General features: G+C 39.1%; 27 protein-coding genes, 14 tRNA genes, 8 rRNA genes, 3 pseudogenes and 1 other annotated feature (1 of these 53 running past the window's edge). Of the genes and pseudogenes, 41 read left to right on the top strand and 11 right to left on the bottom strand.

What is annotated here, in order from left to right:
• Nucleotides 1–343: 343 nt before the first annotated feature.
• The 7 genes from rpmH (at nt 344) to rpoE (ending at nt 7,918) form a co-directional block, all read left to right on the top strand.
• Nucleotides 344–478, top strand: coding sequence for a 50S ribosomal protein L34 (gene rpmH, locus AC6I0I_RS11465; protein ID WP_006784010.1), 135 nt, complete (start codon nt 344–346; stop codon nt 476–478).
• Between the two features lie 55 nt (nt 479–533).
• A complete protein-coding gene (gene rnpA, locus AC6I0I_RS11460; RefSeq protein ID WP_161831426.1) occupies nt 534–878 on the top strand; it encodes a ribonuclease P protein component in 345 nt (114 codons plus the stop codon).
• Between the two features lie 109 nt (nt 879–987).
• Nucleotides 988–2,346 (top strand): tRNA uridine-5-carboxymethylaminomethyl(34) synthesis GTPase MnmE, encoded by a 1,359-nt coding sequence (mnmE, locus tag AC6I0I_RS11455; protein WP_161831424.1) that lies wholly within the window; start codon nt 988–990, stop codon nt 2,344–2,346.
• Between the two features lie 1,075 nt (nt 2,347–3,421).
• Nucleotides 3,422–3,646 (top strand) — a binding site (T-box leader).
• A 57-nt stretch (nt 3,647–3,703) separates the two neighbouring features.
• Nucleotides 3,704–5,095, top strand: coding sequence for an asparagine--tRNA ligase (gene asnS, locus AC6I0I_RS11450; protein WP_161831422.1), 1,392 nt, complete (start codon nt 3,704–3,706; stop codon nt 5,093–5,095).
• A 213-nt stretch (nt 5,096–5,308) separates the two neighbouring features.
• Entirely contained in the window at nt 5,309–5,746 is a 438-nt protein-coding gene (locus tag AC6I0I_RS11445) for a YwiB family protein (RefSeq protein ID WP_237658888.1), read from the top strand.
• Nucleotides 5,747–5,748: 2 nt separating this feature from the next.
• On the top strand, nt 5,749–7,410 hold the full coding sequence (argS, locus tag AC6I0I_RS11440) for an arginine--tRNA ligase (RefSeq protein ID WP_161831418.1): 1,662 nt from the start codon (nt 5,749–5,751) through the stop codon (nt 7,408–7,410).
• A gap of 22 nt (nt 7,411–7,432) precedes the next feature.
• Nucleotides 7,433–7,918 (top strand): DNA-directed RNA polymerase subunit delta, encoded by a 486-nt coding sequence (gene rpoE / locus AC6I0I_RS11435; protein ID WP_161831416.1) that lies wholly within the window; start codon nt 7,433–7,435, stop codon nt 7,916–7,918.
• Nucleotides 7,919–8,218: 300 nt separating this feature from the next.
• On the opposite strand, the pseudogene AC6I0I_RS11430 reads toward rpoE, so the two are convergent.
• The 3 genes and pseudogenes from AC6I0I_RS11430 to AC6I0I_RS11420 form a co-directional block, all read right to left on the bottom strand.
• Nucleotides 8,219–8,485: pseudogene (locus AC6I0I_RS11430) on the bottom strand (transposase); the annotation flags it as partial.
• 83 nt (nt 8,486–8,568) lie between these two features.
• Nucleotides 8,569–9,408 (bottom strand): annotated as a pseudogene (locus tag AC6I0I_RS11425) (ISL3 family transposase).
• A gap of 1,164 nt (nt 9,409–10,572) precedes the next feature.
• Nucleotides 10,573–11,711 (bottom strand): IS3 family transposase gene (locus AC6I0I_RS11420; RefSeq protein ID WP_262953963.1). Its coding sequence is split into 2 segments (ribosomal slippage): nt 10,573–11,486 and nt 11,486–11,711, totalling 1,140 coding nucleotides; the frame shifts between segments, so codons are not numbered across the junction.
• A 578-nt stretch (nt 11,712–12,289) separates the two neighbouring features.
• On the opposite strand from AC6I0I_RS11420, the gene AC6I0I_RS11415 reads away from it, so the two are divergent.
• The 6 genes from AC6I0I_RS11415 (at nt 12,290) to AC6I0I_RS11390 (ending at nt 17,227) form a co-directional block, all read left to right on the top strand.
• Nucleotides 12,290–13,806 (top strand): 16S ribosomal RNA (locus AC6I0I_RS11415).
• 61 nt (nt 13,807–13,867) lie between these two features.
• Nucleotides 13,868–13,944, top strand: a tRNA-Ile gene (locus tag AC6I0I_RS11410).
• A gap of 19 nt (nt 13,945–13,963) precedes the next feature.
• Nucleotides 13,964–14,039, top strand: a tRNA-Ala gene (locus tag AC6I0I_RS11405).
• 44 nt (nt 14,040–14,083) lie between these two features.
• Nucleotides 14,084–16,977: ribosomal RNA gene (locus tag AC6I0I_RS11400) — 23S ribosomal RNA — on the top strand.
• A gap of 57 nt (nt 16,978–17,034) precedes the next feature.
• Nucleotides 17,035–17,143, top strand: a 5S ribosomal RNA gene (gene rrf / locus AC6I0I_RS11395).
• The 16S, 23S and 5S rRNA genes sit together here with 3 tRNA genes alongside, the layout of an rRNA operon.
• Before the next feature lie 10 nt (nt 17,144–17,153).
• Nucleotides 17,154–17,227: transfer RNA gene (locus AC6I0I_RS11390), tRNA-Gly, on the top strand.
• Between the two features lie 198 nt (nt 17,228–17,425).
• Here the strand turns inward: AC6I0I_RS11390 and AC6I0I_RS11385 are convergent.
• The 5 genes and pseudogenes from AC6I0I_RS11385 to AC6I0I_RS11365 all read right to left on the bottom strand — a co-directional run.
• Nucleotides 17,426–17,596, bottom strand: a pseudogene (locus tag AC6I0I_RS11385) (transposase); the annotation flags it as partial.
• A 993-nt stretch (nt 17,597–18,589) separates the two neighbouring features.
• Nucleotides 18,590–18,742 carry a hypothetical protein gene (locus AC6I0I_RS11380; RefSeq protein WP_338506473.1) on the bottom strand — a complete coding sequence of 51 codons (153 nt, stop codon included), beginning with the start codon at nt 18,740–18,742 and terminating at the stop codon, nt 18,590–18,592.
• Between the two features lie 721 nt (nt 18,743–19,463).
• A protein-coding gene (locus AC6I0I_RS11375) for an IS3 family transposase (protein WP_497993646.1) occupies nt 19,464–20,602 on the bottom strand; the annotation gives its coding sequence in 2 pieces (ribosomal slippage) (nt 19,464–20,377 and nt 20,377–20,602; 1,140 coding nt in all).
• A 941-nt stretch (nt 20,603–21,543) separates the two neighbouring features.
• Nucleotides 21,544–21,696 (bottom strand): DDE-type integrase/transposase/recombinase, encoded by a 153-nt coding sequence (locus AC6I0I_RS11370; protein WP_435870590.1) that lies wholly within the window; start codon nt 21,694–21,696, stop codon nt 21,544–21,546.
• Between the two features lie 41 nt (nt 21,697–21,737).
• Nucleotides 21,738–21,911, bottom strand: a complete 174-nt coding sequence (locus AC6I0I_RS11365) for an IS3 family transposase (RefSeq protein ID WP_435870589.1) — start codon at nt 21,909–21,911, stop codon at nt 21,738–21,740.
• A 1,073-nt stretch (nt 21,912–22,984) separates the two neighbouring features.
• Here AC6I0I_RS11365 and AC6I0I_RS11360 point away from each other — a divergent pair.
• From AC6I0I_RS11360 to purB, 24 genes are all read left to right on the top strand, one after another.
• Nucleotides 22,985–24,501: ribosomal RNA gene (locus tag AC6I0I_RS11360) — 16S ribosomal RNA — on the top strand.
• Between the two features lie 92 nt (nt 24,502–24,593).
• Nucleotides 24,594–27,487: ribosomal RNA gene (locus tag AC6I0I_RS11355) — 23S ribosomal RNA — on the top strand.
• Between the two features lie 173 nt (nt 27,488–27,660).
• A 5S ribosomal RNA gene (rrf, locus tag AC6I0I_RS11350) occupies nt 27,661–27,769 on the top strand.
• A gap of 12 nt (nt 27,770–27,781) precedes the next feature.
• Nucleotides 27,782–27,858, top strand: a tRNA-Asn gene (locus AC6I0I_RS11345).
• 9 nt (nt 27,859–27,867) lie between these two features.
• Nucleotides 27,868–27,944, top strand: a tRNA-Glu gene (locus tag AC6I0I_RS11340).
• A gap of 14 nt (nt 27,945–27,958) precedes the next feature.
• A tRNA-Val gene (locus tag AC6I0I_RS11335) sits at nt 27,959–28,034 on the top strand.
• A gap of 6 nt (nt 28,035–28,040) precedes the next feature.
• Nucleotides 28,041–28,116, top strand: a tRNA-Thr gene (locus AC6I0I_RS11330).
• Between the two features lie 16 nt (nt 28,117–28,132).
• A tRNA-Tyr gene (locus AC6I0I_RS11325) sits at nt 28,133–28,217 on the top strand.
• Between the two features lie 8 nt (nt 28,218–28,225).
• Nucleotides 28,226–28,300: transfer RNA gene (locus tag AC6I0I_RS11320), tRNA-Gln, on the top strand.
• Nucleotides 28,301–28,305: 5 nt separating this feature from the next.
• Nucleotides 28,306–28,381: transfer RNA gene (locus tag AC6I0I_RS11315), tRNA-Lys, on the top strand.
• Nucleotides 28,382–28,422: 41 nt separating this feature from the next.
• A tRNA-Leu gene (locus tag AC6I0I_RS11310) sits at nt 28,423–28,511 on the top strand.
• Nucleotides 28,512–28,519: 8 nt separating this feature from the next.
• Nucleotides 28,520–28,596, top strand: a tRNA-Arg gene (locus AC6I0I_RS11305).
• A gap of 7 nt (nt 28,597–28,603) precedes the next feature.
• Nucleotides 28,604–28,680, top strand: a tRNA-Pro gene (locus AC6I0I_RS11300).
• A 20-nt stretch (nt 28,681–28,700) separates the two neighbouring features.
• Nucleotides 28,701–28,776: transfer RNA gene (locus AC6I0I_RS11295), tRNA-Ala, on the top strand.
• Between the two features lie 44 nt (nt 28,777–28,820).
• Nucleotides 28,821–31,714: ribosomal RNA gene (locus AC6I0I_RS11290) — 23S ribosomal RNA — on the top strand.
• Nucleotides 31,715–31,887: 173 nt separating this feature from the next.
• Nucleotides 31,888–31,996 (top strand): 5S ribosomal RNA (rrf, locus tag AC6I0I_RS11285).
• 183 nt (nt 31,997–32,179) lie between these two features.
• Nucleotides 32,180–33,784 (top strand): CTP synthase, encoded by a 1,605-nt coding sequence (gene pyrG / locus AC6I0I_RS11280; protein ID WP_262953686.1) that lies wholly within the window; start codon nt 32,180–32,182, stop codon nt 33,782–33,784.
• Nucleotides 33,785–34,040: 256 nt separating this feature from the next.
• A complete protein-coding gene (locus tag AC6I0I_RS11275; protein WP_161832646.1) occupies nt 34,041–35,456 on the top strand; it encodes an NAD(P)/FAD-dependent oxidoreductase in 1,416 nt (471 codons plus the stop codon).
• 85 nt (nt 35,457–35,541) lie between these two features.
• Nucleotides 35,542–36,822, top strand: a complete 1,281-nt coding sequence (locus tag AC6I0I_RS11270) for an adenylosuccinate synthase (protein ID WP_161832645.1) — start codon at nt 35,542–35,544, stop codon at nt 36,820–36,822.
• Between the two features lie 160 nt (nt 36,823–36,982).
• Nucleotides 36,983–37,264, top strand: coding sequence for a hypothetical protein (locus tag AC6I0I_RS11265; protein WP_161832644.1), 282 nt, complete (start codon nt 36,983–36,985; stop codon nt 37,262–37,264).
• A 42-nt stretch (nt 37,265–37,306) separates the two neighbouring features.
• Nucleotides 37,307–37,891 carry a thioredoxin domain-containing protein gene (locus AC6I0I_RS11260; RefSeq protein WP_161832643.1) on the top strand — a complete coding sequence of 195 codons (585 nt, stop codon included), beginning with the start codon at nt 37,307–37,309 and terminating at the stop codon, nt 37,889–37,891.
• 67 nt (nt 37,892–37,958) lie between these two features.
• Entirely contained in the window at nt 37,959–38,651 is a 693-nt protein-coding gene (locus AC6I0I_RS11255) for a response regulator transcription factor (protein WP_161832642.1), read from the top strand.
• Nucleotides 38,652–38,660: 9 nt separating this feature from the next.
• Nucleotides 38,661–40,004, top strand: a complete 1,344-nt coding sequence (locus tag AC6I0I_RS11250; protein WP_262953687.1) for a sensor histidine kinase — start codon at nt 38,661–38,663, stop codon at nt 40,002–40,004.
• Nucleotides 40,005–40,172: 168 nt separating this feature from the next.
• Nucleotides 40,173–41,468, top strand: coding sequence for an adenylosuccinate lyase (gene purB / locus AC6I0I_RS11245; protein WP_161832640.1), 1,296 nt, complete (start codon nt 40,173–40,175; stop codon nt 41,466–41,468).
• 135 nt (nt 41,469–41,603) lie between these two features.
• Here the strand turns inward: purB and rbr are convergent, their stop codons facing one another.
• Together rbr and AC6I0I_RS11235 are read right to left on the bottom strand one after the other, a co-directional pair.
• Complete coding sequence (gene rbr / locus AC6I0I_RS11240; RefSeq protein ID WP_161832639.1) at nt 41,604–42,146, bottom strand: rubrerythrin; 543 nt, start codon at nt 42,144–42,146, stop codon at nt 41,604–41,606.
• A 362-nt stretch (nt 42,147–42,508) separates the two neighbouring features.
• The gene (locus AC6I0I_RS11235; RefSeq protein ID WP_161832638.1) at nt 42,509–42,673 is read right to left on the bottom strand and encodes a hypothetical protein; all 165 of its coding nucleotides are present in this window, start codon (nt 42,671–42,673) and stop codon (nt 42,509–42,511) included.
• 369 nt (nt 42,674–43,042) lie between these two features.
• On the opposite strand from AC6I0I_RS11235, the gene AC6I0I_RS11230 reads away from it, so the two are divergent.
• The 3 genes from AC6I0I_RS11230 to folD all read left to right on the top strand — a co-directional run bounded on the left by AC6I0I_RS11230 (nt 43,043) and on the right by folD (nt 46,041).
• Nucleotides 43,043–43,261, top strand: coding sequence for a hypothetical protein (locus AC6I0I_RS11230; protein WP_161832637.1), 219 nt, complete (start codon nt 43,043–43,045; stop codon nt 43,259–43,261).
• Nucleotides 43,262–43,936: 675 nt separating this feature from the next.
• Nucleotides 43,937–45,166 (top strand): serine hydroxymethyltransferase, encoded by a 1,230-nt coding sequence (glyA, locus tag AC6I0I_RS11225; RefSeq protein WP_161832636.1) that lies wholly within the window; start codon nt 43,937–43,939, stop codon nt 45,164–45,166.
• Between the two features lie 17 nt (nt 45,167–45,183).
• Entirely contained in the window at nt 45,184–46,041 is an 858-nt protein-coding gene (folD, locus tag AC6I0I_RS11220; RefSeq protein ID WP_161832635.1) for a bifunctional methylenetetrahydrofolate dehydrogenase/methenyltetrahydrofolate cyclohydrolase FolD, read from the top strand.
• Nucleotides 46,042–46,058: 17 nt separating this feature from the next.
• Here folD and AC6I0I_RS11215 read toward each other — a convergent pair whose 3' ends face one another.
• Entirely contained in the window at nt 46,059–47,120 is a 1,062-nt protein-coding gene (locus AC6I0I_RS11215; RefSeq protein WP_161832634.1) for a leucine-rich repeat domain-containing protein, read from the bottom strand.
• 333 nt (nt 47,121–47,453) lie between these two features.
• On the opposite strand from AC6I0I_RS11215, the gene lysS reads away from it, so the two are divergent.
• Nucleotides 47,454–48,189, top strand: the 5' portion of a protein-coding gene (gene lysS / locus AC6I0I_RS11210; RefSeq protein ID WP_161832633.1) for a lysine--tRNA ligase. 752 nt of this gene lie beyond the right edge of the window; the window shows 736 of its 1,488 coding nt (coding positions 1–736); its start codon is at nt 47,454–47,456; its stop codon lies beyond the right edge, outside the window.

Raw genomic sequence — 48,189 nt, 5'->3', positions numbered from 1 at the left:
TCTTGTGGATATTATTAAAATCAATACATATTACTACACTTTTCGACAACAAAAGGTGGATAAACTATTCTGATTTTATTGATATTATCAACGTTTCTATTATTTATCCTCATATCCACATGTCATATAATCAACAAATTGTCGAAATGTTGATTATATTGTGGAAAGTGAGATAAAATTAACACTATATCTATGTTTATTAACATATCCACATGTGTATATAATTTTTATTATCTGGACAATATATAGGTGCTTATGCAAAAAGTAATGTTTGACTTTCTTCTGAATATTTACTATAATATTGAATTATGCTATGGTATAAGACTCTTAGGAGGTGTTATAGATGAAACGTACTTGGCAACCTAACAAACGTAAACGTGCAAAAACTCATGGTTTCCGCGCTCGTATGGCAACACCAGGAGGACGTAATGTTTTAGCGCGTCGCCGTAAAAAGGGTAGAAAAGTGTTATGTGCATAAGACCACTCTTTAAAGTGGTCTTTTTACTATATAAAAAACTATAGCGGGTGAGCTAATGCAAAAAAAATATCGAATTAAAAAAAGTACCGAAATAGAAAAGGTAATGAAGCGTGGTCGTTCAAGGGCAAATTCTTATTTCATTATATATAAATGTATTAACAAGGAAATAGCTAATCCCCGGTTAGCCGTTTCTGTGGGAAAAAAGGTCGGAAAAGCCTTTGAACGCAATAAGGTCAAACGATACATTCGAAATATTACTATAGAACATCTAAATGAGATAAACCCTGATTATGACTATTTTGTTATTGCACGAAAAGGTGTAAAGGAATTAGATTATGCCGAATGTAAGTACCAATTAGAGCAACTATATAAAAAGATCGGAATGATCCCAAAGTCATAAATATAAAAAACGTCAAAATAGACCTCAAATGGGGTCTATTTTGACGTTTCACTAACCCAAATGTTAAAATAAATTATTATTTAACTATACTAGTTTCGGAGGTGTTTGCATGTTTCAAGATACAATCGCAGGTATTGCCACTGCCATGGGAGAGGGAGCTATCTCTATTATTCGTGTCAGCGGTAAGGATGCCATATCCATTACAAATAAGTTATTGAATGGGCGAGATTTACATAAAGCTCAAAGTCACACGATTAACTACGGTTTTATATACAATCCCGAAACGGGAGAAAAGGTTGATGAAGTGCTAATTTCAGTGATGCGTGCTCCACGCACCTTTACTGCCGAAGATGTTGTTGAAATAAATTGTCACGGTGGGATATTGGTAACAAATAAAATTCTTGAATTGCTATTGGTTGCCGGAGCACGAGTCGCTGATCCCGGAGAGTTTACAAAAAGGGCATTTTTAAATGGTAGAATCGATTTAGCCCAAGCGGAATCTATTATGGATATCATCCATGCTAAAAGTGAACAATCATTATCTCTGGCCTTGAATGGATTAGATGGTAGAATATCACGTCTAATTAAGGAAATGCGCGAGGAAATATTGAACATTATTGCGAATATAGAGGTTAATATCGATTACCCAGAGTATGATGATGTAGAGGAGATGACTTCCGAATTACTACTTCCTCTTTCCATGAAGATAAGGGAAAAAATGATTAAGCTTTTGGAAACTGCTAAAACTGGACAAATTTTAAGAGATGGAATTAAAACTGCAATTATTGGACGACCAAACGTAGGAAAATCAAGTCTACTTAATCAGTTGATGCGGGAGGAAAAGGCAATTGTAACGGATATAGCTGGGACTACCAGGGATACTGTTGAAGGATATATAAATGTTGGTGGATTAACACTTAATTTAATTGATACAGCTGGAATACGGGAAACAACAGATATTGTGGAAGCTATTGGCGTAGAAAAGTCGAAAAAAATATTAAGTGAAGCACAACTAATCTTACTCGTTTTAAATAATAATGAACCACTAACAGATCAAGATAGACAGTTATTAAAACTTACAGATGAAAAAAAACGAATTATTATTTTGAATAAAACAGACTTAGAATCTAATATTGAACGTAATGAAATTCCTAACTATATTGAAACTTCAATGGTTTTAGATGAGGGTATTGAACTTTTAGAAAATAGTATTAAAGAAATGTTTGAGCTAGGAGAGATAGGTTCTACGGATATGACCTATATATCAAATGCTCGTCATATCGCTAAATTAAAGCAGGCCCTTACCTCCCTCGAAGATGCAATTGAAGCGATGAAAATAGGGATGCTTGTGGATATGGTTGAAATTGATATAAAAAATGCCTGGCATATTCTTGGGGAAATTCTCGGGGAAGATATTGGAGATGCATTACTAGATGAATTATTTAGTAAATTTTGTTTAGGAAAATAAATCAAAATGTAATTAAAATAAGTACACAAGTCAAACTTAATAAAATACTTTTTAAACGAAGCTATTTGAATAAGAATAGTTTCGTTTTTTCTTTTATTTGTTATTTTTAAGGTTGGTTCGATGAAGAAATAAGGCCTGTTATGGATGTTTTTAAATGTAATTTTATTTAATACTTTATTTCTTATCTATTAAGTGTATTAGCACTTTATTATATATAACGAGTGTGCCTATAGAAAAAAGAAACACTTAAATAAGTATTAGAAGGGTGAACAGTAATCGACAATATAAAACATTATGCGATAAAACATACACAGCATGTGTGTATAAATTTTAAATACATCAACAGTTTATTAACAAGATATCTACAATCTAAAATATGATAATATCAATAAATTTAGGGTTTATCCCCAATATCCACATATATTATTTTTATTATTATTAAAAAAAGAAAAAATATATTATCGAATTATGTAGAAACTTGTTATTTATCTCGAGATAACGTCGAAAAAAGAAAAAAACAGTTATTTTGTAAGAAAATGAGTTATATCGCTTGAATTCCGAGAGTTTTAAACTTTAAATATTTAAGATCACTTGTGTTTAATCTCTATAATTCGACAAAAACAAACACCTTATTCACATAGTTGTTGATAATAATCGACATATATCAACAACTTGTCTACAATTTATTCACATCCAAAAACATCGTTAAATCGACACTTTAGTACACTTATCCACTGTATCCCCAACGTTTATTATTGATTTCATTATTTAAACAAAATATTATTAATTATTGCATTTTGCGACTAAAAGCATTATTTTTTGACATATGACAACAGATTCTTTGTATCGAAGTTTAGGTGAAATAATAAAAAAATAATATTTTAAAAAATAAAATAAAAGGACTAGCGAAAATAATCAAATTTAAATTCTGCAAAATAAAACATAAATTAACATAATTCACGTTATTGCAAAAATTTTATTATTTTGTCGAAGAAGGTGTTTGGAGTATAGGATAAATATTCGATGAGTAAATATTGACTAATAAGAGCAAAGGGTATAATATTTAAATAATTAAATATTTACGTTGAAAAGGAGAGTAGCTTTTAATTGAAATTGTAGCGATCTAGGGATGGTGAGAGCCTAGAATGGATTTGGAAGTGAAGAACACCTTGGAGTAACTTACCGAAAACAATGTTTGTAAGTAGATTAAGTCGTAAATTCCGCGTTAAGGATGAAGTGTAAGAACTATATGTTCTTAAACTAGGGTGGTACCGCGGATTAACAGTCATTCGTCCCTTTTTTGGATGAGGACTGTTTTTTATTTTTAGTAATTAAAAAAATTAAGGAGGATTTTTAGATGGAGAAAGTTGTAACACGACAATTATTTAGAAACTTAGAACGATTTGAACATCAGTCTATTGAATTGAATGGATGGGTTAGAAATAATCGTGCTCAAAAATCTTTTGGCTTCTTAATGATTAATGACGGATCATTTTTTGAAACCATTCAGGTTGTATATGAGGAAAGTTTAGATAATTTTAAAGAAATCCAAAAAATCCGTGTAGGTTCAGCTGTAACTGTATATGGGGTAGTTATACCTACGCCAAATGCTAAACAACCTTTCGAGATTAAAGCGCATAAATTAGTCTTAAAAGGAGATTGTCCGGAAGATTATCCAATTCAACCTAAAAGACATACTCGTGAATTCTTAAGAGAAGTAGCTCATTTACGTCCCCGAACTAATTTGTTTTCTGCCGTTTTTAGAGTGCGTTCATTAGTTGCATTTGCAATACATAGCTATTTTCAAGAAAAAAACTTTGTATACGTGCATACCCCAATTATTACAGGTTCTGATGCTGAGGGAGCGGGAGAGATGTTTCGAGTTACAACACTAGACTTAGATAATATCCCTCGAAATGAGGAAGGAGTCGTAGATTTCAAACACGATTTTTTTGCTAAGTCTACTAACTTAACAGTATCGGGACAACTTGAAGGGGAAGCATTCGCTCTTGCCTTACGAGATGTTTATACATTTGGCCCGACTTTCCGTGCAGAAAATTCTAATACCCAACGTCATGCATCAGAATTTTGGATGATTGAACCAGAAATGGCGTTTGCCGACCTAAAAGACGATATGGATATGGCAGAAGGAATGATTAAATATATTATTAACTATGTACTAGAAAATGCCCCAGAAGAGATGAACTTTTTTGATCAGTATGTTAGCAAGGGAGTACTAAATCGAGTTCAAACTGTTGCTAATTCTACATTTAAACGAATTACCTATACAGAAGCAATCGATATTTTATTAACTGCCAATAAAAAGTTTGAAAATAAAGTTGAATGGGGGATTGACTTGTCGACTGAACACGAAAGATACCTGACTGATGAAGTTTTTAAATCGCCGGTATTTGTAACAGACTATCCTAAGGACATTAAAGCATTTTATATGAGAGTTAATGATGATCAAAAAACAGTAGCAGCTATGGACCTGTTAGTTCCAGGGGTAGGAGAACTAATAGGAGGATCCCAACGAGAGGAGCGTCTAGATATTTTAGAAAAACGTATGGAGGAAATAGGTGTTCCTACAGAAGATTTAAATTGGTATTTAGACTTACGTCGTTATGGTGGTGTGACTCATTCAGGATTTGGATTAGGTTTTGAGCGTATGGTTATGTATCTAACTGGAGTTGAAAACATTCGTGACGTAATTCCTTTTCCACGTACCCCTAAAAATGCTGAATTCTAATTGATGATAAAAAAACTAGAAAAATAGATATTATTTTCCTAGTTTTTTTTGTTTTTTTTTATAGATATAATTTAAAAAGTTGATTCCAAAAAATTCTAAATAGAATAAGACATCGTATATATTTATAAAATTATTGCAATAATCATATAGAATGGATAAAATAAATTGTGCTATAATTAAAAGATAAAATTACACATTATGGATGATGGTAGAATGGTTATGAGTAAAATAACGGGTGTGGTTAATTTTCATATGAAATTAACTCAAGGTTTAGAGGTAACAGAGACCTCGTATGAGACGCAAGGAAAATATTATAAAAAAAATAATATAGGCTTTTTATTCTTTGAAGAGAAAAATATTGACGATGACCATATTACGAAGTGTAGATTAGAATTTGATGATAACACTATTCGTATTCGTCGCAATGGAACGATAATATTAGATCAAAGATACACCACAAAAAAAAATGTAGATGGGTATATAAAAACGCCTTACGGTGAACTTATTAGCACGGTAAAAACTCATTGTTATAATCTAGAGGAATGCGAAAATAAATTTCGGATAAATTTAGACTACGATTTAACTGTACAAAAGGAAAGAGTAGGAAATTATAAACTGAGCATTTATTTTAAAAAGGAGGATATGTCTTAGATATGATTCAAACGCTGAAAGAAAACTTAAAGAATGAAATTAAGGAAACAGTTATCAAGTGTGGTTATGTTTCTTGTGAGGAAGATATCAATGTTATTTTAGAAAATGCGAAAGATGCAAAACACGGGGATTATTCGACTAATATTGCAATGCAGTTAACTAAACGTGCAAAGAAAAATCCACGTATTATAGCTGAAGAAATAGTAAAAAACTTTGATACAAATAAAGCTGATGTTGCAAAAATTGAAATTGCCGGCCCAGGTTTTATCAATTTTTTCCTGAAAAAGACGGTATTTACTAAGTCTATTAAAGGCATCATTGATTTAGGTGATGATTACGGTAAAAGTAATTCCGGAAAAGGTTTGAAATATAATGTTGAGTATGTTTCAGCTAATCCGACTGGCGACCTACATTTAGGTCATGCTCGAGGAGCTGCCTTGGGTGATTCTCTTTGCCGACTTTTGTCGAAAGCGGGATATGATGTGACTCGTGAATACTATGTAAATGATGCGGGAAATCAAATTCATAATTTAGTTGTTTCGGCTTATGCTCGTTATTTAGAGGCATTAGGGAATGAATCAAAAATGCCGGAAGATGGTTATTATGGACCGGACATTATTTTGTTAGGACAAATGATGGCGGAAAAATATAAAGAGCAATTTGTTGGAAAATTAGATGAAAATTATGATTTGATTCGTCAAATATCGCTTGATTATGAGTTAGATAAAATTAAAAAAGATTTAAATATGTTTGGGGTAGAATTTGATTTATTTACGAGCGAGAAATCAATCTACGATAAAAACCTCGTGAAAGAATCAATAGATCTTCTTCAATCAAAGGGATATATTTATGAAAAAGATGGGGCAATTTGGTTCCGTTCGACTGATTTTGGAGACGACAAGGATAGAGTTTTAAAAAAATCAGATGGCTCATATACTTACCTAACACCGGATATTGCAAATCATATCGAAAAACTTAATAGAGGAAATGATAAGTTAGTAGATATTTGGGGAGCAGACCATCATGGATATATTGCTCGCGTAAAAGCTGCGATGCAGGCATTAGGATATGAGGCGGATAAATTAGAGGTAGATATTATTCAGATGGTTCGCTTAATTAAAGACGGAGAAGAGTTCAAAATGTCTAAGCGAACGGGAAAAGCTGTTACGATTCGTGATCTTGTTGATGAGGTTGGAGTAGATGCTGTTCGTTATTTCTTTGTCATGCGTAGTGGTGAAACACAAATGGATTTCGATTTAGATTTGGCTACGAAAAAGTCAAATGAAAATCCTGTTTACTATGCTCAATATGCACATGCAAGAACATGTTCTATATTAAGACAGGCTAAAGAAAAAGGCTTTTCCGTTGACGTAAAAGAAAATTATGAATTTATTAATCACGAAAAAGAGTATGAAGTTATTAAATTAATGGGGGAATTTCCTAACGTTGTAGCAGATGCAGCAGCAAAAAGACGTCCTCATTTAATTTGTAATTACGTAAATGATTTAGCAACAGCCTTCCATAGCTTATATAATGCTGAAAAAGTAATTAATGAAGAGGATAATGCAAAAACAAACGAAAAATTAGCATTGATCCAAGCTCTTGAGATAACTATAAAAAATGCATTAAATTTAATTGGAGTATCGGCGCCGGAAAGAATGTAAATTATACAGAGGAGGATTTAGAATGACTACACATAATGAGGAAATGTCAATGTTAGAAGTAGCGGAGTTATTAATTCAAAGAAAAATAAAGCCTCAAAAATTCGAGAAAATCGCTAAAGAGGTATGCGAAATTATGGGATTAACTGATGAACAGTTTCAAGCAAGATTACCACAATTTTATTCAGATTTGACCTTAAGCGGTAAGTTTGTAACTGTGGGTGAAGATAAATGGGATTTAAAATCACGTCAAAAATATGAAGTAGCTAACTATGATACATATGATATCGATTTCGATGATGAGGAAGTAGAAGCAATTACTGAAGATGGGTTTGATACATATGATGCCGAACCTGTCTACAAGGAAGAAATGGATAAAGATGAAACTGATGAGTTTTTAGATAAGGCTGATAATGAAGATGATTACAGTGATGAAAGTGAAGTAGAGGTTGATGAGGACCCAGAAGAGTTTGAAGGTCTAGCTATATACCAAGAGGATGAATTAGAATAGTTGTTCAAATTAAGGTTTTTAGGTTAAGACGATAAAAGATTAATCTCAGGAAAATAATAGATACTCGTAAATCTTCCAACAAATGGATGCTTAATAGTAGCGTTTGTTGGAAGATTTTTTTGATGCACTATGTTAAAAGGTTAATGAAATGATAGTCTATCGCAGTGAAAGACTAAATTGAAATCCTAGTGGCTATACTGCTAGGATTTTTGTTTTAGGTTTTGTTAGATTTTGAACCATGAGAATACGAGATTTAATTACCCTAGCAATGGAGGAAATGTACGAGCTTCGCTACATACACTAGGGGACCCAATGATAGAAACTACGGTATCCAAAGGCAATACGCCTAATGACCTTAATTTTATTATTAATTCCTTCGATAGGACCATTTGTGTAATGAGTTGAGAGAGTATTTTTAATATAGGATTGATAAGTTTTAAAGGTTTGGAAAGCTGTTTGAAACTCAGGAGAAACAAGTGGGTGTTTCGTTTCGAGTAAATGATTAAATCGTTTTAAGTTTTTCGTCTGAAGAGCGAAAAGTAACTCTGGATATAAATCATAAGTTGCTTTTAATTCAGAAGGTGTTTAAAACAGTAAACTGATCGATAAGTGGTGACATTAAGTAAAGCGTGAGATTTTAAAAATAAACGTTAATAACGTTTGAATTTACGACCATGCTTTTTGAACTTTTTCATGAATCGAATTCGAGTTTTATTCAGTGCACGAGAGAGATATTGAACAAAATGAAATTTATCAATGATAATTTAGGCATGAGGAAAAAGATTCTTAATGAGGCTGATGTAAGGAGCGTACATATCAATCACAATATTTTTCACTCGATGACGTGCTTCCTTTGTGTATCGTTTAAAATAAGCTTGAAGGGAGCTTAAACGACGATCTTCAACGATATCGATGATTTGTTTTGAGTCAGCATCGCAAAAGATAAAAGACATATGACCCTCAGCAGATTTAACGGATTTAAATTCATCAAAACAGAGATTTTCAGGTAAATAATTAAGGTTTAAGGTTTGAGATTCATAAAAGCTATGGATGATTCGATTGACGGTTGAATGAGAGACCTGATGGCGACGTGCGATATCACATTCAGAAATTTTATTTTGGGCCTCTAAAGCAATGGCGTGTTTCGTATGATAAGAAATGTAACAGTTCTTTTCAACAATTGAAGTACTTAGTGTAAAAGTAGACTGGCAATGCCCACAATAATAACGCTGTTTTTTTAGGTCTAAGTAGGTATCGTGAAGAGAGACTTTTGGAATGGCGATTCGAGAGGTTTTAAATCCATGCTTCTTAAATTTTGAATAAAATAGGGTTCTGTACTTTTGACAATGAGTCGGTTGATACGTAAGAATACCTTTAAAGATAAAGCTAGTAATTCCGTTCAATTTTACTTTCTCAAGATAATCTTTTGAAAATGTAATATTTTTATCTTTAATATTTAAAAGTTTTCTAGTGAAATATGAGTGAGACATCAAATCTTATCCTTTCAATATTGTTTTAGTCGATAACATTGTGACAGGATTGAGACTTGAGGTCTCTTTTTTTCATACTATAAAAGTGCTGCTTAATCAACAACACTAAATATTATAGACCCCTTTTAATTATGATTTATCAAATAGGATTCTGCATTTTTGACAATAAGCAGGTTGCTATGAAAAATAAAGATAGTCATTTCAGTTTATCTTCTCTAATTAATTCTATGGGAGTATAATGTCTTAGCTAATAAAATAGTAAAGGTATTGAGGGGAGTGCTCTTTTTTTATGTCGCAAGAAACATATTACTTACTCAGTAACCTCCAATATTATAGACTCTATAGATCTAGATAATCGAAAAGGGAAACTCCGTTTTAAGTTTAAAACCCTCGTAATGAGTTCTCAGGATATTATTGTAAGATATGGATATCCACAATTTTAATTCTACCGTATATTTTGTATTAATACTTCAAAGAGGACCTTAATTTGAATCAGAGCGATCAATAAAATGGTTGTTTCAAGTGATAATTTTAAATGTAAAGAAAATTTTTACTATTTATAGTTACCTAAAGGTTACCTCTATATCCGCGGTAAAAGTATACAATAAAAGATTCACCCGATTTAATAACTTAAGAATCTAACTTCTATTAAGATAAAATAATTTCTCCTCTCCAGCACAACTGTTATTATAACCCCAATTAAGATTGACCCTGATCATCTGCAAAAAAACTTCCCTTTATTTTAACGTTTTTGGGACGATTATTGATGGTCACTATATTCAAAGTTAACTTTAGTAATAAAATAGTCTTTCCAACAGTTTAGATATCGCCTATAGATAAAATTTTATGTTATTTTCATTTTTTTTGATGGAGTCTATTTAAAATTAAGGACTAATAATTGATTAGTTTGAAATAGTTTGTTTTTATAAATTTGGAATAATCAATGTTCAAAAGATTTTTGGGGCGTCATAGTCCCTACAGGAGTGCTAGCGACGAAGTAGTCATTTTTAAATTAAATATTAATGATGTATTTTCAAAGATATTTAATAGCAATCCTATAGAATTTAACGCTATATTGTAAACAAATGAAAATTTATATAAAATTAATAAATTATAGTCTATTTGGATCTAGGTCAATATTTTGGACACAAAAAAGTTAAGTTTTTAAGCAATTTGTCGTGCAAGTTGCTCACATTCTTCTGGCGTTAAATAATTAATGGAACCATGAATCCTTTTGCGATTATACCAGCCTTCAATATATTGAAATAGGGCCATTCTAGCCTGTTCAAATGTCACATATGTAGTTTGATACACTTCTTCTTTCTTTAGAGTGGCATGGAAAGATTCGATACAAGCATTATCATAAGGACATCCTTTACGACTGAAAGACTGGATCATCTTAAAGTCTGAAGTTAAGTCTTTAAACTCTTGGCTAGTATACTGTGATCCTAAATCAGTGTGGAGAATAATCTCATCTTTAGGTTTTTGAGAAACATAGGCATTCTTTAAAGCTTTTACGATAATATCTGTGGTCATTTGTTTTGAAAAATGATAACCAATAATTTTCTTTGAATGTAAATCCATCACTGAAGCTAAGTAGCACCAACCTTCTTTTTGAACGTAAATATAAGTAATATCGGATACCCATTTTTGATTAATTGAAGTCGTCGAAAAATCCTGTTCTAGAATGTTATTACGTTCTAAAACAAGTTCCTTAGACTGTCTATAAGGAGTATATTTTCTTTGAATAATCGAAGCTAAACCGCTTGATTTCATTAACCGTTGAACACGTTTCAAGCTAACAGTGAATCCCTCTTTAATCAATTGATGGTGTACCTTAATAGCACCATACCGACACTTACTTTCAAAATAAATTTCTTTAATACGTTCAAGTAGTTTCTGATTTTCACGTTCCCATTTTGATTCAGTTTGATGCTTCGATTGATAATAAGTACTTCTTGGAACACTTAAGACCTCACAAAGTTGCTTAATATCGTGTTCCTGATGGTGTTGATTAATAAACTGACATAATTCAGATTGACTTACTTTCTCGCGAATATGGTCATAGCCTTTTTTAATATTTCATTCTCCTCTTGCAGACGTAACATTTCTTGCTTCATGCGTTTAATATCCTCTAGGGTAATTTCTGTATCATCTACCGAGGCAATCGGAGAAATTTGTTTAATCCATTTGTAAATTGTTACTTCTGAAACACCATATTCACGACTTAGATCTTTAACTGAACGTCCATTTTTATAAAGTTCAACAATCATTGATTTAAATTCATTATTATATTTTTTCATACAGACACATCCTTTTATTAAGTCTATTGTAACGACTTAACTTAAGTGTGTCCATAAAACTATACTAGCACCAATTATTTTAAATTAGAGAAAGTTTTTTTTACAAAATAATAAATGTTGCAAGCGATAGATATAAAAGGAGCATGAGATATTTCTTAGAGGATAGCACACTAATAAGTGAGTTAGTAAATGATAGGAAAAATTTATTCTTGTAGTAAACGTAAAACAAGAAATCCAGTTCTTGTATTTTGTAATAATTAATAGGATTCATTATTATAAAATATTTGACAATATTGTATTGGAGTGGTATTATAAATGAGTCGTCAAAAAGGCGATGGAAAAGAAAATAAAAAAAGTTAAAAAGTGTTTGACAGAAGTTGTTGAACATGATAAACTAGAAAAGTCGCCAAGAGAGGCAGACAAGAAATCTTATAAAAAAGATAAAAAAACATTTGACAGAAAAAGTCGAATATGGTAAGATAAATGAGTCGCCAAAAGGCGAGAGAAGTTCTTTGAAAACTAAACAGAACGTCAAGAATCATGAGCGAAAGAAATTTCGCAAGCTAAGGAAACAAACAATTATGGAGAGTTTGATCCTGGCTCAGGATGAACGCTGGCGGCGTGCCTAATACATGCAAGTCGAGCGAACCACTTCGGTGGGAAGCGGCGAACGGGTGAGTAACACGTAGGTGATCTGCCCATCAGACGGGGACAACGATTGGAAACGATCGCTAATACCGGATAGGACGAAAGTTTAAAGATGCTCCTGGCATCACTGATGGATGAGCCTGCGGCGCATTAGCTAGTTGGTGGGGTAAAGGCCTACCAAGGCGACGATGCGTAGCCGACCTGAGAGGGTGAACGGCCACACTGGGACTGAGACACGGCCCAGACTCCTACGGGAGGCAGCAGTAGGGAATCTTCGGCAATGGGCGAAAGCCTGACCGAGCAACGCCGCGTGAATGAAGAAGGCCTTCGGGTTGTAAAATTCTGTTATAAGGGAAGAAAGGTGATAGGAGGAAATGACTATCAATTGACGGTACCTTATGAGAAAGCCACGGCTAACTACGTGCCAGCAGCCGCGGTAATACGTAGGTGGCAAGCGTTATCCGGAATTATTGGGCGTAAAGAGCGCGCAGGTGGTTAATTAAGTCTGATGTGAAAGCCCACGGCTTAACCGTGGAGGGTCATTGGAAACTGGTTGACTTGAGTGCAGAAGAGGGAAGTGGAATTCCATGTGTAGCGGTGAAATGCGTAGAGATATGGAGGAACACCAGTGGCGAAGGCGGCTTCCTGGTCTGCAACTGACACTGAGGCGCGAAAGCGTGGGGAGCAAACAGGATTAGATACCCTGGTAGTCCACGCCGTAAACGATGAGTGCTAAGTGTTGGGGGTCGAACCTCAGTGCTGAAGTTAACGCATTAAGCACTCCGCCTGGGGAGTACGGTCGCAAGACTGAAACTCAAAGGAATTGACGGGGACCCGCACAAGCGGTGGAGCATGTGGTTTAATTCGAAGCAACGCGAAGAACCTTACCAGGTCTTGACATACCATTGATGCCTCTAGAGATAGAGGGTTTCCTTCGGGGACAATGGATACAGGTGGTGCATGGTTGTCGTCAGCTCGTGTCGTGAGATGTTGGGTTAAGTCCCGCAACGAGCGCAACCCCTGTCGTTAGTTGCCAGCAGTAAGATGGGGACTCTAACGAGACTGCCAGTGACAAACTGGAGGAAGGTGGGGATGACGTCAAATCATCATGCCCCTTATGACCTGGGCTACACACGTGCTACAATGGTTGGTACAAAGAGAAGCGAAGCGGTGACGTGGAGCAAACCTCATAAAGCCAATCTCAGTTCGGATTGTAGGCTGCAACTCGCCTACATGAAGTTGGAATCGCTAGTAATCGCGAATCAGAATGTCGCGGTGAATACGTTCCCGGGTCTTGTACACACCGCCCGTCACACCACGAGAGTTTACAACACCCGAAGTCAGTGGCCTAACCGCAAGGAGGGAGCTGCCTAAGGTGGGGTAGATGATTGGGGTGAAGTCGTAACAAGGTATCCCTACCGGAAGGTGGGGATGGATCACCTCCTTTCTATGGAGAAAGAGACGTTCTGTTTAGTTTTGGGAGAATTTCAATTTTCCTAAGGTGGAATGGGCCTATAGCTCAGCTGGTTAGAGCGCACGCCTGATAAGCGTGAGGTCGATGGTTCGAGTCCATTTAGGCCCACCATAAAAAAGAAAAAGAGAATGGGGACTTAGCTCAGCTGGGAGAGCGCCTGCCTTGCACGCAGGAGGTCAGGGGTTCGATCCCCCTAGTCTCCACCAAAAAGAATTGATCTTTGAAAACTAGATATCTTCTGAAGAAGAAAAGTTAAGTAATAAAGGGCGCACGGAGGATGCCTAGGCACTAGGAGTCGAAGAAGGACGCGACAAACGGCGAAACGCCTCGGGGAGCTGTAAGTAAGCAAAGAGCCGGGGATATCCGAATGGGGAAACCCGCTAGTGGTCATACGCTAGCACCGTATGGTGAATCAATAGCCATAGAGGAGACAGACCCAGGGAACTGAAACATCTAAGTACCTGGAGGAAAAGAAAGAAACATCGATTCCCCAAGTAGCGGCGAGCGAACAGGGAGGAGCCCAAACCGGAGTAATCCGGGGTAGAAGGACCTTCAGAAATGACTGAACATGATAGCCGAATGGTCTGGGAAGGCCAACCGGAGGGGGTGAGAGTCCCGTAGGTGAAATTGTGTGAAGCAGGGAAGGGATCCTGAGTACGGCGGGACACGAGAAATCCCGTCGGAAGCAACGAGGACCATCTCGTAAGGCTAAATACTACCTAGTGACCGATAGTGAACCAGTACCGTGAGGGAAAGGTGAAAAGAACCCCGGAAGGGGAGTGAAAGAGAACCTGAAACCGTGTGCCTACAACTAGTCAGAGCCCGTTAAAGGGTGATGGCGTGCCTTTTGTAGAATGAACCGGCGAGTTACGATATCGTGCAAGGTTAAGTTGAAGAGACGGAGCCGAAGCGAAAGCGAGTCTGAATAGGGCGAGGAGTACGATGTTGTAGACCCGAAACCGTGTGAGCTAGCCATGAGCAGGCTGAAGGTCAGGTAACACTGACTGGAGGGCCGAACCAGGGCACGTTGAAAAGTGCTTGGATGACTTGTGGCTAGGGGTGAAATTCCAATCGAACACGGATATAGCTGGTTCTCTCCGAAATAGCTTTAGGGCTAGCCTCGATAAGAGTCTACTGGAGGTAGAGCACTGAATGGGTGATGGCCCCACCTCGGGGTACTGATCTCAATCAAACTCCGAATGCCAGATAGATATGATCGGGAGTCAGACTGTGGGTGATAAGGTCCATGGTCAAAAGGGAAAGAGCCCAGACCGCCAGCTAAGGCCCCCAAGTGTCCGTTAAGTGGAAAAGGATGTGGAGATGCACAGACAACTAGGAGGTTGGCTTAGAAGCAGCCATCCTTTAAAGAGTGCGTAATAGCTCACTAGTCGAGTGACTCTGCGCCGAAAATGTACCGGGGCTAAACGGACCGCCGAAGCTGCGGATTGACACGAAGTGTCAGTGGTAGGAGAGCGTTCTAACAGCACAGAAGCAGTACCGGAAGGAGCTGTGGAGCGGTTAGAAGTGAGAATGCCGGTGTGAGTAGCGAAAGATAGGTGAGAATCCTATCCATCGAAAGCCTAAGGTTTCCAGGGGAAGGCTCGTCCGCCCTGGGTAAGTCGGGACCTAAGGTGAGGCCGAAAGGCGTAGCCGATGGACAACAGGTAGAGATTCCTGTACCACTTAATAAACTGAAGGAGTGACGGAGAAGGCTAAGTTGAGCGTGTGAATGGATTCACGTGTAAGCAGTGAGGTGGTCATGTAGGCAAATCCGCATGGCGAAACATTGAGCTGTGATGCCGAAAGCCCGCAAGGGTGAAGTCAGCTGATGTCACGCTTCCAAGAAAAGCTTCTAGGGATAATTTATTAGGTGCCCGTACCGATAACCGACACAGGTAGGCGAGGAGAGAATCCTAAGATGAGCGAGAGAACTCTTGTTAAGGAACTCGGCAAAATGACCCCGTAACTTCGGGAGAAGGGGTGCTTGTGAAAGCAAGCCGCAGTGAAAAGGCCCAGGCGACTGTTTATCAAAAACACAGGTCTCTGCTAAACCGCAAGGTGATGTATAGGGGCTGACGCCTGCCCGGTGCTGGAAGGTTAAGAGGAGAGGTTAGCGCAAGCGAAGCTTTGAATTGAAGCCCCAGTAAACGGCGGCCGTAACTATAACGGTCCTAAGGTAGCGAAATTCCTTGTCGGGTAAGTTCCGACCCGCACGAAAGGCGTAACGATCTGGGCGCTGTCTCAACAAGAGACTCGGTGAAATCATAGTACCTGTGAAGATGCAGGTTACCCGCGACAGGACGGAAAGACCCCGTGGAGCTTTACTGTAGCTTGATATTGAGCACTGGTGACACATGTACAGGATAGGTAGGAGACGAAGAGACCAGGACGCCAGTCTTGGAGGAGTCGCTGTTGGGATACTACCCTTGTGTTACTGGGGTTCTAACCCGTGGCCATGAGCTGGTCAGGGGACAGTGTCAGGTGGGCAGTTTGACTGGGGCGGTCGCCTCCCAAAGAGTAACGGAGGCGCCCAAAGGTTCCCTCAGAATGGTTGGAAATCATTCGAAGAGTGTAAAGGCAGAAGGGAGCTTGACTGCGAGACCTACAAGTCGAGCAGGGACGAAAGTCGGGCTTAGTGATCCGGCGGTACCGAATGGAAGGGCCGTCGCTCAACGGATAAAAGCTACCCCGGGGATAACAGGCTGATCTCCCCCAAGAGTTCACATCGACGGGGAGGTTTGGCACCTCGATGTCGGCTCATCGCATCCTGGGGCTGTAGTCGGTCCCAAGGGTTGGGCTGTTCGCCCATTAAAGCGGTACGCGAGCTGGGTTCAGAACGTCGTGAGACAGTTCGGTCCCTATCCGTCGTGGGCGTAGGAAATTTGAGAGGAGCTGTCCTTAGTACGAGAGGACCGGGATGGACACACCGCTGGTGTACCAGTTGTTCTGCCAGGAGCATAGCTGGGTAGCTACGTGTGGAAGGGATAAACGCTGAAAGCATCTAAGCGTGAAGCCCCCCTCAAGATGAGATTTCCCATTCGAAAGAAGTAAGATCCCTTGAAGACGACGAGGTAGATAGGTCAGGAGTGGAAGTTTGGTGACAGATGAAGCGGACTGATACTAATCGATCGAGGACTTAACTAATAAGGAAGTAAGCAGAAGATATCTAGTTTTGTGAGATTGATAAGATCTGACAGAAGGTCTAGTGATAAGGGCAAGGAGGGCACACCTGTTCCCATACCGAACACAGAAGTTAAGCTCCTTAGCGCCGAGGGTAGTACGCAAGTGCGAGAGTAGGACGTCGCTAGGCCGAAAAAAATGCGGGTGTAGTTTAATGGTAGAACTTCAGCCTTCCAAGCTGACTGTGAGAGTTCGATTCTCTTCACCCGCTCCAAATAGCCAATCAACATCCTTCGGGATGTTTTTTTTGTTAATTATTTCCGACTTTTTTTCGATTCTTTGTCAAATAGTGTTGTTAATTAATTTTTAACCTGTTACAACGAAAATACCAATGGAAATCCTAGTAGCTATGCTGCTAGGATTTTTGTTTTAGGCTTTGTTAGATTTTGAACCATGAGAATACGAGATTTAATTACCCTAGCAATGGAGGTAATGTACGAGCTTTGCTACGTCCGCCAGGTGACCCAGTGATGAAATCACGATATTCAAAGGCAATACGCTTAATGACCTTAATTTTATTATTAACTCCTTCGCTAGGACCGTATGTGTAAGGGGTTGAGAGAGTATCTTTGATATAAGATTGATAAGTTTTAAAGTTTTAGAAAGCTATTTGAAGTTCAGGAGAAATAAGTGAATGTTGCGTTTCAAGCAAATGATTAAATCGTTCTAAGTTTTTCGTCTGAAGAGCAAAAAGTAACTCTTGATATAGATTTTAACTCAGGAGATAAATCAATTAACTTCACTTCCTCAAGATATTTTTATCTTTAATATTTAAATGTTTTCTAGTAATGTTTTCTAGTAAAATATGAGTAAAACATCAAATCTTATCCTTTGAATATTGCTTTGGTCGATAATATTGTAAAAGAATTGAGACTTGAGCTCTTTTTTTTCGATACTATAAAAAAGTGCTGCTTGATTAGCAACATTGAATATTATAGAACCAAAAACAAATGTGGGGGGATCCTAAAAGTTGAACTTCATATTATGTAGCTAATTGGCTAGTATGAATCTGATATTTGTTGAGACACATAATAGCCAATTTTCTTTTAACTTATTTAGAGGTATCATAGTAATATACATATTGTTTTCGCTGCTTCTTTTGATTCCTTATTGGCTTTAAATGTCTTGCTAGGGTATAGCTTGTTTAAGGATTACGAAGAAGTTTTTCATTGGTGAGTTATCCAGAGAATTTCAACTTTGTGACACGCTTTAGAAAATATTGTATCTCTTTAATGCTTTAAATCGTTGCTGACTTTGATACTACCATTCTTGATCCGCATGGAGGATTATTATATTTTTCTTCCTGTATTTTAAACTTAGTCCCATCTGTTTTCAGTTTCTGATAAGAGGGTGGCATACTAAATAAACGGTTAATTCGATTCTTAACTAGCTCTCGACGGTTCCTTTATATGAATGATATTTGCGTGTTTTATGGCTGAACCTAATACAACTAATTTCTAGCTTTTTCATTAGACGATAAAGTTTCTTATGGTTAATCTGCTGCTCTTGATGATGAAGTTTATCTATAATTCAACGGTAACCGTGAATTTCATCAGTTTCTTTAAAAATATTTAAGCTAGGATTTCGTTCGAGGCTCTTGATCCGGATCCTCATGTCCCATCTTTTTAATCCAATAATGATAGCTTGATTTAGGAAATTTGTTTATCTTTAAAATACTAATTAATTTAAAATGAGTTGTTAATTTTTTAATTGTATTCTTTGGATTCATGGCGCAATCCCATAGCTGTGACACACTTTTAAGTATTCATATCCAATTATTAATAATTTAATTTCTTCTAATTCTTGTTCAGGTATTAATGTTTTGGTTAGAAAGAGGATTTTAATTTTATCGTAGGTGGCTGAGGTCTTCTTTTCGATTTAAGTAGTGCTTCTACGCCACTTTTTCAATCGTTGCATTCTAATTCCCAATAGTTCCTATGTCTGATCTTCCAAAATGAATAGCAGTTTGGTTATATGAAGCATCCGTTTTCTTAGTTTAGTTGTATACAGTTAACTTAAATTCTCCAGTAGATTCTTGTTTTTAGACTGTCAATCGTTTTTTTTTGTGATTAGTTATTTAGCCTAAATCAGGTTTTAGTTTGGGGCCGACTCGAAATTTGATAATTTTTAGGACGAAATCAATGCCCTAAAAACCTTGTAAATATTCATTAAAAAACTTTAATTTTGAACAATATCGAGTCATATAAAAAACACTCCAAATTGTCGTTGTTTTAGTCTAATATTTTGAGGGAGACATTAAGGTAATATGCAAATAATACTATATAATTCTTTCAATCCTTCATCCACATTTATTGGTTGAGATAAAGTTCGTAAAATGTAAACATAAGTAAAGGTGTCATATACGAAATGTTTATGGTATAAATAAAATTTCAGTACTCTTATTAACTATGGATCTAGGTCAATATTTTGGACACAAAAAAGTTAAGTTTTTAAGCAATTTGTCGTGCAAGTTGCTCACATTCTTCTGGCGTTAAATAATTAATGGAACCATGAATCCTTTTGCGATTATACCAGCCTTCAATATATTGAAATAGGGCCATTCTAGCCTGTTCAAATGTCACATATGTAGTTTGATACACTTCTTCTTTCTTTAGAGTGGCATGGAAAGATTCGATACAAGCATTATCATAAGGACATCCTTTACGACTGAAAGACTGGATCATCTTAAAGTCTGAAGTTAAGTCTTTAAACTCTTGGCTAGTATACTGTGATCCTAAATCAGTGTGGAGAATAATCTCATCTTTAGGTTTTTGAGAAACATAGGCATTCTTTAAAGCTTTTACGATAATATCTGTGGTCATTTGTTTTGAAAAATGATAACCAATAATTTTCTTTGAATGTAAATCCATCACTGAAGCTAAGTAGCACCAACCTTCTTTTTGAACGTAAATATAAGTAATATCGGATACCCATTTTTGATTAATTGAAGTCGTCGAAAAATCCTGTTCTAGAATGTTATTACGTTCTAAAACAAGTTCCTTAGACTGTCTATAAGGAGTATATTTTCTTTGAATAATCGAAGCTAAACCGCTTGATTTCATTAACCGTTGAACACGTTTCAAGCTAACAGTGAATCCCTCTTTAATCAATTGATGGTGTACCTTAATAGCACCATACCGACACTTACTTTCAAAATAAATTTCTTTAATACGTTCAAGTAGTTTCTGATTTTCATGTTCCCATTTTGATTCAGTTTGATGCTTCGATTGATAATAAGTACTTCTTGGAACACTTAAGACCTCACAAAGTTGCTTAATATCGTGTTCCTGATGGTGTTGATTAATAAACTGACATAATTCAGATTGACTTACTTTCTCGCGAATATGGTCATAGCCTTTTTTAATATTTCATTCTCCTCTTGCAGACGTAACATTTCTTGCTTCATGCGTTTAATATCCTCTAGGGTAATTTCTGTATCATCTACCGAGGCAATCGGAGAAATTTGTTTAATCCATTTGTAAATTGTTACTTCTGAAACACCATATTCACGACTTAGATCTTTAACTGAACGTCCATTTTTATAAAGTTCAACAATCATTGATTTAAATTCATTATTATATTTTTTCATACAGACACATCCTTTTATTAAGTCTATTGTAACGACTTAACTTAAGTGTGTCCATAAAACTATACTAGCACCACTAGGTTAAATAGTATTGAGATAAAATAAAAATTTATTACATTATATGAGTTAATATAATTAATTAACCAAGATATTTTTTTTAGATTCGATTAGATTATGACGCGGGGGTAAAATAATCGAATCTGTAGTCTTTCAGGTTAACACCTTTAATACTCTTAATTTTGTTATTGATTTATTTATTCAAATAACTCCCCTTTTATAGTATGACTAATATAGACTTTTTAAATTTTAAGCACTTAAAAGATAGATTATAGTAAGATAGTGATCTGTAATAATTAAGTAGTGTTTTATTGAAAGAGAAATTAAATACTTACAATAGATTATTTAATGGTTTTAATTCACTCGATAAATCAAGGAAAGCTATTTCGTATGTAGGCTTAACAGAGCAATATAAACACCCAAATATATATAATAATATTTAAATAAACTATGTTAGCAAAGTTAAAAAAATCCTAATAATATAAAAACCTTTTTAAAAGAAATATCATAGAAGATAGAAGACATATACCTAATTGTTACAAATAGAGGGGAAATATAGCCTATTTTGATATTCTTAAATTTTTATCTGATTAAAAGGCTGGGTCTAGGTCAATATTTTGGACACCAAAAAGTTAATTTTTTAAGCTACTTGTCGTGCAAGTTGCTCACATTCTTCAGGTGTTAAATAATTAATAGAACCCTGAATTCTTTGTGGCATGAAATGATTCAATACAAGCATTATCGTAAGGACATTCCTTACGGCTAAAAGATTGAATGAGATTAAGTTCTGAGGTTAGGTTTTGAAAATCTTGGCTAGTATACTGCGTCCCTAAATCGGCATGAAGTATAACTTTTTCTTTTGGATTTTGCGAAGCACAGGCATTTTTTTAAGCTTGGATAATAACGTCCGTTGTCATTTGCTTAGAAAAATGATAACCAATAATTTTCTTTGAATGTAAATCGGTGACTGAAGCCAAGTAGTACCAACCTTCTTTTTGAACGTGAATATAAGTGATATCCGATACACGTTTTTGATTAATTGAAGTCTTCGAAAAGTCCTGTTCTAGAATATTATGATGCTCTAAAACAAGTTTTTTAGGTTTTTTATAAGGGTATATTTCTTTTGAATAATCGAGATTAATCCAACCGATTTCATTAATCGCTGAACGCGTTTTAAGCTAATGGAGTGTCCCTCTTTAATCAATTGACGGTGTATCTTAATCGCTCCATATCGACGACGAAATTCAAAATAAATCTGCTTAATTTGTTAAAGTAGGTTTTGATTTTCACGCTTCCGATTCGATTTGATGTTTCGATTGATAATAAGTGCTTCTTGGAAAACTTTAAGACCCCACAAATTTGCTAAATATCATGTTCCCCTTGATGTTGATCAATAAATTGACATAATTCAGATCGAGTTACTTTCTCGTGAATGGGGCCCCCACACGATTTATCTACTCCTTTGGTGGGGAATGGTCATCTGGCGATTGCCGACGGCAATCTATTCTTCAACTGCTAGGGAAACTGTTAATAGCCTTTTTTAAAATTTCATTTTCCTCTTGTAAGCGTAAAATTTCTTGCTTCATACGTTTAAATTTCTCGAGAGTCATTTCAGTATCATCCACTGAAGCGATGGGAGACATTGTTTAATCCATTTGTAAATTGTTACTTCTGAAACGCCTTATTCACGACTAAGGTTTTTGACGGTACGACCAGTTTTATAAAGTTCAACAATCATTGATTTAAATTCAGAATTATATTTTTTTCATAAAGTCGCATTCTTTTATTAAATCTAATGTAACGACTTAATAAAAGGATGTGTCCATAAAACTATACTAGCACCAGATATAAATAATTGCATGTATATGTATAATAAGTAAAGGTTTAATGTCAGTTATATTTTTATTAATAATTATAATATAAACTTATCTAAAATTTTAAAGTTTAATGGGGGGGAGGTAGTATAATTATCAATAAGGTAATAATAGGCTATTAGAAATCATTATTTATGTTGGCATAAAATAAAAAAATATTTGACAACATAGAATCGTAATGGTATTATAAATGAGTCGTCAAAAAAGGCGATGGAAAAGAAAATAAAAAAAGTTAAAAAGTGTTTGACAGAAACGGTTGAACATGATAAACTAGAAAAGTCACCGAGAGAGGCAGACAAGAAATCTTACAAAAAAAGATAAAAAACATTTGACAGAAAAAGTCGAATATGGTAAGATAAATGAGTCGCCAAAAGGCGAGAGAAGTTCTTTGAAAACTAAACAGAACGTCAAGAATCATGAGCGAAAGAAATTTCGCAAGCTAAGGAAACAAACAATTATGGAGAGTTTGATCCTGGCTCAGGATGAACGCTGGCGGCGTGCCTAATACATGCAAGTCGAGCGAACCACTTCGGTGGGAAGCGGCGAACGGGTGAGTAACACGTAGGTGATCTGCCCATCAGACGGGGACAACGATTGGAAACGATCGCTAATACCGGATAGGACGAAAGTTTAAAGATGCTCCTGGCATCACTGATGGATGAGCCTGCGGCGCATTAGCTAGTTGGTGGGGTAAAGGCCTACCAAGGCGACGATGCGTAGCCGACCTGAGAGGGTGAACGGCCACACTGGGACTGAGACACGGCCCAGACTCCTACGGGAGGCAGCAGTAGGGAATCTTCGGCAATGGGCGAAAGCCTGACCGAGCAACGCCGCGTGAATGAAGAAGGCCTTCGGGTTGTAAAATTCTGTTATAAGGGAAGAAAGGTGATAGGAGGAAATGACTATCAATTGACGGTACCTTATGAGAAAGCCACGGCTAACTACGTGCCAGCAGCCGCGGTAATACGTAGGTGGCAAGCGTTATCCGGAATTATTGGGCGTAAAGAGCGCGCAGGTGGTTAATTAAGTCTGATGTGAAAGCCCACGGCTTAACCGTGGAGGGTCATTGGAAACTGGTTGACTTGAGTGCAGAAGAGGGAAGTGGAATTCCATGTGTAGCGGTGAAATGCGTAGAGATATGGAGGAACACCAGTGGCGAAGGCGGCTTCCTGGTCTGCAACTGACACTGAGGCGCGAAAGCGTGGGGAGCAAACAGGATTAGATACCCTGGTAGTCCACGCCGTAAACGATGAGTGCTAAGTGTTGGGGGTCGAACCTCAGTGCTGAAGTTAACGCATTAAGCACTCCGCCTGGGGAGTACGGTCGCAAGACTGAAACTCAAAGGAATTGACGGGGACCCGCACAAGCGGTGGAGCATGTGGTTTAATTCGAAGCAACGCGAAGAACCTTACCAGGTCTTGACATACCATTGACGCCTCTAGAGATAGAGGGTTTCCTTCGGGGACAATGGATACAGGTGGTGCATGGTTGTCGTCAGCTCGTGTCGTGAGATGTTGGGTTAAGTCCCGCAACGAGCGCAACCCCTGTCGTTAGTTGCCAGCAGTAAGATGGGGACTCTAACGAGACTGCCAGTGACAAACTGGAGGAAGGTGGGGATGACGTCAAATCATCATGCCCCTTATGACCTGGGCTACACACGTGCTACAATGGTTGGTACAAAGAGAAGCGAAGCGGTGACGTGGAGCAAACCTCATAAAGCCAATCTCAGTTCGGATTGTAGGCTGCAACTCGCCTACATGAAGTTGGAATCGCTAGTAATCGCGAATCAGAATGTCGCGGTGAATACGTTCCCGGGTCTTGTACACACCGCCCGTCACACCACGAGAGTTTACAACACCCGAAGTCAGTGGCCTAACCGCAAGGAGGGAGCTGCCTAAGGTGGGGTAGATGATTGGGGTGAAGTCGTAACAAGGTATCCCTACCGGAAGGTGGGGATGGATCACCTCCTTTCTATGGAGAAAGAGACGTTCTGTTTAGTTTTGGGAGAATTTCGATTTTCCTGGAATTGATCTTTGAAAACTAGATATCTTCTGAAGAAGAAAAGTTAAGTAATAAAGGGCGCACGGAGGATGCCTAGGCACTAGGAGTCGAAGAAGGACGCGACAAACGGCGAAACGCCTCGGGGAGCTGTAAGTAAGCAAAGAGCCGGGGATATCCGAATGGGGAAACCCGCTAGTGGTCATACGCTAGCACCGTATGGTGAATCAATAGCCATAGAGGAGACAGACCCAGGGAACTGAAACATCTAAGTACCTGGAGGAAAAGAAAGAAACATCGATTCCCCAAGTAGCGGCGAGCGAACAGGGAGGAGCCCAAACCGGAGTAATCCGGGGTAGAAGGACCTTCAGAAATGACTGAACATGATAGCCGAATGGTCTGGGAAGGCCAACCGGAGGGGGTGAGAGTCCCGTAGGTGAAATTGTGTGAAGCAGGGAAGGGATCCTGAGTACGGCGGGACACGAGAAATCCCGTCGGAAGCAACGAGGACCATCTCGTAAGGCTAAATACTACCTAGTGACCGATAGTGAACCAGTACCGTGAGGGAAAGGTGAAAAGAACCCCGGAAGGGGAGTGAAAGAGAACCTGAAACCGTGTGCCTACAACTAGTCAGAGCCCGTTAAAGGGTGATGGCGTGCCTTTTGTAGAATGAACCGGCGAGTTACGATATCGTGCAAGGTTAAGTTGAAGAGACGGAGCCGAAGCGAAAGCGAGTCTGAATAGGGCGAGGAGTACGATGTTGTAGACCCGAAACCGTGTGAGCTAGCCATGAGCAGGCTGAAGGTCAGGTAACACTGACTGGAGGGCCGAACCAGGGCACGTTGAAAAGTGCTTGGATGACTTGTGGCTAGGGGTGAAATTCCAATCGAACACGGATATAGCTGGTTCTCTCCGAAATAGCTTTAGGGCTAGCCTCGATAAGAGTCTACTGGAGGTAGAGCACTGAATGGGTGATGGCCCCACCTCGGGGTACTGATCTCAATCAAACTCCGAATGCCAGATAGATATGATCGGGAGTCAGACTGTGGGTGATAAGGTCCATGGTCAAAAGGGAAAGAGCCCAGACCGCCAGCTAAGGCCCCCAAGTGTCCGTTAAGTGGAAAAGGATGTGGAGATGCACAGACAACTAGGAGGTTGGCTTAGAAGCAGCCATCCTTTAAAGAGTGCGTAATAGCTCACTAGTCGAGTGACTCTGCGCCGAAAATGTACCGGGGCTAAACGGACCGCCGAAGCTGCGGATTGACACGAAGTGTCAGTGGTAGGAGAGCGTTCTAACAGCACAGAAGCAGTACCGGAAGGAGCTGTGGAGCGGTTAGAAGTGAGAATGCCGGTGTGAGTAGCGAAAGATAGGTGAGAATCCTATCCATCGAAAGCCTAAGGTTTCCAGGGGAAGGCTCGTCCGCCCTGGGTAAGTCGGGACCTAAGGTGAGGCCGAAAGGCGTAGCCGATGGACAACAGGTAGAGATTCCTGTACCACTTAATAAACTGAAGGAGTGACGGAGAAGGCTAAGTTGAGCGTGTGAATGGATTCACGTGTAAGCAGTGAGGTGGTCATGTAGGCAAATCCGCATGGCGAAACATTGAGCTGTGATGCCGAAAGCCCGCAAGGGTGAAGTCAGCTGATGTCACGCTTCCAAGAAAAGCTTCTAGGGATAATTTATTAGGTGCCCGTACCGATAACCGACACAGGTAGGCGAGGAGAGAATCCTAAGATGAGCGAGAGAACTCTTGTTAAGGAACTCGGCAAAATGACCCCGTAACTTCGGGAGAAGGGGTGCTTGTGAAAGCAAGCCGCAGTGAAAAGGCCCAGGCGACTGTTTATCAAAAACACAGGTCTCTGCTAAACCGCAAGGTGATGTATAGGGGCTGACGCCTGCCCGGTGCTGGAAGGTTAAGAGGAGAGGTTAGCGCAAGCGAAGCTTTGAATTGAAGCCCCAGTAAACGGCGGCCGTAACTATAACGGTCCTAAGGTAGCGAAATTCCTTGTCGGGTAAGTTCCGACCCGCACGAAAGGCGTAACGATCTGGGCGCTGTCTCAACAAGAGACTCGGTGAAATCATAGTACCTGTGAAGATGCAGGTTACCCGCGACAGGACGGAAAGACCCCGTGGAGCTTTACTGTAGCTTGATATTGAGCACTGGTGACACATGTACAGGATAGGTAGGAGACGAAGAGACCAGGACGCCAGTCTTGGAGGAGTCGCTGTTGGGATACTACCCTTGTGTTACTGGGGTTCTAACCCGTGGCCATGAGCTGGTCAGGGGACAGTGTCAGGTGGGCAGTTTGACTGGGGCGGTCGCCTCCCAAAGAGTAACGGAGGCGCCCAAAGGTTCCCTCAGAATGGTTGGAAATCATTCGAAGAGTGTAAAGGCAGAAGGGAGCTTGACTGCGAGACCTACAAGTCGAGCAGGGACGAAAGTCGGGCTTAGTGATCCGGCGGTACCGAATGGAAGGGCCGTCGCTCAACGGATAAAAGCTACCCCGGGGATAACAGGCTGATCTCCCCCAAGAGTTCACATCGACGGGGAGGTTTGGCACCTCGATGTCGGCTCATCGCATCCTGGGGCTGTAGTCGGTCCCAAGGGTTGGGCTGTTCGCCCATTAAAGCGGTACGCGAGCTGGGTTCAGAACGTCGTGAGACAGTTCGGTCCCTATCCGTCGTGGGCGTAGGAAATTTGAGAGGAGCTGTCCTTAGTACGAGAGGACCGGGATGGACACACCGCTGGTGTACCAGTTGTTCTGCCAGGAGCATAGCTGGGTAGCTACGTGTGGAAGGGATAAACGCTGAAAGCATCTAAGCGTGAAGCCCCCCTCAAGATGAGATTTCCCATTCGAAAGAAGTAAGATCCCTTGAAGACGACGAGGTAGATAGGTCAGGAGTGGAAGTTTGGTGACAGATGAAGCGGACTGATACTAATCGATCGAGGACTTAACTAAATAGGAAAGGCAAAAACGAGCGGTTATCACAGGCAGAAAGTGAAAAGAACTGAGGAATCACGAAGGTGATGAACAGTTATTGAACTTTACCACTGTGATGCGAGAGTTGCCGGACAAGAAGAAGTAAGCAGAAGATATCTAGTTTTGTGAGATTGATAAGATCTGACAGAAGGTCTAGTGATAAGGGCAAGGAGGGCACACCTGTTCCCATACCGAACACAGAAGTTAAGCTCCTTAGCGCCGAGGGTAGTACGCAAGTGCGAGAGTAGGACGTCGCTAGGCCATAAATAAAAAGCCTCAATAGCTCAGTTGGTTAGAGCACTTGACTGTTAATCAAGGGGTCCTAGGTTCGAGTCCTAGTTGGGGCGCCATTAAAAAATGGCCCGTTGGTGAAGCGGTTTAACACACATGCCTTTCACGCATGCATACACGGGTTCGAATCCCGTACGGGTCACCATTAAAAATAAAAGTGGAGGATTAGCTCAGCTGGGAGAGCATCTGCCTTACAAGCAGAGGGTCGGCGGTTCGAGCCCGTCATCCTCCACCATAAAGAGCCGGAATAGCTCAATTGGTAGAGCAACTGACTTGTAATCAGTAGGTTGCGGGTTCAAGTCCTGCTTCCGGCACCATATAATAAAAGAATACGGTGGGGTAGCGAAGTGGCTAAACGCGGCGGACTGTAAATCCGCTCTCTGAGAGTTCGGCGGTTCGAATCCGTCCCCCACCACCACTTAAGAATGGGCTATAGCCAAGCGGTAAGGCAACGGACTTTGACTCCGTCATGCGCTGGTTCGAATCCAGCTAGCCCAGCCAATGATGTCCTGCTAGCTCAGTTGGTAGAGCATCTGACTTTTAATCAGAGGGTCAGAGGTTCGAGTCCTCTGCAGGACACCATTTTTTTAACTGAAAAAGAACACATAAAGCATAGATAAAAAGCCTGGGTGGCGGAACTGGTAGACGCACAGGACTTAAAATCCTGCGGGTGGTGACACCCGTGCCGGTTCGATTCCGGCCCTAGGCACCAACTAAATAGCGCCCATAGCTCAATTGGATAGAGCGTTTGACTACGGATCAAAAGGTTAGGGGTTCGACTCCTCTTGGGCGCGCCATAAAAAACGGGAAGTGGCTCAGCTTGGTAGAGCACCTGGTTTGGGACCAGGGGGTCGCAGGTTCGAATCCTGTCTTCCCGACCATTAAAAAATAAAAAGAGAATGGGGACTTAGCTCAGCTGGGAGAGCGCCTGCCTTGCACGCAGGAGGTCAGGGGTTCGATCCCCCTAGTCTCCACCAAAAAGAATTGATCTTTGAAAACTAGATATCTTCTGAAGAAGAAAAGTTAAGTAATAAAGGGCGCACGGAGGATGCCTAGGCACTAGGAGTCGAAGAAGGACGCGACAAACGGCGAAACGCCTCGGGGAGCTGTAAGTAAGCAAAGAGCCGGGGATATCCGAATGGGGAAACCCGCTAGTGGTCATACGCTAGCACCGTATGGTGAATCAATAGCCATAGAGGAGACAGACCCAGGGAACTGAAACATCTAAGTACCTGGAGGAAAAGAAAGAAACATCGATTCCCCAAGTAGCGGCGAGCGAACAGGGAGGAGCCCAAACCGGAGTAATCCGGGGTAGAAGGACCTTCAGAAATGACTGAACATGATAGCCGAATGGTCTGGGAAGGCCAACCGGAGAGGGTGAGAGTCCCGTAGGTGAAATTGTGTGAAGCAGGGAAGGGATCCTGAGTACGGCGGGACACGAGAAATCCCGTCGGAAGCAACGAGGACCATCTCGTAAGGCTAAATACTACCTAGTGACCGATAGTGAACCAGTACCGTGAGGGAAAGGTGAAAAGAACCCCGGAAGGGGAGTGAAAGAGAACCTGAAACCGTGTGCCTACAACTAGTCAGAGCCCGTTAAAGGGTGATGGCGTGCCTTTTGTAGAATGAACCGGCGAGTTACGATATCGTGCAAGGTTAAGTTGAAGAGACGGAGCCGAAGCGAAAGCGAGTCTGAATAGGGCGAGGAGTACGATGTTGTAGACCCGAAACCGTGTGAGCTAGCCATGAGCAGGCTGAAGGTCAGGTAACACTGACTGGAGGGCCGAACCAGGGCACGTTGAAAAGTGCTTGGATGACTTGTGGCTAGGGGTGAAATTCCAATCGAACACGGATATAGCTGGTTCTCTCCGAAATAGCTTTAGGGCTAGCCTCGATAAGAGTCTACTGGAGGTAGAGCACTGAATGGGTGATGGCCCCACCTCGGGGTACTGATCTCAATCAAACTCCGAATGCCAGATAGATATGATCGGGAGTCAGACTGTGGGTGATAAGGTCCATGGTCAAAAGGGAAAGAGCCCAGACCGCCAGCTAAGGCCCCCAAGTGTCCGTTAAGTGGAAAAGGATGTGGAGATGCACAGACAACTAGGAGGTTGGCTTAGAAGCAGCCATCCTTTAAAGAGTGCGTAATAGCTCACTAGTCGAGTGACTCTGCGCCGAAAATGTACCGGGGCTAAACGGACCGCCGAAGCTGCGGATTGACACGAAGTGTCAGTGGTAGGAGAGCGTTCTAACAGCACAGAAGCAGTACCGGAAGGAGCTGTGGAGCGGTTAGAAGTGAGAATGCCGGTGTGAGTAGCGAAAGATAGGTGAGAATCCTATCCATCGAAAGCCTAAGGTTTCCAGGGGAAGGCTCGTCCGCCCTGGGTAAGTCGGGACCTAAGGTGAGGCCGAAAGGCGTAGCCGATGGACAACAGGTAGAGATTCCTGTACCACTTAATAAACTGAAGGAGTGACGGAGAAGGCTAAGTTGAGCGTGTGAATGGATTCACGTGTAAGCAGTGAGGTGGTCATGTAGGCAAATCCGCATGGCGAAACATTGAGCTGTGATGCCGAAAGCCCGCAAGGGTGAAGTCAGCTGATGTCACGCTTCCAAGAAAAGCTTCTAGGGATAATTTATTAGGTGCCCGTACCGATAACCGACACAGGTAGGCGAGGAGAGAATCCTAAGATGAGCGAGAGAACTCTTGTTAAGGAACTCGGCAAAATGACCCCGTAACTTCGGGAGAAGGGGTGCTTGTGAAAGCAAGCCGCAGTGAAAAGGCCCAGGCGACTGTTTATCAAAAACACAGGTCTCTGCTAAACCGCAAGGTGATGTATAGGGGCTGACGCCTGCCCGGTGCTGGAAGGTTAAGAGGAGAGGTTAGCGCAAGCGAAGCTTTGAATTGAAGCCCCAGTAAACGGCGGCCGTAACTATAACGGTCCTAAGGTAGCGAAATTCCTTGTCGGGTAAGTTCCGACCCGCACGAAAGGCGTAACGATCTGGGCGCTGTCTCAACAAGAGACTCGGTGAAATCATAGTACCTGTGAAGATGCAGGTTACCCGCGACAGGACGGAAAGACCCCGTGGAGCTTTACTGTAGCTTGATATTGAGCACTGGTGACACATGTACAGGATAGGTAGGAGACGAAGAGACCAGGACGCCAGTCTTGGAGGAGTCGCTGTTGGGATACTACCCTTGTGTTACTGGGGTTCTAACCCGTGGCCATGAGCTGGTCAGGGGACAGTGTCAGGTGGGCAGTTTGACTGGGGCGGTCGCCTCCCAAAGAGTAACGGAGGCGCCCAAAGGTTCCCTCAGAATGGTTGGAAATCATTCGAAGAGTGTAAAGGCAGAAGGGAGCTTGACTGCGAGACCTACAAGTCGAGCAGGGACGAAAGTCGGGCTTAGTGATCCGGCGGTACCGAATGGAAGGGCCGTCGCTCAACGGATAAAAGCTACCCCGGGGATAACAGGCTGATCTCCCCCAAGAGTTCACATCGACGGGGAGGTTTGGCACCTCGATGTCGGCTCATCGCATCCTGGGGCTGTAGTCGGTCCCAAGGGTTGGGCTGTTCGCCCATTAAAGCGGTACGCGAGCTGGGTTCAGAACGTCGTGAGACAGTTCGGTCCCTATCCGTCGTGGGCGTAGGAAATTTGAGAGGAGCTGTCCTTAGTACGAGAGGACCGGGATGGACACACCGCTGGTGTACCAGTTGTTCTGCCAGGAGCATAGCTGGGTAGCTACGTGTGGAAGGGATAAACGCTGAAAGCATCTAAGCGTGAAGCCCCCCTCAAGATGAGATTTCCCATTCGAAAGAAGTAAGATCCCTTGAAGACGACGAGGTAGATAGGTCAGGAGTGGAAGTTTGGTGACAGATGAAGCGGACTGATACTAATCGATCGAGGACTTAACTAAATAGGAAAGGCAAAAACGAGCGGTTATCACAGGCAGAAAGTGAAAAGAACTGAGGAATCACGAAGGTGATGAACAGTTATTGAACTTTACCACTGTGATGCGAGAGTTGCCGGACAAGAAGAAGTAAGCAGAAGATATCTAGTTTTGTGAGATTGATAAGATCTGACAGAAGGTCTAGTGATAAGGGCAAGGAGGGCACACCTGTTCCCATACCGAACACAGAAGTTAAGCTCCTTAGCGCCGAGGGTAGTACGCAAGTGCGAGAGTAGGACGTCGCTAGGCCATAAATAGAAAAAGCAAGGAATAATTATTTTTCCTTGCTTTTTCTATATTAGTTTATAAATATTTCTTATTGTATTCTTAAAATATATCTGATAATATATTTAAGAGCCCTAAAATTTGCTCTCCATTGCGGAGGGCTTATTTTTTTATCTAAGACAAAAACTATTAGCGGAGGAATAATAAATGACAAAATATATTTTTGTTACAGGCGGAGTTGTTTCATCTTTAGGAAAGGGGATTACGGCATCTTCTCTTGGACGATTACTAAAAAATAGAGGCCTTAAAGTATTTATGCAGAAATTTGACCCTTATATTAATGTGGATCCTGGAACAATGAGTCCTTATCAGCATGGTGAAGTTTTTGTAACAGATGATGGGGCAGAAACTGATTTAGATTTAGGACACTATGAACGCTTTATTGATGAGAATTTATCACAAAATTCTAATATTACAACTGGTCGAGTTTATTCAAATGTAATTGATAAGGAGCGACGTGGGGAATACTTAGGTGCTACGGTTCAGGTCATTCCACATATTACGAATGAAATTAAGTCTAAGTTAATTGCCGCTGCTCAGGACAGTGATGCTGATGTGATTATTACTGAAATTGGTGGAACGGTAGGTGACATTGAGTCATTACCTTTTTTAGAGGCTATTCGACAGGCCCGTAAAGATTTTGGTTATCATAATACGCTATATATTCATAATACATTGGTTCCTTACTTAAAGGCGGCGGGTGAGATTAAAACAAAGCCTACGCAACACAGCGTAAAAGAGTTACTATCGTTGGGTATCCAACCAGATGTTATCGTTTTACGTACAGAGGTGGATATAGAGGATCATGTAAAGGAAAAGATTTCATCATTCTGTAATGTTCCTAAGGAAGCAGTTGTACAGGCAATTGATGCGGAAATTTTATATGAGGTTCCAATGCATTTAAAGGCACAGGGATTAGATGACTATGTTTGTAAACATTTTGGTATTGATGCTCCGGAAGCGGATATGACTGAGTGGGAGCAGTTAATCGATACGGTACGTAATTTAAATGGTGAGGTTTCTATCGCACTTGTTGGTAAATACGTTGCATTACCGGATGCTTATTTATCGGTTGTTGAGGCCTTAAAACATGCTGGATATCACTATGGGAAGAAAGTTTGTATTAAATGGGTTGATTCTGAACGTGTAACAGAGGAAACTGTAGATGAAATCTTTGCTGATGTAGATGGTATTTTAGTTCCTGGAGGATTCGGTAACCGTGGAGTTGAAGGGAAAATTTTATCTTGTCAATATGCACGTGTAAATAACATCCCTTATTTTGGTATATGTATGGGTATGCAAATTGCAGCAATTGAATATGCTCGTAATGTTGCAAAGTTAGAAGGGGCTAATTCAACAGAGTTTGACGAGGATACTCCACACGCAATTTTTGATTATTTACCTGATCAATATGAAGGAATTAAAATGGGTGGAACGTTGCGTTTAGGATTATATGATTGTTATGTTAAGGAAGGAACAAAGGCTTACGAGGCATACCAATCGGTTAATGTTAAGGAACGTCACCGTCATCGTTATGAGTTTAATAATCAATATAAAACAATTTTAGAAAATGCGGGATTAGAGTTTTCGGGTATCAATCCGCAAACCGGATTAGTAGAAATTATTGAAATTCCGGATCATCGATGGTTTGTAGCAGGACAATTTCATCCAGAATTTTCATCACGTCCGCAGAAACCACAACCATTATTCCGTGAATTTATTAAGGCGACAATTTCTAAAGGATTAGAGTAATTATCAATTATAGTTAGGGGATTATCCTATTGAGTTAGGTTAATTACCCTAATTTTTTTATTTTTAGGGATTACAGATAGTCAGTTGTTTGGTATAATATTAATGTTCAATTTTAAATATAAAGGTGAAAATTATGAAACTGACAAGTATGGAGACTAACTTAATAGGTTTATTATATATTTTATAGCACGCTATGCTCGCATAGGGTGCTTTTTTGTTGGTATATACCAGACTTGTTTAAAGGAGTGTTTGCTGGATGAATAGTTATGATGTGATTATTGTTGGTGCAGGACCGGCAGGAATTTTTGCCGCTTATGAGTTGTCATTAAAGAATAAGGATTTAAAGGTTGCGTTGATTGATAAAGGGCTAGATATTTACCGACGTCGATGCCCAATACTTGAGCATAAAATAAAGAAATGTCCAGTGATTAAAGATCATGTAGGTTGTATGCCGGCGTGTTCTATTACGAATGGCTTTGGTGGGGCAGGGGCCTATTCAGATGGTAAATTTAATATTACACATGAGTTTGGTGGATGGATGACAGATTATTTATCAAACACTGAAGTAGAAGATTTGATAGAATACGTGGATAATATTAATTTAAAGCACGGAGCAACTAGTGATATTACAGATCCAACGACTGATAAAGTTCGTGAGATTGAGAAACGTGGTTATGCTGTAGGATTGAAATTGTTACGTGCGAAAGTTCGACATTTAGGGACGGAACAAAATTTAGAAATATTAAAGAGTATTTATGAGGAAATGAAAGATCGTGTGGATTATCATTTTAAAACTGAAGTTAAGGATGTCATTGTTGAAAACAATGAAGTTCGCGGTGTGGTCCTTGCAAATGGAGAGACAATGAAAGCAAATCAAGTTTTCTTAGCTCCTGGGCGTGATGGATCAGTTTGGTTAAAAGATGTGATGCGTGGTCAAAAAATCCCAATGAAGAATTTACAAGTCGATATTGGGGTACGTGTTGAAACTTCGGATATTGTTATGCAAGAGATTAATGAACATTTATACGAAGGAAAGTTTATGTATCGTACGAGTGTTGGAACAGTAGTTCGAACATTTTGTTCAAATCCATCAGGACATGTTGTAGTGGAAAATCATTCAGGAACGATGTTGGCGAACGGTCATGCTTATAAGGACCCTAAACTTGGAAGTAAGAATACTAATTTTGCTTTATTAGTCTCTCATACGTTTGAGGAGCCTTTCGATCAACCGAATGAATTTGCACATGAGGTGTCTCATTTAGCAAATAAGTTATCAAATGGTTCGATTATTGTGCAGAAGTACGGGGATATTTTGAAGGGAAGACGTACGACGCCTAAACGATTAAAAGAAGGATTTGTTGAACCAACACTTAAGGAGGCTGTCCCAGGTGATTTAGGATTAGTGCTTCCATATAATACGATGAAGTCATTAATTGAAATGACGGAAGCTCTTGACCATGTGACTCCAGGTATTGCTTCTGAGCATACGTTGTTTTATGGTGTAGAGGCAAAGTTCTACTCTGCCCGTCCTGAAATTGATAATAAATTCGAAACAAAGGTAAAAGGTTTATTTGTAGGTGGCGATGGGGCTGGTGTGACTCGCGGACTGGCGCAGGCAGGAGCGAGTGGTGTTCTAGTAGCACGTCATATCTTAGACCGCTATGAGGCATAGGGTTGATAAAATAAATTTATTAGGAAAGTTTCTAAGATATTGTAGTAAATATTAAATTCTATTATAAAAAAAGGTGGTTATTGATATGGTAAAAACAGTAGTAGTTGTAGGAACACAATGGGGAGATGAAGGAAAAGGAAAAATTACGGATTACTTGGCTCAACGTGCAGATATTGTAGCGCGTTATCAAGGTGGAAACAACGCTGGACATACGATTGAATTTAATGGACAACAATTTAAGTTACGATTGATTCCTTCAGGAGTTTTCAATTCGGAGAAGGTTATTTTAGGAAATGGGATGGTTATTAATCCTGAGTCATTATTAGAGGAAATTGCATATTTGAATGATGCTGGAATTAGTACGGATCATATTCGTATTTCTAACCGTGCCCATGTTATTTTCCCATATCATATTGAGTTAGATGGTCTTCAGGAAGAGTTAAAAGGGGATCAAAAGGTTGGGACAACTAAACGTGGAATTGGGCCATGTTACGCAGATAAATATGCTCGTATCGGAATTCGTATTGGAGAATTAATGGATAAGGAAGTATTTGCGACTCGCTTGAAGGAACAATTAGAGGCGAAGAATGAGATTTTAGCTAAGTATGGAAAGACGACATTCTCGTATGATGAAATTTACACTAAATATTGTGAGTATGCAGAGATTATTCGTCCATACGTAACGGATACTTCATATGAATTAGACGAGGCATTTAATGAAGGTAAAAAGGTATTATTTGAAGGTGCACAAGGAGTTATGTTAGATATTGATCACGGGACATATCCGTTTGTTACGTCATCAAATCCTTCTGCAGGGGCTGTAACAACTGGATTAGGTGTAGGTCCAACGAAAATTGAGGAAGTGATTGGGGTTGTAAAAGCTTATTCAACACGTGTTGGTGAAGGAGCGTTCCCAACTGAAATTGAAGGTGAAACTGCAAACCGTATTCGTGAGATTGGACGTGAATATGGAACTGTAACAGGTCGTCCTCGTCGTATTGGATGGTTTGATAGTGTAGTTGTGTCTCATACTCGTCGAGTAAGTGGTTTAACAGGAATCTCTGTTAATTTATTAGACGTTTTATCAGGACTTGACACATTAAAAATTTGTACAGCATACGAATTGGATGGAAAGGTAATTAAGTACGTACCTTCAACAATTAAGGAATTTGAACGTTGTATTCCTGTTTACGAGGAGATGCCAGGTTGGCAAGAGGATATTACAGGTGTAACTTCATTTGAGGAATTACCAATTGCAGCGCAAAATTACTTACGTCGCATTGAAGAGTTAATTGGAGCTAAAGTAGCTATTTTCAGTGTTGGACCAGATCGTGAGCAAACTATTTTATTAAAAGAATTATTCTAATTGGGGACAATTTTTAATTTAGATTTTTCGTTTTTATTAAAGAGTGAGAAGGCATTAATTGTATCAAAGTGGGATTTTTATAAGAAAAAAGCGACGCATTTTGCGTTGCTTTTTTTTAGCTTTGATGTAAAATAGTGGTATAAAAGGAGGTTGTTATGGGATGAAGAAATGGTATTATATTATTTTTTTAGGGTGTTTGTTTTGTTTTAATCAGGCCTTCAAATCATATGTTGAGTTATACGGATTATTAGAAGGGGTTTTTGTGGGGTTAGTGATTGCCTTTTTGTGTAAATTAGCATTTAATGTTGTGACGAAGACGATTATTTTTATTGCGATTGTGTGCGGGTTATTAGTATTTTTAATTTCTTCAGGTTATTTAACACTTCCAGGAGAACTGATGAATCTTTTTAACCTTTCACATATATTTCATAGTTTTTTCTAATATTTGAGTTATAATAAGAGAGGAAGTAAAGGAGTAGTTATTATGAAGAAAATTTTAATTGGATTAGTAGCAGTTGTTGTTATTGCGGTCACGGCTAACTTCCTATTTCCATCAGTTAATTCATTGGCTGATTTAAAAAGGATTGATTATCGAGATTCATTCAGTCAGAAGGAATCGGAGTATTATGTTTATTTTTATCAAGAAAGTTGTCCACTTTGTTTGCAATTTAGTCCCGAGTTAGTGGCGGCTTATAATGATAATGGAGCCCCAATTTATGTAGTTGATATGGCAGCCGATCAAAATGTTGGTGCTTGGTATGATTGGGATGCACATAAAAAACAGTATACGAAGGTTATTGGTAAGGTTGAAAATGGAGTACAGGTATTTAATGAGGGTGAATCGAGTGCAAAATATCCATCAAATGAAGGATGGGTCATTTCTGTAAAGGATAACAATGAGATTGTTGCTTATAATGATACGCCTATGAATAATCGTTTGCCACAGTCTGCCGAAGAGATTCAAGTATCCGGGACGCCAGCATTGCTTAAGATTAAAGATGGAAAGTTCGCGGGATATGCTGAGGGAGTGGCTGAGGCGCGACAATTGTTAGGAACATATAAAAAATAAATGAGCTAATCTTGCTTTAAAAAAAGCAAGATTTTTTATAATATAAATAGTATAAGAGGTGAAGAAGATGAAACATATTTTTGTAATAGATGATGATGCAAACATCAGACAGTTAATTTTAAGGTATTTGGAAAAGGAAGGTTATCGTGTGACGACGTTTGAAAATGCGGACACGGTATTAGAGGCTTTTAATGCGATGCAGCCAGACGCCCTAGTTTTGGATATTATGATGCCTGGGACGATGGATGGACTTGATTTATGTAAAAAGATTCGAATGGTGAGCCAGGTTCCAATTATTTTTGTTTCTGCAAAAGATGAGGCGGTTGATCGTATTATTGGGCTTGAATTAGGGGCAGATGATTATTTATCTAAGCCATTTAGTCCTCGTGAGTTGTTGGTTCGATTAAAGATTATTTTTCGTCGAATTGAACCGGTGGTGATTAATGAGGTGGAGACGAGTATTTATCAAATTAAGGATATGAAGATTGATGACTCGAAGCGTGTTTGCACGGTGAATGATGTGGAGATGACGTTAACTAATAATGAATATATGTTACTAGCTTATTTGGTGAAAAATAAAAATATTTCATTTACTCGTGAAAATTTGATTCAGAATATATGGGGATACGATTATGTGGGGGAATCTCGCATGATTGACGACTTGGTAAAACGCCTTCGTAAAAAATTAAAAGCGATGAATGCTAAGGTGGAAATTACTACAGTCTGGGGTTATGGTTATCGAATTGATGATAATAATTAGGTGTGAATGATGAGATTAGATCGCAAATTATTTTGGAGTTACATTATTACCATTTTAATTGCCATTTCCACATCGTTTACGTTGTTTACTGTAACGTCTAATCAGTTTTTATCATATCGATTGTTAGATAGTATGAAAAAGGAAATGGATTTAATTCAAGAAAATTTGATGGTTTATAATACAGGTTACTTTCAACCAGGTGTTGTCATTCGTAATCACATTATGCAACTGGTGGAGTCGGAGTTAATTATTATTCAGGATAATGAGACTGTTTTTTATGAAAATAAGGCAATCCTGGATGATTTACAGACTTATGGAGTTGAGAGTACCTATTTCAAAAAGCACTATTTAATGATTTCAGGTAGTGTTGAGGTGATGGACTGGAAATTTGATATTATTTTATTAAGAGATAAAGGAACGGTTGTTGATTTAAATCGCTTGAATTTAAGTATTTTATTTATTACTTCATTAGTGAGTATGTTAATTGCGGCATTTTTTGGAGTTTATGTACAAAATAATATTTCTAGACCGATTCATTTATTAAAGAATAAGATTCGTAATTTTCAGGAAAATTTAGAGGCACCAGAGGTGACGATTTATACGGGAGATGAGATTCAGGAATTGGATGAGGATATTGTCCGCATGGCCAAGGCTATTGTTAATAATGACCGAAAACGCAAAGCATTTTTTGAGAATACGTCTCATGAGTTAAAAACGCCGCTCATGAATATTCGAGGATATGCTGAGGGGCTAAAGGATGGTATTTTCTCGATTGATGAGGCTGCGGACGTGATTTCTAAAGAAAGTGAATCTCTTCGAACGTTGGTAGAATCAATTTTATATTTGTCTAAGCTTGAAGATGCGACTCATGATCGATATCAATTACAAGTTGTTGATTTAAATGTCTTCTTAGATGGATTTTATCATAAGATGGCAGGTCTTGTTGCGGACAAAGGGTTAGAACTTCGCTTGAATTTAGATCGATCTGTCTTTGTCAAATTAGATGATGATAAGATGATTCGCGCGTTATCTAATATTATTACTAATGCCGTTCGTTATGCAAAGACGATGATTTCTATTACGACAAAGATTGATGAGGACTGGGTGGAAATTCGTTTATTTAATGATGGTCCCCAAATTAAAGAGACTGATTTACCGTATATTTTTGATCGTTTTTATAAGGGTGATAAAGGTCAGTCAGGACTTGGCCTGTCTATTGTGCAAAGTATTATTACGACTCATCAGGGAGTAATTGAAGCGTTGAATGTTGAGAATGGAGTCTGCATGAGTGTAAAGTTACCTTATGTTAAGCCGTCTAATAAACGGCGATCAAGTGAAGTGAAGAAGGGCTGAGTCATGATTGGCGATGCCCTTTTTTATATTGGGACGCAATTCTTGCTTATCAGAGGTACGTTTTCATCGGGGAATCTGGTGTAATTTTCAAAATATTTGTTTGTTTGATTAGAAAATTTAAGTTAAAATAGAAGGGTAAGTAAAATAGGATAAGGTGGGAGTTTACGCATGATTAATCGTTATTCGCGCCCTGAGATGGCGGCTATTTGGACAGAACAAAATAAGTTTGAAGCCTATTTAAAGGTTGAAATTTTGGCTTGTGAGGCTTGGGCTCAATTAGGGCATATTCCGATGGAGGATGTTGAGAAGTTATGGAAGAATGCTTCTTTTGATCTTGATCGAATTTATGAAATTGAACAAGAGACTCGTCATGACGTGGTTGCTTTTACACGAGCGGTGAGTGAAACATGTGGTGAGGAGAAGAAATGGGTTCATTATGGATTAACTTCGACTGATGTTGTTGATACGGCCAATGGGTATTTATTAAAACAAGCAAATGATATTTTACGTGAAGATTTAAATCGCTTTATTCAAGTGTTAGGTGAAAAAGCGAAGAAGTATAAACATACCGTTCAAATGGGACGTACGCATGGGGTTCATGCTGAGATTACGACATTTGGATTAAAGTTAGCGTTATGGTATGAGGAGATGAAACGAAACCAAGCGCGTTTTGAAGAAGCGGCACGTGCTGTTGAATGTGGTAAAATTTCTGGTGCGGTTGGAACACACGCCAATATTCCATTCTTTGTTCAAGACTATACATGTGAGAAATTAGGAATTGATTCAGCGAAGATTTCAACGCAAACATTGCAACGTGATCGACATGCAGCTTATATGTCAGCTATTGCCTTAATTGGGGCATCAATTGAAAAAATGGGGGTTGAGATTCGCCATTTACAACGTACAGAGGTTCGTGAAGCCGAGGAGTTTTTCCGCAAAGGGCAAAAGGGATCTTCAGCAATGCCTCATAAACGTAATCCAATTGGTTCTGAGAATATGGCAGGGTGTGCACGTGTATTACGTGGATATATGGTTACAGCTTACGAAAATATCGCGCTTTGGCATGAACGTGATATTTCACACTCATCAGCAGAACGTATCATTATGCCAGATGCAACAATTTTACTTGATTACATGTTAAATCGTTTCACTAACTTAATTGATAATTTAACGGTTTATGAAGAAAATATGTTAGAAAATATTAATAAAACGCATGGAGTTATTTTCTCTCAACGCGTGATGTTAAAATTAATTGAAAAAGGATTTGTTCGTGAGCAAGCTTATGACCTTGTTCAACCAAAAGCGATGCAAGCTTGGGAGAATCGTCAATCATTCCGTCAATTATTAGAGTCTGATGAAACAGTGATGAGTCATTTAACAATGGCAGATTTAGATGACTGTTTTGATCATACGTACCATTTAAAATCAGTTGATGGAATCTTTGAACGATTAGGATTAGAATAGTTATTAGTGATGGGTTATTAAAAAGAGTAGCTTCGATTAGATTCGATGCTACTCTTTTTCAGTTAGTAGGAGAGATGATGCTAAAAGAGAAAATGTGGATAACTTTATTTAAAAAGTTATCCACATTTTTAATGATTAGTAGTTTACTGAACGAATTTCGAAGTGTGCTTGATCATATCCACAGACTGGACATTTTTTAGGAGCCTTTTTACCGTAGTGGATGTGACCGCACTCTTGACAAATCCATGATGTTTCTTCTTCTTGAGCGAAGACTTTATCTTCTTCAATGTTTTGTAATAACTTTAAGTAACGCTCTTCGTGTTCCTTCTCAATGTTACCAACCATTTCGAAAAGAGCAGCGATACGTTTGAAGCCTTCTTCGCGAGCTTCTTGTGCAAAGGTTGCATACATGTCTGTCCATTCATCATGTTCTCCCGCTGCAGCATCGCGTAAATTTGTTTGGGTATCAGCAACTTCACCTTCATGTAAGAATTTAAACCAAAGTTTAGCATGGTTCATTTCATTATGAGCGGTCTCTAGGAATAAGTTTGCAATTTGTTCATATCCTTCTTCACGTGCTTTAGCCGCGTAGAAAGTATATTTATTTCGAGCCATTGATTCTCCCGCGAATGCGTGCATTAAGTTTGCTTCAGTTTTAGTACCCTTTAAATTTGTCATGCTTAAAATCCCCCCAAGATTACTTTAATATCTAGTCCTAACATAACCTACTGCGAGATAAAACGCAACGGTCATTTCTTAGATTTGATTGACAAATGGTTTGTAATGAGAGTGATTATTAATAGAGGTGAGATAAAGGGATAATTTATCCTATATCCTCCAATTTTATGCTCAAAGCTGACAGTCTAGGTGCGATTAATTTTAGAATTTGATTTTATTTGACTTATGAATGAATTCTTGATATTATTTTTATGAGATCAGTATGGAGTGGTGTGATTCGGCAGCCCACTATATAAAAAATAAAGAGTCGAGAAAAAAAGAGCCTCACGGCTCTTTTTTTATATTTTTATTAAATAGACTCTTTAGACGATATGTTGACAAATAAACACGAAGAAAAGAATTAGCGCTATGCTCGCTAAAGAGACATTTAATTTTTTCATTTTTCGTGGTCCAACTTCCGGGGCAAACCAAAATAAGTTGTCCATGATGTTAAATAAGGTTTGAATTAGGTCATCGATAAATTCCATTGTGTGCTCCCCTATTTTGGTATGTTAGAATTTTATTATATGTGTAAAAAGTTTAAAAAAATGTCGGAATAAAGTAGTAATTTTACTTTTTAATATATTTATTGTGATTGACGGTATATTTCTCACGATTATGGGAAAAGTAGTGGTGTAGAGTTTTACGGAATGGTTATTGGGCAGCCACGAAGTGCTCAGGTGATGGTTGGTAAGGGCTGAATATGAGAATTGATGTTCAGTGGTTATTAGCTATTAGAAATTCTGCAATTCAAGTACCCTCTTGTAAGAAATAGTTCTTATGACAGGGTACTTTTTTGATTGACTAGAATATTTTTGGGGAATATACTGGGTTAAATAAGTGGGAGGGGAATATTAGTGAAAGTGATTAACTTTATATTGATTTGTTTAACCATTTTGATTGGGATATCTATCTGGATGGGATACGATGGGAATGTTCCGCTTTTGCTTTTAGTTGTAGCAGGATCGCAAATGGTTAATGGATGGGATCGCTATCGTAAAAATAGGGGAGAAGCGATTGTTTTATTTTTGCTTGCTGTGTTCTTGATGGGAGTTGCTATAAATTTAGTAGAATAATAAGTGAATGATGGATAAAAAAAGAGTAGCGGGGAAAGCTAGTTTTGTAGAGTTTTACGGAATGGTTATTGGGTAGCCACGAAGTGCTCAGGTAACGGTCAGTCATCACTAAATATTAGAGTTGATATTTAGGAGTGGTTGATTGTTAGGAATTCTACGAATGAAGTGCTTTGTTGTAGGAAATAGTTCTTATGGCAAGGCACTTTTTTGTTAGAAAAAAATAAAAATTAAATCATGCGTGTAGAGTGAATAAAAAAAGAGTAGCGGGGAAAGCTAGTTTTGTAGAGTTTTACGGAATGGTTATTGGGCAGCCACGAAGTGCTCAGGTGATGGTCAGTCATCACTAAATATTAGAGTTGATGTTTAGGAGTGATTGATTGTTAGGAATTCTACGAATGAAGTGCTTTGTTGTAGGAAATAGTTCTTATGGCAAGGCACTTTTTTTTGTTTGGAAAAAATAAAATGATAAGGTTAGTTGAGTCGTTTAGAGAAAAATTCTAATTTCATAGAACGGATAGTGGTGATGGTTCAGTGATTAACTTCAGATTAATTTTGTAAAATGGGGTTGAAATTTTTTATTAATAGAGTAGGAAGAGAAATAAAGGGGATATGATTTGGTGATTTAGTGTTTTTATGGCACAATGGAATTAGGACGTTGTTAGGAGGGATTTGTTGATGAAAGATCAAGCGATTTTTAATGCCTTAGCGCAAGAGTTGAAGCGTCAACGTGAAAATGTAGAGTTGATTGCTTCGGAGAATTACGTGTCACAAGAAGTGATGGATGTTCAAGGTTCTATTTTAACGAATAAGTATGCCGAGGGATATCCATCAAAACGATATTATGGCGGATGCGAGTTCGTTGATCGTGTTGAAGAAATTGCGCGTGAACGTGCAAAACAACTATTTGGAGCAAAGTTTGTTAATGTTCAACCTCATTCAGGTTCTCAGGCAAATATGGGAGCGTATCGTGCGATTTTAAAACCAGGTGCAAAAGTGCTAGGTATGAATTTAAGTCATGGAGGGCATTTAACACATGGCCACCCTCTTAACTTTTCAGGAAAAGATTATGAGTTTTATGAGTATGGTGTAGATGAAAAAACAGAAATGATTAATTATGAAGTTGTGCGTCAAATCGCCTTAGACGTAAAACCACAATTAATTGTAGCGGGAGCTTCGGCGTATCCACGTCTTATTGATTTTAAAAAATTCCGTGAAATTGCGGACGAAGTTGGAGCATATTTAATGGTGGATATGGCCCACATTGCTGGATTAGTTGCAGCCGGTGTGCATCCTAATCCAGTAGAGTTTGCTCATGTTGTCACGACGACGACGCATAAAACATTACGTGGTCCTCGTGGAGGAATGATTTTGACAAATGATGAAGAAATTGCGACAAAATTAGATAAAGTAGTGTTCCCTGGTATTCAAGGTGGCCCATTAATGCATGTAATTGGTGCGAAGGCTGTCTCGTTTTTTGAAGCTTTGTCAGATGAGTTCGTGGACTATCAAAAACAAGTCGTAAAAAATGCAAAGGTCTTGTCTGATGAATTAACGAAACATGGTTTACGTATTGTATCAGGAGGAACAGATAATCATTTGCTTCTTGTTGATGTAAAATCTAGTTTTGGTTTAACTGGAAAAGTAGCGGAAGCCGTTTTAGATCGAGTGGCGATTACGTGTAATAAAAATACGATCCCATTTGATACGGAGAAACCTTTTGTGACGAGTGGTATTCGTTTAGGAACGCCAGCGATTACAACGAGAGGATTTAAAGAGGCTGAAATGGTGGAGTTAGCGGGATATATCGCAAGAGCTTTACGTTCAGTTGATGATGAGAAAGAGTTAGAGGCTATTCGTGAATCTGTTCTTCAGTTAACGAGTCGCTTTCCTTTATATGATGCCTAAGGGGAGGTTGCGAGATAATGTCTATATTAATTGATGGGAAAAAGGTTTCAAATGATTTAAGAGCTTCTATTTCCCAGGAAACCAAAAAGTTTATAGAGAAAACAAATGTTCGCCCTCATCTTGTAGTGATTATTGTAGGAAAAGATCCGGCGTCTATGACGTATGTTCGTAATAAGAAGAAGGCGTGTGAGTCGGTAGGGTTTGAATCGACAGTGATTGAATTACCTGAACAAATTAGTGAATCAGAGTTATTAAAACAGATTCATCAATTGAATCAAGATGAAACGGTACATGGTATCTTGGTGCAACTACCATTACCAAAGCATATCGATGAAGAAAAAGTGATTCAAACGATTGCTGTTGAAAAAGATGTAGATGGTTTTCATCCTTACCAAGTTGGGGCACTAGTCCTCGGATTGAATGGACTACGCTCTTGCACACCAGCGGGAGTGATTGAATTATTAAAAGCCTATGACATTCCGATGGTGGGACGCCATGCTGTGATTGTTGGTCGGAGTCAAATTGTCGGTAAGCCACTGATTCAAATGTTGTTGAATGAAAATGCAACAGTGACTGTCTGTCACTCAAGGACTAAAGAATTGAGTGAGTTTACAAAACAGGCTGACTTGTTAATTGTGGCTATTGGACAACCACAGTTTATTACGGCTGATATGGTTAAAGAAGGGGCCGTTGTCGTTGATGTTGGAATTAATCGTTTAGAGAGTGGGAAGCTTGTTGGGGATGTGTTGTTCGATGAAGTTTCCGAGAAGGCGAGTTATATAACTCCAGTTCCAGGTGGTGTTGGTCCGATGACAATTACGATGTTATTGCGAAATACGTTGAAGGCTGCAGCAAATCAATTAGGTTTAAAGTAGAATAAAAAAAGAAGTCATTAATCAATGACTTCTTTTTTATAGGGCTGGATAGCTTCCCCGTCAAAGGATCCTTCTTCCCATTCAAAGGAGACGAAGCCTTCTAGGTTAGAAATATTTTGCCATGTGATGGTGTTTGTTTGGGGGTCATACGTGTAGTTTGGATGGATAAGCGGGGGGATTTTTTCGCCGTTTTTATTGGTGATTGGATTCATTATTGTAAGTGTTGGCCCTTGAAAAGTTAATTTAGGTAAAGTAACTCGTTGATTTTCGAGCGATTCGTGATGGAGTGAGAGTGGGAGTAGAGGTTGGAGGTCGGTGACGCTATTTTCCTCTAAGTTTAGGCAGACAAGGTTAGGCATTGTTTTTGGGTTAATGGGAGTGACATCGCTAATGTCATTATAATTTAGGCTAAGAATGGTTAGATTTTTTAGGGTGATATGACTTAGGGGAGACAGATCTTTGATTCCAGTGTTATCGAGGTAAAGTTCTGAGAGTTGTTCGGCGTTTTTAGGGAGATGATCGAGTTTTTGAATGGGGTTGCCGATTAAAATAAGGGAGAGGGAATTTAAAGAATTATTTTTTAGTAGGGGAGAACAATCAGTGATGTGATTATATTCTAGAAAAATGGATGCGAGATTAGGAAGGGGGATATGCTGTAGAGGGGAGAGGTCGGTGATCTTATTATTGTTGAGATAAATGGTTTTTAGGGTTTGTAGATGAGCTTGCTTAAGTGGAGAAAGATTTTCGATTTTGTTATAGCCAAGGCCGAGGTCTGTTAGCCTCGGAAAGGTGAGTTTGGCAAGCGGTGAAAGGTCAGAGATTTGATTATCATTTAGTTGGAGTTCGGTCAGATGGTCGGTGACGAGCTGTTTGAGTGGGGAAAGATTTGTAATGAGGTTGGAGTCTAGATATAGTTTTTGAAGATGACGGCAATGTTCAATTCCATCAAGTGATTGGATTTGTTGATGGGAGGCATCGAGTACGGAGATGGTTTGCAGGGTACTTTGTGTGAGAGGCACGTCAGGGCCTAAGGTGTTTTGAATGACTTGTTTAAGATAGGGGTCTTTGATGAGTGACATGGTGAATTCTCCTTTTTGTTTGTTAGTTTGTGGGGGGAAAAAGAGTTTGATGCATACAACAATGGAAACGTTATCTGTAAGGGGTTGCTTTTTTGGTGATGGAGCTTTATAATGGGGATTGGATAACCATATAGTGTTTGATGATTGAGGGGTCTAGTTTTTAAGGTTAATGTGGTTATTTATTTGAGGAGGAAGTAGTATCACGATATGATACTACTTTTTTTATGGGATTTGAATATTTTTGTGGGAAATGGTCAATAATTAAGACAAAATATGCGTTTGCGTGTTATAATGAAAAAATGAAAAAAATAGTTATATAGATGGAGTGATTCGATGTCGACAACTGAAATTAATGATCAATTACAGGTTAGACGCGATAAAATGGAGGATTTACGTCAGCACGGAATTGATCCATTTGGACAAAGATTCGACCGTACTCATTTATCTTCAGAGTTAGTTGAAGAGTTTGATGCGTTTTCTAAAGAAGAATTAGAAGAAAAGCAAATTGAAGTTGCTGTAGCGGGACGTATTCGTACGAAACGTGGAAAAGGTAAAGCTGGGTTTGCTCATATTCAAGATGTTAAGGGACAAGTTCAAATTTATGTGCGTCAGGACGCCGTTGGTGAAGAGGCTTATGGTTTCTTTGCGAAGGCTGATTTAGGTGATATCGTTGGAGTGCGCGGAGTCGTGTTCAAAACTAAGGTTGGTGAGTTATCAATTAAGGTTAAAGAATACATCCCACTTTCAAAGGCGCTACGCCCGTTACCTGAGAAGTACCACGGATTAACGGATGTTGAAGAACGTTACCGTCGTCGTTATGTTGATTTAATTATGAATGAGGAAAGTAAGCAAACATTTATTACACGTACACGTGTGATTACTGCAATGCGCCGTTATTTAGATGGGTTAGGTTATTTAGAAGTTGAAACACCAATTTTACATACAACATTAGGAGGGGCCGCAGCTCGTCCATTTGAAACACATCATAATACATTAGATATGGATTTATATTTACGTATTGCGACTGAGTTACACTTAAAACGCCTACTTGTTGGTGGATTAGAAAAGG

The sequence above is a fragment of the Turicibacter sp. St.80E1 genome, assembly GCF_059728495.1.
The sequence above is the reverse complement of the archived record's forward strand: the minus strand, read 5'-3'. Positions and strand labels throughout refer to the sequence as shown.

What these genes read in the sequence shown, in the direction of transcription:
- rpmH (WP_006784010.1), top strand. Translation starts at nt 344, where the DNA reads ATGAAACGTACTTGGCAACCTAACAAACGTAAACGTGCAAAAACTCAT.
- rnpA (WP_161831426.1), top strand. Translation starts at nt 534, where the DNA reads ATGCAAAAAAAATATCGAATTAAAAAAAGTACCGAAATAGAAAAGGTA.
- mnmE (WP_161831424.1), top strand. Translation starts at nt 988, where the DNA reads ATGTTTCAAGATACAATCGCAGGTATTGCCACTGCCATGGGAGAGGGA.
- asnS (WP_161831422.1), top strand. Translation starts at nt 3,704, where the DNA reads ATGGAGAAAGTTGTAACACGACAATTATTTAGAAACTTAGAACGATTT.
- AC6I0I_RS11445 (WP_237658888.1), top strand. Translation starts at nt 5,309, where the DNA reads ATGGTTATGAGTAAAATAACGGGTGTGGTTAATTTTCATATGAAATTA.
- argS (WP_161831418.1), top strand. Translation starts at nt 5,749, where the DNA reads ATGATTCAAACGCTGAAAGAAAACTTAAAGAATGAAATTAAGGAAACA.
- rpoE (WP_161831416.1), top strand. Translation starts at nt 7,433, where the DNA reads ATGACTACACATAATGAGGAAATGTCAATGTTAGAAGTAGCGGAGTTA.
- AC6I0I_RS11380 (WP_338506473.1), bottom strand. Translation starts at nt 18,742, where the DNA reads ATGAATCCAAAGAATACAATTAAAAAATTAACAACTCATTTTAAATTA.
- pyrG (WP_262953686.1), top strand. Translation starts at nt 32,180, where the DNA reads ATGACAAAATATATTTTTGTTACAGGCGGAGTTGTTTCATCTTTAGGA.
- AC6I0I_RS11275 (WP_161832646.1), top strand. Translation starts at nt 34,041, where the DNA reads ATGAATAGTTATGATGTGATTATTGTTGGTGCAGGACCGGCAGGAATT.
- AC6I0I_RS11270 (WP_161832645.1), top strand. Translation starts at nt 35,542, where the DNA reads ATGGTAAAAACAGTAGTAGTTGTAGGAACACAATGGGGAGATGAAGGA.
- AC6I0I_RS11265 (WP_161832644.1), top strand. Translation starts at nt 36,983, where the DNA reads ATGAAGAAATGGTATTATATTATTTTTTTAGGGTGTTTGTTTTGTTTT.
- AC6I0I_RS11260 (WP_161832643.1), top strand. Translation starts at nt 37,307, where the DNA reads ATGAAGAAAATTTTAATTGGATTAGTAGCAGTTGTTGTTATTGCGGTC.
- AC6I0I_RS11255 (WP_161832642.1), top strand. Translation starts at nt 37,959, where the DNA reads ATGAAACATATTTTTGTAATAGATGATGATGCAAACATCAGACAGTTA.
- AC6I0I_RS11250 (WP_262953687.1), top strand. Translation starts at nt 38,661, where the DNA reads ATGAGATTAGATCGCAAATTATTTTGGAGTTACATTATTACCATTTTA.
- purB (WP_161832640.1), top strand. Translation starts at nt 40,173, where the DNA reads ATGATTAATCGTTATTCGCGCCCTGAGATGGCGGCTATTTGGACAGAA.
- rbr (WP_161832639.1), bottom strand. Translation starts at nt 42,146, where the DNA reads ATGACAAATTTAAAGGGTACTAAAACTGAAGCAAACTTAATGCACGCA.
- AC6I0I_RS11235 (WP_161832638.1), bottom strand. Translation starts at nt 42,673, where the DNA reads ATGGAATTTATCGATGACCTAATTCAAACCTTATTTAACATCATGGAC.
- glyA (WP_161832636.1), top strand. Translation starts at nt 43,937, where the DNA reads ATGAAAGATCAAGCGATTTTTAATGCCTTAGCGCAAGAGTTGAAGCGT.
- folD (WP_161832635.1), top strand. Translation starts at nt 45,184, where the DNA reads ATGTCTATATTAATTGATGGGAAAAAGGTTTCAAATGATTTAAGAGCT.
- AC6I0I_RS11215 (WP_161832634.1), bottom strand. Translation starts at nt 47,120, where the DNA reads ATGTCACTCATCAAAGACCCCTATCTTAAACAAGTCATTCAAAACACC.